Origin of the sequence: Chryseobacterium sp. MEBOG06, from assembly GCF_021869765.1 — a bacterium.
In the GTDB taxonomy this organism is placed as follows: Bacteria; Bacteroidota; Bacteroidia; order Flavobacteriales; family Weeksellaceae; genus Chryseobacterium.
In genome coordinates this window covers 3,170,449-3,228,119 of sequence record NZ_CP084580.1, presented here as the reverse complement: position 1 = coordinate 3,228,119, position 57,671 = coordinate 3,170,449, and the positions used below count along the sequence as shown (strand labels likewise).

55 protein-coding genes and 2 pseudogenes (2 of these 57 only partly in view) are annotated in these 57,671 nt (G+C 35.4%); 48 read left to right on the top strand and 9 right to left on the bottom strand.

Annotated elements, in window-relative coordinates; genetic code table 11:
* Positions 1-53, top strand: the 3' end of a protein-coding gene (locus tag LF887_RS14835) for a site-specific recombinase (RefSeq protein WP_236855023.1). 1,978 nt of this gene lie to the left of the window's left edge; the window shows 53 of its 2,031 coding nt (coding positions 1,979-2,031); its start codon lies off the left edge, out of view; it ends in the stop codon at positions 51-53.
* A 119-nt stretch (positions 54-172) separates the two neighbouring features.
* Here LF887_RS14835 and LF887_RS24445 read toward each other — a convergent pair whose 3' ends face one another.
* The 4 genes from LF887_RS24445 to LF887_RS14820 all read right to left on the bottom strand — a co-directional run bounded on the left by LF887_RS24445 (position 173) and on the right by LF887_RS14820 (position 2,791).
* Positions 173-337 carry a bacteriocin-like protein gene (locus tag LF887_RS24445; RefSeq protein WP_410680094.1) on the bottom strand — a complete coding sequence of 55 codons (165 nt, stop codon included), beginning with the start codon at positions 335-337 and terminating at the stop codon, positions 173-175.
* 107 nt (positions 338-444) lie between these two features.
* Positions 445-738: a hypothetical protein gene (locus tag LF887_RS14830; RefSeq protein WP_236855022.1), complete on the bottom strand. Its 294-nt coding sequence runs from the start codon at positions 736-738 to the stop codon at positions 445-447.
* Positions 739-952: 214 nt separating this feature from the next.
* On the bottom strand, positions 953-2,032 hold the full coding sequence (gene recF, locus LF887_RS14825) for a DNA replication/repair protein RecF (RefSeq protein WP_236855021.1): 1,080 nt from the start codon (positions 2,030-2,032) through the stop codon (positions 953-955).
* Positions 2,033-2,035: 3 nt separating this feature from the next.
* Positions 2,036-2,791, bottom strand: a complete 756-nt coding sequence (locus LF887_RS14820) for a hypothetical protein (protein WP_236855020.1) — start codon at positions 2,789-2,791, stop codon at positions 2,036-2,038.
* 18 nt (positions 2,792-2,809) lie between these two features.
* On the opposite strand from LF887_RS14820, the gene LF887_RS14815 reads away from it, so the two are divergent.
* A complete protein-coding gene (locus tag LF887_RS14815) occupies positions 2,810-8,713 on the top strand; it encodes an alpha-2-macroglobulin family protein (protein WP_236855019.1) in 5,904 nt (1,967 codons plus the stop codon).
* Positions 8,714-8,762: 49 nt separating this feature from the next.
* Here the strand turns inward: LF887_RS14815 and LF887_RS14810 are convergent, their stop codons facing one another.
* The gene (locus tag LF887_RS14810) at positions 8,763-9,614 is read right to left on the bottom strand and encodes an IS3 family transposase (protein WP_236859472.1); all 852 of its coding nucleotides are present in this window, start codon (positions 9,612-9,614) and stop codon (positions 8,763-8,765) included.
* A gap of 14 nt (positions 9,615-9,628) precedes the next feature.
* Positions 9,629-10,063, bottom strand: coding sequence for a hypothetical protein (locus LF887_RS14805; protein WP_236855018.1), 435 nt, complete (start codon positions 10,061-10,063; stop codon positions 9,629-9,631).
* A 196-nt stretch (positions 10,064-10,259) separates the two neighbouring features.
* Between LF887_RS14805 and eco the strand changes: the two genes are divergently transcribed.
* The 8 genes from eco (at position 10,260) to LF887_RS14765 (ending at position 17,172) form a co-directional block, all read left to right on the top strand.
* Complete coding sequence (eco, locus tag LF887_RS14800) at positions 10,260-10,748, top strand: serine protease inhibitor ecotin (RefSeq protein ID WP_236855017.1); 489 nt, start codon at positions 10,260-10,262, stop codon at positions 10,746-10,748.
* 513 nt (positions 10,749-11,261) lie between these two features.
* The gene (locus tag LF887_RS14795; protein WP_236855016.1) at positions 11,262-12,680 is read left to right on the top strand and encodes a TolC family protein; all 1,419 of its coding nucleotides are present in this window, start codon (positions 11,262-11,264) and stop codon (positions 12,678-12,680) included.
* An 11-nt stretch (positions 12,681-12,691) separates the two neighbouring features.
* The gene (locus tag LF887_RS14790; protein WP_236859511.1) at positions 12,692-13,648 is read left to right on the top strand and encodes an HlyD family secretion protein; all 957 of its coding nucleotides are present in this window, start codon (positions 12,692-12,694) and stop codon (positions 13,646-13,648) included.
* 92 nt (positions 13,649-13,740) lie between these two features.
* Positions 13,741-14,949, top strand: a complete 1,209-nt coding sequence (locus LF887_RS14785) for an ABC transporter permease (protein WP_236855015.1) — start codon at positions 13,741-13,743, stop codon at positions 14,947-14,949.
* Positions 14,950-15,266: 317 nt separating this feature from the next.
* On the top strand, positions 15,267-15,722 hold the full coding sequence (locus LF887_RS14780; protein WP_236855014.1) for a DUF1569 domain-containing protein: 456 nt from the start codon (positions 15,267-15,269) through the stop codon (positions 15,720-15,722).
* Between the two features lie 11 nt (positions 15,723-15,733).
* Positions 15,734-16,204 (top strand): hypothetical protein, encoded by a 471-nt coding sequence (locus tag LF887_RS14775; RefSeq protein ID WP_236855013.1) that lies wholly within the window; start codon positions 15,734-15,736, stop codon positions 16,202-16,204.
* A gap of 95 nt (positions 16,205-16,299) precedes the next feature.
* Positions 16,300-16,671, top strand: a complete 372-nt coding sequence (locus LF887_RS14770; protein WP_236855012.1) for a VOC family protein — start codon at positions 16,300-16,302, stop codon at positions 16,669-16,671.
* Positions 16,672-16,722: 51 nt separating this feature from the next.
* Complete coding sequence (locus LF887_RS14765; RefSeq protein ID WP_236855011.1) at positions 16,723-17,172, top strand: VOC family protein; 450 nt, start codon at positions 16,723-16,725, stop codon at positions 17,170-17,172.
* Between the two features lie 125 nt (positions 17,173-17,297).
* On the opposite strand, the gene LF887_RS14760 is transcribed toward LF887_RS14765, so the two are convergent.
* Positions 17,298-18,140, bottom strand: a complete 843-nt coding sequence (locus LF887_RS14760; protein WP_236855010.1) for a T9SS type A sorting domain-containing protein — start codon at positions 18,138-18,140, stop codon at positions 17,298-17,300.
* A 349-nt stretch (positions 18,141-18,489) separates the two neighbouring features.
* Here LF887_RS14760 and LF887_RS14755 point away from each other — a divergent pair, with 349 nt between their 5' ends.
* The 15 genes from LF887_RS14755 to LF887_RS14685 all read left to right on the top strand — a co-directional run bounded on the left by LF887_RS14755 (position 18,490) and on the right by LF887_RS14685 (position 30,529).
* Positions 18,490-18,816 (top strand): hypothetical protein, encoded by a 327-nt coding sequence (locus LF887_RS14755; protein ID WP_236855009.1) that lies wholly within the window; start codon positions 18,490-18,492, stop codon positions 18,814-18,816.
* Positions 18,817-18,836: 20 nt separating this feature from the next.
* Complete coding sequence (locus tag LF887_RS14750) at positions 18,837-19,469, top strand: hypothetical protein (RefSeq protein ID WP_236855008.1); 633 nt, start codon at positions 18,837-18,839, stop codon at positions 19,467-19,469.
* Positions 19,470-19,489: 20 nt separating this feature from the next.
* Positions 19,490-20,266, top strand: a complete 777-nt coding sequence (locus tag LF887_RS14745) for a sensor histidine kinase (RefSeq protein WP_236855007.1) — start codon at positions 19,490-19,492, stop codon at positions 20,264-20,266.
* Positions 20,267-20,278: 12 nt separating this feature from the next.
* On the top strand, positions 20,279-20,968 hold the full coding sequence (locus LF887_RS14740) for a response regulator transcription factor (protein WP_236855006.1): 690 nt from the start codon (positions 20,279-20,281) through the stop codon (positions 20,966-20,968).
* A gap of 393 nt (positions 20,969-21,361) precedes the next feature.
* Entirely contained in the window at positions 21,362-22,039 is a 678-nt protein-coding gene (locus tag LF887_RS14735) for a DUF2490 domain-containing protein (protein ID WP_236855005.1), read from the top strand.
* An 85-nt stretch (positions 22,040-22,124) separates the two neighbouring features.
* Positions 22,125-23,129, top strand: a complete 1,005-nt coding sequence (locus tag LF887_RS14730; RefSeq protein ID WP_236855004.1) for a bestrophin family protein — start codon at positions 22,125-22,127, stop codon at positions 23,127-23,129.
* Positions 23,130-23,174: 45 nt separating this feature from the next.
* A complete protein-coding gene (locus LF887_RS14725) occupies positions 23,175-24,788 on the top strand; it encodes a Na+/H+ antiporter (RefSeq protein ID WP_236855003.1) in 1,614 nt (537 codons plus the stop codon).
* A 76-nt stretch (positions 24,789-24,864) separates the two neighbouring features.
* Positions 24,865-25,323 (top strand): SRPBCC family protein, encoded by a 459-nt coding sequence (locus LF887_RS14720; protein ID WP_236855002.1) that lies wholly within the window; start codon positions 24,865-24,867, stop codon positions 25,321-25,323.
* Positions 25,295-25,795, top strand: coding sequence for a GNAT family N-acetyltransferase (locus LF887_RS14715; protein WP_236855001.1), 501 nt, complete (start codon positions 25,295-25,297; stop codon positions 25,793-25,795). Before LF887_RS14720 ends, LF887_RS14715 begins: the two co-directional genes overlap by 29 nt.
* A gap of 5 nt (positions 25,796-25,800) precedes the next feature.
* A complete protein-coding gene (locus tag LF887_RS14710) occupies positions 25,801-26,181 on the top strand; it encodes a VOC family protein (protein WP_236855000.1) in 381 nt (126 codons plus the stop codon).
* A gap of 35 nt (positions 26,182-26,216) precedes the next feature.
* Entirely contained in the window at positions 26,217-27,239 is a 1,023-nt protein-coding gene (locus LF887_RS14705) for a glutaminyl-peptide cyclotransferase (RefSeq protein WP_236854999.1), read from the top strand.
* Positions 27,240-27,342: 103 nt separating this feature from the next.
* A complete protein-coding gene (locus LF887_RS14700) occupies positions 27,343-28,368 on the top strand; it encodes a glutaminyl-peptide cyclotransferase (protein WP_410681163.1) in 1,026 nt (341 codons plus the stop codon).
* Positions 28,369-28,512: 144 nt separating this feature from the next.
* Positions 28,513-29,451 (top strand): hypothetical protein, encoded by a 939-nt coding sequence (locus tag LF887_RS14695; RefSeq protein ID WP_236854997.1) that lies wholly within the window; start codon positions 28,513-28,515, stop codon positions 29,449-29,451.
* A 24-nt stretch (positions 29,452-29,475) separates the two neighbouring features.
* Positions 29,476-30,090, top strand: a complete 615-nt coding sequence (locus LF887_RS14690) for a deoxynucleoside kinase (protein ID WP_236854996.1) — start codon at positions 29,476-29,478, stop codon at positions 30,088-30,090.
* An 88-nt stretch (positions 30,091-30,178) separates the two neighbouring features.
* Positions 30,179-30,529, top strand: a complete 351-nt coding sequence (locus LF887_RS14685; protein ID WP_262912473.1) for an ArsC/Spx/MgsR family protein — start codon at positions 30,179-30,181, stop codon at positions 30,527-30,529.
* A gap of 210 nt (positions 30,530-30,739) precedes the next feature.
* Here LF887_RS14685 and LF887_RS14680 read toward each other — a convergent pair whose 3' ends face one another.
* Entirely contained in the window at positions 30,740-31,045 is a 306-nt protein-coding gene (locus tag LF887_RS14680) for a DUF493 family protein (protein WP_236854994.1), read from the bottom strand.
* A 41-nt stretch (positions 31,046-31,086) separates the two neighbouring features.
* Positions 31,087-31,758 (bottom strand): DUF4197 family protein, encoded by a 672-nt coding sequence (locus LF887_RS14675; protein WP_236854993.1) that lies wholly within the window; start codon positions 31,756-31,758, stop codon positions 31,087-31,089.
* Positions 31,759-32,121: 363 nt separating this feature from the next.
* Between LF887_RS14675 and LF887_RS14670 the strand changes: the two genes are divergently transcribed.
* From LF887_RS14670 to LF887_RS14565, 23 genes and pseudogenes are all read left to right on the top strand, one after another.
* The gene (locus LF887_RS14670) at positions 32,122-34,956 is read left to right on the top strand and encodes a SusC/RagA family TonB-linked outer membrane protein (protein ID WP_236854992.1); all 2,835 of its coding nucleotides are present in this window, start codon (positions 32,122-32,124) and stop codon (positions 34,954-34,956) included.
* A 5-nt stretch (positions 34,957-34,961) separates the two neighbouring features.
* Complete coding sequence (locus tag LF887_RS14665) at positions 34,962-36,431, top strand: RagB/SusD family nutrient uptake outer membrane protein (protein WP_236854991.1); 1,470 nt, start codon at positions 34,962-34,964, stop codon at positions 36,429-36,431.
* Between the two features lie 76 nt (positions 36,432-36,507).
* Positions 36,508-37,899, top strand: a complete 1,392-nt coding sequence (locus tag LF887_RS14660; RefSeq protein WP_236854990.1) for a glucoamylase family protein — start codon at positions 36,508-36,510, stop codon at positions 37,897-37,899.
* Between the two features lie 100 nt (positions 37,900-37,999).
* The gene (locus LF887_RS14655; protein WP_236854989.1) at positions 38,000-38,707 is read left to right on the top strand and encodes a prolyl oligopeptidase family serine peptidase; all 708 of its coding nucleotides are present in this window, start codon (positions 38,000-38,002) and stop codon (positions 38,705-38,707) included.
* A 54-nt stretch (positions 38,708-38,761) separates the two neighbouring features.
* Positions 38,762-41,089 carry a beta-glucosidase BglX gene (gene bglX / locus LF887_RS14650; protein ID WP_236854988.1) on the top strand — a complete coding sequence of 776 codons (2,328 nt, stop codon included), beginning with the start codon at positions 38,762-38,764 and terminating at the stop codon, positions 41,087-41,089.
* Between the two features lie 97 nt (positions 41,090-41,186).
* Positions 41,187-41,585, top strand: coding sequence for a hypothetical protein (locus LF887_RS14645; RefSeq protein WP_236854987.1), 399 nt, complete (start codon positions 41,187-41,189; stop codon positions 41,583-41,585).
* Positions 41,586-41,706: 121 nt separating this feature from the next.
* Positions 41,707-42,117 (top strand): hypothetical protein, encoded by a 411-nt coding sequence (locus LF887_RS14640; protein ID WP_236854986.1) that lies wholly within the window; start codon positions 41,707-41,709, stop codon positions 42,115-42,117.
* Positions 42,118-42,835: 718 nt separating this feature from the next.
* Positions 42,836-43,138, top strand: a complete 303-nt coding sequence (locus LF887_RS14635; RefSeq protein WP_236854985.1) for a hypothetical protein — start codon at positions 42,836-42,838, stop codon at positions 43,136-43,138.
* A gap of 12 nt (positions 43,139-43,150) precedes the next feature.
* Complete coding sequence (locus LF887_RS14630; protein ID WP_236854984.1) at positions 43,151-46,591, top strand: hypothetical protein; 3,441 nt, start codon at positions 43,151-43,153, stop codon at positions 46,589-46,591.
* A 6-nt stretch (positions 46,592-46,597) separates the two neighbouring features.
* Complete coding sequence (locus tag LF887_RS14625; protein WP_236854983.1) at positions 46,598-50,131, top strand: DUF6443 domain-containing protein; 3,534 nt, start codon at positions 46,598-46,600, stop codon at positions 50,129-50,131.
* 4 nt (positions 50,132-50,135) lie between these two features.
* On the top strand, positions 50,136-50,534 hold the full coding sequence (locus tag LF887_RS14620; RefSeq protein ID WP_236854982.1) for a hypothetical protein: 399 nt from the start codon (positions 50,136-50,138) through the stop codon (positions 50,532-50,534).
* 57 nt (positions 50,535-50,591) lie between these two features.
* A complete protein-coding gene (locus LF887_RS14615; protein ID WP_236854981.1) occupies positions 50,592-50,762 on the top strand; it encodes a hypothetical protein in 171 nt (56 codons plus the stop codon).
* Positions 50,763-50,766: 4 nt separating this feature from the next.
* Positions 50,767-51,129 (top strand): hypothetical protein, encoded by a 363-nt coding sequence (locus LF887_RS14610; protein ID WP_236854980.1) that lies wholly within the window; start codon positions 50,767-50,769, stop codon positions 51,127-51,129.
* 241 nt (positions 51,130-51,370) lie between these two features.
* Positions 51,371-52,927 (top strand): RHS repeat-associated core domain-containing protein, encoded by a 1,557-nt coding sequence (locus LF887_RS14605; protein ID WP_236854979.1) that lies wholly within the window; start codon positions 51,371-51,373, stop codon positions 52,925-52,927.
* Positions 52,902-53,390 (top strand): hypothetical protein, encoded by a 489-nt coding sequence (locus LF887_RS14600; protein ID WP_236854978.1) that lies wholly within the window; start codon positions 52,902-52,904, stop codon positions 53,388-53,390. Before LF887_RS14605 ends, LF887_RS14600 begins: the two co-directional genes overlap by 26 nt.
* A gap of 170 nt (positions 53,391-53,560) precedes the next feature.
* Positions 53,561-53,815, top strand: a pseudogene (locus LF887_RS24440) (RHS repeat-associated core domain-containing protein); the annotation flags it as partial.
* The gene (locus LF887_RS24435) at positions 53,792-54,439 is read left to right on the top strand and encodes a M91 family zinc metallopeptidase (protein WP_410681161.1); all 648 of its coding nucleotides are present in this window, start codon (positions 53,792-53,794) and stop codon (positions 54,437-54,439) included. The pseudogene LF887_RS24440 and the gene LF887_RS24435, both read left to right, overlap by 24 nt.
* Before the next feature lie 9 nt (positions 54,440-54,448).
* Positions 54,449-54,886 (top strand): hypothetical protein, encoded by a 438-nt coding sequence (locus tag LF887_RS14590; protein WP_236854976.1) that lies wholly within the window; start codon positions 54,449-54,451, stop codon positions 54,884-54,886.
* Positions 54,887-54,952: 66 nt separating this feature from the next.
* Positions 54,953-55,139: pseudogene (locus tag LF887_RS24430) on the top strand (RHS repeat-associated core domain-containing protein); the annotation flags it as partial.
* A gap of 466 nt (positions 55,140-55,605) precedes the next feature.
* Complete coding sequence (locus LF887_RS14580) at positions 55,606-55,854, top strand: hypothetical protein (RefSeq protein ID WP_236854974.1); 249 nt, start codon at positions 55,606-55,608, stop codon at positions 55,852-55,854.
* Position 55,855: 1 nt separating this feature from the next.
* Positions 55,856-56,410, top strand: a complete 555-nt coding sequence (locus LF887_RS14575; protein WP_236854973.1) for a hypothetical protein — start codon at positions 55,856-55,858, stop codon at positions 56,408-56,410.
* Between the two features lie 90 nt (positions 56,411-56,500).
* Complete coding sequence (locus LF887_RS14570) at positions 56,501-57,532, top strand: RHS repeat-associated core domain-containing protein (RefSeq protein ID WP_317207811.1); 1,032 nt, start codon at positions 56,501-56,503, stop codon at positions 57,530-57,532.
* A 3-nt stretch (positions 57,533-57,535) separates the two neighbouring features.
* Positions 57,536-57,671: the 5' end (the start) of a hypothetical protein gene (locus LF887_RS14565; protein WP_236854971.1), read on the top strand. It continues 401 nt past the right edge of the window; 136 of the gene's 537 nt are visible here — the first part of the coding sequence; it begins with the start codon at positions 57,536-57,538; its stop codon lies off the right edge, out of view.

Sequence of the window (57,671 nt, the reverse complement as noted above, 5' to 3'; positions counted from 1 at the left end):
AAGCGGATGATCTGATGAGCAGCAGAATGTCTAATAAATCTGAAGAGCATTAAGAGTGTTCCTTATCATATAGAAGCAAAAATGCTCCTTTCGGGAGCATTTTTTATTTTTCAAAGACAGCTATAGATAATTTAAAATATCATTTTATTTGAACCCGGCTGCTTATAATCTTTTACATGCAATAAGGAAATTCCGGGCATTCTGCAGGTAATTGTTCCCAAAAGATACATTGGCCAGGGTCCCCACAGCTCACAAGACAGCATACCATCTGTCCCGCACCTTGTATTGCCTTCATGTTTTTTCTCGATAATTTTTTTGATGTAAGTACTTTTTTCATGTTAAAAATAGTTTATTTTATGAGTCTTAAATATATCACTTTTACTGGATATAATGTGTTTTTTTTTCATAAATAATCATTTGTAACATAGATAAACAGAGAGAACTCTATAATATTTGAATGTCGCGGAATTTATCATCTCCAAACTTATCCTGAAACTTCTTCAGATAGAAACTCTTACGCATTGTAAAGTCATGTTTCAGTAATGGAGAGTTAATTTTAATAATAATACATCCCTTTTCAAGATTGACACTTCTGATTTCGTTAAATAAACTCTCATCCAGATAATCTTCAAGGAAGTCTTTGATTTCAAAGGCAACAAGCTTATCCTCAAATCCGTGGATTCTGGCAAAAGACTTTACCAGTTCGGAGGATTGATATTCACGTTTTTTCTTCTTCATAATTGTGTTGCGTGGGTTCTGGGTTTTGTGTGATTTGAAAAGGAGTGCAAAAATGTAAATTATTTATTTATATTCCAATTTTCTTATACCCAATTTTTATATAAATTGATTTTACCTCACTATGTTAGTCTGATATCCCATTTATTCCATGAATTAGAAATTAAGTGTCTTAAAATTAATGTTTTAATGTCGTTTTCCGAAGCTTGTATCCAATTCATATCTCAAAAATAATACTTTCTTCATTGATTTTCTTTACCACACTTTCTGTACGTTCTCTATGCGTATCTGTAATGAATATCTGCCCGAAACTTTCCTTGTTCACCAGTTCGATCAGCTGTGATACGCGGGTGTCATCAAGTTTATCAAAAATATCATCTAATAAAAGAATAGGAGTTTTTTTGGTAAGCTCTTTTACAAGGCTCATCTGAGCCAGTTTTAAAGAAATAAGAAAGGATTTCTGCTGTCCCTGTGAACCTATTTTTTTGATCAGAACATGATCCATCTCAAAAAGTAGATCATCTTTATGAATTCCTTTGGAGGTATAAGTAAGCATACGGTCTTTTTCAATGCTTTCTCTTAAAAGTTCCGCAAATGTATTTTCAAACAAATGAGATTCATAAATAACAGCTACAGTCTCTTTGCCCCCCGAAATAATCTGATAAAAATTCTGAACAATGGGGTTAAGCTGCTCTACAAATTCTTTTCTTTTCTTGTATATTTTAGTTCCAAAACGTGTGATAGGTTCATCATAAATATCCAGCGAATCCCTGTCCCAGTTTCTGTTTTTAGCAAAATATTTTAGTAAGGCATTTCGTTGCTGAATGGTTTTCTGATACTGAATAAGATCAAAAAGATATTCGGAATCCGTCTGAGAGATCATAGCATCCAGAAACTTACGCCTGCTTTCCCCGGAATCCGAAATAAGATTTGAATCATAAGGAGAAATCATGACGCTTGGCAGGTAACCGATATGATCAGCAAGTCTGTCATAGCTTTTGTCATTCTTTTTGATTACCTTTTTGGCTTCCTTCGGCTGGGTGATTCTGATGATGTCTTCACTGTCTTCATTCTGAATTTCAGCATCAAGAGAGAAAAAATCTTCTTCACTTTTGATGTTGTTGATATCAGTGTTACCCAAAAAACTTTTCCCTACAGATAAATAATGCAGAGCATCCAGAATATTGGTTTTTCCCACCCCATTATTACCTACGAAACAGTTGATCTGGGGGGAAAATTCAAATTTCTTTTCTGAATGGTTTTTGAAATTGTAAAGGGAGAGCTTCTTGATAATCATTCGTCAAAAATACTCCATTATTAGTAAAAATAAAAAAGGAAGTGCAGAACAAGTTTCTACTCCAAATGAAAAGTAAGCGTCATCTCTTTTATTTTCAGCGAAATAAATAAAAATATAACTCATAATGGAAGCCAAAAAAAATGAAAACGCATATATAGGTTTGAGATAAAAAATGCTGATCAGACTGCTCATGAAAATAAGTGCATAAGCAACATATTTTGTGTTCTGTACGCCAATAAACATCGGAAATGTCTTTACAGTATCACTTTTCATATCCCGGATATCAAAAGGAAGAACAAGTGCCGTGATAAAGAAAAAGCTGATCAGAAATATAGGAATACTGAATTCCGGAAGGGTAAGCCAGCAGTTGACCAATGCCCAGACCAGTCCTACATAAAAAACCTTCAGCAAAGGAATTTTCCTGATATAAATATCCAGAAAGAAACTGTTGTAAAGAAGTCCCAGTACCACAATAATAAACCATTTCAAAAGTCTGATCTCATTGTGATTATGGATGATCAGAAAAGCACAGAAGATCCCTGCTATAGCATTTAAAGTCAGTATTTTGAAAAAATGCCGGGTATATTGATATTTAGTATAAAGATAACCACTGAAATAAGTAATGAAAATAAGCAGAACACTGGGGAAACGGAATGTGTTTTGCTCTTCCATAAAAAATACTGCAAAAAGAGTTCCCATTAAAGAGACATAAATTTGACTGTCTATGACCGTTTTTTTGAGTATTTTTAAGATGTTCATTTATCAAAAATAATATATATGAAAATATTTTCCAAGATTTTTATGCTTTTGCTTATAATGCTTAGCTTTTCAACGGTCCTCGCACAGAAATATTATGATGACCAGTGGAAAAAAATCAATGAAAACCAGACGAAGGGAGCTTATAAATTCAATCTTCCCATTATTCTAGCCATACAAAACCAAGCTATGAAAGAAAATAATGCACTTCAGCTCATTCGATCCCTGAAAGTAGAATTCAATATTGTCAATCAGACAGCGGATGATGATCAGAATAATTCTGTATCAAAATTTTTCAAAAAGCTGAAAGACACTGAAGCAAAGCTGAAAGGAGATGACAGGTTGGTATACCAGGTATTACTGAGTAATTTCCTGGTGGATTATTACAATCAGAATTTGTGGAGGATAAACGGTAGAACCAATATCAATTCTCAGGATGCCTCACAGATTGAAACCTGGACTCAGCTTGATTTTAAAAACTATCTGGCTAAAGCTTATCAGGAACTTGATGCACAGAAACAGGAAATGAGAAAGATTTCCCTGGCAAAATATAAAGGAGTTTTCTCTGAAGATAAAGATGTCGCTTATTTTCCAACGGTATTCGACTGGTATTCTATTCAGAAAATAAAATTTTTAGAATCAGGCTTTCTCTTTACAAAAAATGAAACTGCAGAAAACAGGACCAAAATCAATACTATTTATGATGAACTGATTGCCCAAAATAGCGGGAACCCTAAGTTGTACTTCATGAAGGAGAAGATCGTTAGCAACTGTGAGGTGAACAACTGTAAGGATAAGGTTGAACAGCTTCAGAATCTTCTGAAATCCAGTGAAGAGGGAGATTATAAAGTAATCATAACAGAAGATATTATGGATGAGCTTCTTATAAAAAATAAGGCTAAAGAAGCACTTGCTGTTGCTGCCCAGGCAAAAAGCCAGTACCCGAAATCTTCCTACATAGGAAATATTAAAAATAAAGAAAGGGAAATTATCAACCCGGTACTGAACTTTAAATATGAATCTCAGACACAGAATAACCTGCCGGTTCATTTTGTGGCAGAATATAAAAACGTTTCTTCATTTACTTTGAATATTTATGAAGTGAAAGACAATTTTGTTTCGCTGATGCAGTATGTGCAGAATTCTTATGACAATACTTTTGGAAAAGTGAAAAAGAATCTGATAAGAAAAGAAACCTATCAGCTTTCTGATCCTAGAGACTACCAGCTTCACAAAACGTCACTGGAGATAAAACCTCTTCCGTCCGGAATCTATATCGTGGAATATGCAGTAGGAGGAGAAGGTCCAAAGAATGGCGAGGCACCCAATAATTTTTACTTTTTAGTTTCCGGAAACCGTATTATTTATCAGTCAAAAACTGATAGAAATACACTTTCAAATGAATTGAAACTGGTCAACAGTAACAACGGAAAACCGCTTGCAAATGAAAAGCTTACCTTTTATGAATTTGTCTCCGATAAAACCTTAAATAAAATAGAGGGTAAAACTGATGAAAAAGGAAGTTTTAAGTTTCCTGCCACTGCAAACAAAGAATACTACAGATCTTTTCTGATTCAGCAGCCTGATACTAATGATTTCCAAATCATGCAGGTATATGGCAACGGAACCTATGATGAAAATTATAATCCCAATAAACAAACCCGAACTGCTGCACAGATTTTTACGGACAGAGCGATCTATCGTCCGGGACAAACACTATACTTTAAGGTAATTAATACTAAAATTGAAAAGGAAGCAGAATCTGTAATTTCCGGACTGAAGCAAAAAATAGCTTTATATGATGGCAATAACCAGGAGGTATCTTCGCAGGATTTTACAACCAACGCATTTGGTTCTTATCATGGCAGTTTCATTCTACCGAAAGGGAAGCTGAACGGTGTTTTTTTCCTTAGAACAATAGGAGAACCGCGTGGATATAAGGATGTCAGAGTAGAAGAGTATAAAAGGCCAAAATTTGAAGTGACGTTTGATCCTGTAAAAGATGAATATAAGTATGGACAGACCATAGAGCTTAAAGGAAAGGCTAAAATGTTTTCTGGAGTAGCCTTAAGCAATACCACCGTAAACTATGAAATTAAGAAACGGAATATAAGATGGATGTACTTTAGAGGATATCCACAGGATTCCGGAAATGAAAATTCAATTCTGGGAGAGGCTAAAACCGATGAGAAAGGAGAATTCACAATTCGGCTGGATCTTAAAAAAGATGAAAAATTAGAAGGAATCCAGATTGATAATTATGAGATTAATGCTTCCCTTACAGATATTAATGGCGAAACCCAGTCTGCCAATACACAACTGAAGGTGGCTTCTGTTTCTCATTACATAAAAGCAGATGATGTGAATGAAGTATTCACTGATGAAAATCTTAAACTGAAAGTTGAAACCAAAAACTACAATGAGCAGAATCTCCAAAAATCTTATCAGGTGAAGCTGTCAAAACTTTCAGCGCCGGATAGAATTTTCCGTAGTAATTTCAAATCAGAGGTTCAGGATCTTCCGAAATATTCAAAGGAAGAATTTATAAGTAAATTTCCACACGATCTGTTTGACAAAAATGATGAGGTCAAAAACTGGAAAACAGAAAAAATACTTGTTGAAAAACAGCAGCAGCCATCAGCAGATAATAACCTGGATCTTGGAAAATTAGAAGCAGGAGATTATCAGCTTGAGCTGTTTAATATGGAAGGAAAAGATACCATAAAAACTTCCCAGTATTTCAGTGTTTGGGATAAAGGAGTTTTAAAACCTGCTCAGAAAACATTCCTTACCGTTATTGCTCCTAAAGATGAACTTTCAAGAGGAGAGAAGGCCAAAATATATGTGTTTTCTGCAATTCCTGACGGTCTGGTCAATGTTTTTGTACAGGACGGATCGGGAAAAACAACTGCAGAAGTCCATCCACTGAAAAAAGGAATTCTGGAATATACCATTGACATTCCCAAAGATAAAAATATATCCGAACTGAATCTTCAGTTTCAGATCGTAGCATTCAACGATGTCAATACCCAGACGGTAAGTTTAAAAATAAAAGATACAGAACTTCCTTTAAAAATTGAAACGGTCACCTTCAGGGACAAGCTTGAGCCTAATGTAAAGGAGAAATGGAGCGTAAAAGTAACCGGAAACGATAAAGAGAAAATCAATGCCGAGGTGCTTGCCAATATGTACGATATGTCTCTGGATAAATTTGCCGTAAATAACTATAGATGGAATAGGTTGTATACTCCTGTTAGAAGAATAGTGTCATATGATATTCAAAACTATCTCGAAGAGAGGGGGTATCAGAAAACTCTTGACTATTTCAGCGGAGATTCTGTAGAGGTTCCTTCTTTCAATTGGTTTGATGGAGATAATACATTTACATTTTATCGTGGAAATGCAGCTGGCGTAGTAGTAGGAGGAACAAAAAGATCAAGTTATTCACCGGCTCCACCAGTTGCAATGGCAAGAAAGAGTATGATGGTGACAAATGGTATCGTGGCAGAAGATAAAATAGAGGTGATGCAGAATGTTGTTCCTGAAGCTGTAAAAGCTCCGAAAGTAGAAACTCCTCCACCAGGATCTTCTGGAGAAAACCTGGAAAAAGTAGCTGTTCGTAAAAACCTGAACGAAACTGCATTCTTCTATCCGGATCTGAAAACCGATGTAGAAGGAAACGTAAACTTTGAATTCACATCCCCTGAAGCGCTCACAAAATGGAAACTGATGTTCCTGGCTCATACCGCAGATGCCAGAGCCGCAACTTTGGAGAAAGAAGTGATAACCCAGAAAGAATTTTCTGTAACACCAAATTATCCCCGATTTTTAAGAGAAGGAGATGAACTGAATTTACAGTCCAAATTATCCAACCTTACGGATAAGAAACTCAATGGTTCCGCAGAATTACAAATCCTCGATGCTTTTACCAATGAGAATATCTCTTCAAAATTTAGTGTAACGTCAGGAATGCAAAACTTTAATTTAAGTGAAAATGAAAACGGAGCATTAACATGGAAGTTAAAAGTTCCCAATAATGTTTCCTCTATCATTTTAAAAGTAGTGGCAAAAGCCGGAGCTTATTCAGATGGTGAGCAACAGGCTGTTGCTGTATTGCCAAACAGAATGCTGGTAACAGATGCTGTTCCGGTTTTTGTAAAAGAAGGAGAAACGAAAACATTCGTACTGGATCATCTTAAAGATCATACATCTGCTACGGTTTCTAATGTTTCCAATACACTGGAGCTGACTACCAACCCAATCTGGGAAGTAATGTTTGCGCTTCCAAGTTTGAAAAACGACCAGAATAATTCTGCCGATGTTATCTTCAACAAATGGTTTGCGGATGTGCTGGCTTCTGAAATATTTAAGGCCAATCCGAAAATGAAAACAATTTTCGAAGAATATCAAAGCAAAGGATTATTAAATTCAAGCCTTGAAAAAAATCAGGAGCTTAAGCAATTGTTATTAGAAGAAACACCTTGGGTATTGGAAAGTAAAAATGAAGGAGAGCAGATGCAGAAACTGGCAATGCTGTTTGATACCAATACGATGAGAAATTCTATTAATCAGGATTGGGACGACTTGAAGAAATTACAGAATCCTGACGGTGGATTCTCGTGGTATGCGGGTTATCCAAGTTCTTACGGGACATCATTGTATATCCTTAAAAATCTGGGTAAAATCAATGTGTGGTTAAAAGATAATGTAAAAGATTATCAAAGTGATGATCAGAAAAATATGGTTGCAAAACTGATCCAGTATGTAGATAACGAGATCAGCAAATATGCCGATATGAAGAAAATAAATGTCTGGAATAACTGGACACTGGATTATCTTAATACCCGAAACTATTGGGAAAAACAATATCCTTTAAAAGGAAAAGGAGCGACACTTAAAACTCTGATAAAACAGAAAGCACAAACCGCAAAAATCACAGATTTCACCTTCTTTGGGCTGCACCGTGCTGCATTATTAATGAATGACTATGGGCTGAAAGCAGTATCTGATAAATTGATGACCTATCTTAAAGAGACTTCTACAGATACAAAAACACAGGGGGTCTATTGGAAGCAAAACCTTAATGATTGGGGCTGGTTTGGCTCTAAAATAGTGAACCATGCAGGAGCATTAGAAGCTTTTAATACCCTTAAAGCTAATGATCAGAAATTCATTGAAGATATGAAGATCTGGCTGGTCACTCAGAAAGAAGTCAATTCATGGGGAAGCTCAAGAGGAACTGCCGAAGTGATCTTTACACTATTAAATTCAGGAAAATCATGGACGGGAACAGAAAGTGATAAAGCAACAATTGTTTGGGGTGGCAAAGAACTCGCTGCTCAGACTCAGGCTACGGGATATGTGAAATCAACAGTGAAAACAGATACTGTAGATAAAAATCTGGCAACTGTTACCGTAACAAAACCAGGTCCCGGAATTGTTCAGGGAGGGCTGTTCTGGCAGTATTATGAGGATTTAGATAAAATAAAATCTTCTGAAAATTACATTTCCGTAACCAAAGAGCTTTACAAAAAAGTGAAAACTGCCAACGGAGAAGAACTTCAGAAAATCTCAACTGAAACACCATTGAAAGTGGGTGACAAAGTAACGGTAAGAATGATTCTGAATACAGACCGAGCTATGGAATTTATTCATATTAAAGATATGCGTGCGGCGGGATTGGAGCCTCTGGATGCATTGTCTGGGTACCAATGGAAAAATAATCTGGGATATTACCAGTCTGTCAAAGATGCATCTACCAATTTCTATATCCAATATATGCCGAAAGGAAAATACGTTTTTGAATATGATGTGGTTGCCAATGCATCCGGAAAATTCTCCAACGGGATTACTACTATGCAGAATTACTATGCACCGCAGATGAATGCCCACACAAAAGGGAATAATGTAACCGTCTCAGAATAACTGACTAGTCCTGAAAATCTGATACAGATTATAAGACAAAAATAAATAATTAAACCAGAGCAAATTTTCTTTTGCTTTGGTTTTTATTTTTATAAGTTCTCATTTTAATTTTCGACTGTGTATGCATCTGATTTGGTGTTAAATAATAATTCGAAAAATGAGGACGCAGACCATTGTAAATTTCAATGGATTCATCCACTAATTTTCTTCTTAAAGCATTGTTTATAGAATTCCTGTCAATATTAAATTCCTGCTTTAAAATACCATTAATCCTTTCTGCTACTGCATTTTCATAAGGATCAGAGTTTTGTGTCATACTGCATTTTAATTGATGTTTTTGCAAAACTTTCTGATATTCATTCGAGCAGTATTGTAAGCCACGATCAGAATGATGGATTAATGAGCCTGCCATACCTTTGTGTTTCTTTAAAGCTCTTTTCAATGCTACAAGACTACTCTCTGTATTTAAATTATCTGCTACAAAATGTCCCACTATTTTCTTGGAATATGCATCGGTTATTAAACTTAAATAACTTGGATTTTTCCTGTTCCCAATATAAGTAATATCTGCAACCCAAACCTGATTGGGTTTTGTTATCTGATAGTCTAGGATCAAATTTTTATGCTTTCTGAAACGATGATGGGAGTTGGTAGTAACATGGTAATTTTTCTTGGGTATAATCAATAAATGATTCGCTCTTAGGATGTCAAAAAATTTATCTCTTCCTACTTTGATAGAACTTAGTGATTCTTTTAAAATAAAATATAGTTTCCTTGCTCCTAATCTGGGCATTTTAATACGAATACCCTCCACAAGATCTACAACCTCTGAAGCCCTGTTCCTACAGACTTTTGTACGCTTGATACTTCTATAATAGATTTGTCTATTTAACCCTAACAATCCACAAGTAAAAATCAAAGTTTCTTTTTCTTTACTGCGGAAGTAATCGATTGTTCGGGTGGTGAATTTTTTCGAATATCAATGTGATATTCTTTCTCTGCAAGTTGAATCATCATATCAAAAAATATCACTTTTTTATCAGCAATATAAGCCTGTTTTTCCAAGAAGGCTTTCTGTTTTTCAAGAAGCTTAACTTCTGCTTCTAATTCCATAATACGTTGTTCAGGTGTCTTTTCCATAGCATAAGGTCTTTGGTTTTCCCAATCAAAGTTACCATATTTTCTCAGCCAATTTAAAATAGTCCCGTGGGATTGTATACCATACTTCTTGCGACTAGCGGTAATGGTAGATGCTCCAGATTCAACTTCTTTTACTATTTGAAGTTTTAAACTTAAACTGTAATCTTTTTGTGTACGTTTGATGTACACAGATTTTAATTGTTCTTCCATAACGATTTGTTTTTATGTATCGCTATTTCAGGACTAGACAAACTGATAAACATAAAAACTGTAGTGATTTTACTACAGTTTTTTGTTTAAAGATTTCAAGTAAAAATATAATTAAATGAAAAAAAACCAAACAATTGTTTAATTTTGGAATGGTTTTTGGAATTAAGATAATACAAATTAAAAAAATTATTAAAAGATGAAATTTTCAAAAACATTAATGACAGGATTGATATTGTTGGCCGGTGTAAATGCTTTCGCTCAAAAGAAAGCTGAAAAGTTTGAAAAACTGCAGATTGAAATGTTCCCAAAAGCAAAGGATGGCTACAAACAAGTATATATTCAGCTTCCCATTGCAAAAAATGAAAACGATTTGAAGGTTGAACTTTTTGTGGGTGCTGAAAAAATGCTGGATTGTAACAATTACTTCTTAATGGGAGAAATGAAAAGCCAGGATCTTCAGGGATGGGGGTATAACTATTATGAAGTAGAATCTAAAGGTGAAACAGCAGGAACACTAATGGGCTGCCTTGATAAGAAACTGACTAAAAAGTTTGTTACCCTAAAACCTGAAATTGTAAGATACAACAGCAAACTGCCATTGGTATTTTATGTGCCGAAAGACATTGAAGTGCGTTACAGAATTTTAAGACCTGATAACACAATGAAAAAGGCCGTTCAAAAATAAGCTTACTTATTATAAGCAGAAAACTCCTCACAGTAAAATGTGGGGAGTTTTTGCTTATAAGCGGGCGTTTAAAGTCAATTAAGGTTTTAATATCTTTAGCAGGAAGGCAAAACTGCACTCATTATTGAGGGTGATTTTTATCATTCAGAAGGGATCTTTATATTCTATCATATTATAAAAATATGAAGTTTTTGTCTTTTTTTTCTAAGAGATCGGAACTGGGTATCGGAAGAAAACAGCAAGTACTATAGTTTGTTTTTTTTAGATAAAAACTCTTATATCACCTTGTATTCCGATAAAAAACACTTGAAAAAGTAAGTCAATAAAGTAGAGTTATATATTTTTTTTAAGTTTTTTAATTTTTAATTGACATTTAAACAGTTTTGTTAAAACTTGATTTTAAAGTAGATTATACTTAAACACATTTTAAACTAAATTTAAATTCACTGCTTTGTAGAATTATCTTTAAGGATTTAAAGATTTTTTGCATTATATTTGTTATAAACATAAACCATGAAAAACAATTTATTGATTTTTACGTTTAGTTTTTTTGCTTTACCTGCTTTTGGCTGGGCACAGTCAGCTCCCGGTTTTAAGGAGCTTTTGGATAGTGCTATGATTCGGGATTCGAATCTCAAAATGCAGATTACTCAAAATAAACTTACCGATCTTGACGAACATAAACTGAAAGATATTTTTCTTCCTACCTTAGAACTGAGCGGAAAAGCCGGTTATCTTAACGGGACGGCAAGACTTACATCACCGGAAATTAACCTTGCCCCTTTTATCAATATTCCCGAAGGTGCTTTTAACAATAACTTCAATGTATCCGGATTTTCAGGTATTGCAAAAGCAGATGCCAAAATGCTTCTGTACTCCGGAGGAAAGGTTAAATATCTGAAGAAAGCCATTGAGGAAAAAAAGAAGTCTGAAGATATTCTTCTGGAGAAAACAAAAGACGAAGTTGTTGCTGCTATTTCCAAAGCTTATGATCAGCTGGCATTGATTCATCAATCTAAAAAAGTGCTGGATGAAAGTACAAAAAGACTTGATATCAACAGAAAGACTGCCGATAAAGCTTTAGGCTATGGCTTGATCACGCCTTATGATCACAAGAAAATTGAATTGGCTCAGGCTACTTTAAACGCTAAGGTAGTAGAATACGAAGGGAAAAAAGAACTGCTTCTTACCCAGCTGTATATTTTAACAGGCATCAACAGAGAGCGTCTCAGAATGATTGATCCTGTATTATCCCCTGTAGAATTGCTGTCTTCCGAAAAAGGAATAGAGCAGAGAGCCGAAATCCGCGCCCTTGAACATGGGATTACCGCTGCTGATTATAAAATCAAAGCTGAAAGAACATGGATAATCCCCAAAGTACAGCTGATGGCTTCCGCTTATTATATCGGACTTTATGGAAACCGTATCAAGAGTTCTGAAAATGTAGTCCCGGCAGTGCCATTACTTGGATATGAAGGTAAGAAACTGGACTGGAGACCCAATAATATCAACGTATTCCCATTTGTCACTGCAGGAGTTGGATTCAAATGGGAACTTTTTGACGGAAAAGAAGGGAAACATGCGGAAGAAACCGCTAAAGTCGGAAAAGAAGTATTGCAGAACCAGAAAGAAGATGCATTAAAAAAACTTACGCTGAATCTGGCTAACAATCAAACCAATTATGACATTGCTTCTGCTCAGATTACTTTGAAAGCCAAAGAAAAAGAGCTTGCAAAAAGCGCTTTGGTACAGGCTGAAAAAGAATTCAGATACGGAATGAGCAAATCGTCACAGCTTATTGATGCCGAAAATGATCTGGAAGCCGTTGAACTGGAATATCAGAATGCGATTTTTAACCAGAGAAGAGCGGGAATAGAGCTGATGAGGTCTACCCAGGAACTGGATATTACCAAACTTTATTTAATCCCTTAAAAATTAAAATGATGCATAAAAATATATCTATACTCTTTGCTGCTCTGTTTGTGCTGGGAAGCTGTGACAAAAAAAATGAAAAATACACAGAACCTGAAGGGAAAACAAAAAAAGAAGTGATCTCTTTTGCTCCTAAAGTTACCGGCAGAATTTTAAAAATATACGTTTCCGAAGGTCAGACTGTGAAAAAAGGAGATACCCTGGCACAACTTGATGTACCGGAGGTTTCTGCAAAAATAGCACAGGCTCAGGGGGCTGTAAGTGCGGCAACGGCACAGGAACAAATGGCCAAAAACGGGGCAACAGCAGATCAGATGAAACAGCTGCAGGCTAAATATAAAGGATTGAAAGAACAGTATGAATTTGCTCAGAAATCTTACAGAAGAGCCAATAATATGTTCCGTGACAGCCTGATGTCTCCGCAGGCTCATGATGAGATCTATGCAAAACTTCAGGGAGCAAAAGCACAATATGATGCTGTAGTGGCAGAACTTGATGATGTGCAAAGAGGGACGCGTTTCGAAAAAGTGGAAATGGCAGCAGGACAGGCTTCTCAGGCAAAAGGAGCTTTGCAGGAAGCAAACGTAGCCTATTCCGAAAGGTACATCATTGCTACCAATGATATGGAAATAGAAACCATCAGTCTGAATACCGGAGAATTGGCAACCGCCGGCTTTGCTCTGTTTAATGGATATATTCCTGAAAGTACCTATTTCAGATTTACTATCCCAGAAAGTGCTATCTCAAAGTACAAGAAAGGGCAGGAGGTCAATATGCAGGTGGTCTACAATAAAGAAAGTCTGCAGGGAAGCATAGTATATATCAAACAGCTGACAAAGTATGCTGATATTACAACAGCTTACCCGGATTATCAGTTACAGGATGCTATCTACGAGATCAAGGTGAAGCCTAAAGATATGAATAAGGCCAAAAGTATTCTGGTAAATGCCAATGTTATCCTCAAGTAATATGAAATGGAGCAGGATAGATGATTTTCATCTCTGATAAAGAATGAATAGATCTTAGATTCCGTGTCCATTAAAAATATAAAAATATACAGATGAAAGAATTTTTCCGTCTTTTAAAACGTGAGTTCAAACTTTTTATCGGCAATTCTACCTTAAGGACTGTGTTCTTTCTGGCACCCGTCTTTTACGCAACCTTGCTGGGGTTTGTCTACAAAAGCGGAAAAGTGGAAAATACTCCCGTATTGGTTATTGACAGAGATAATACTCCGCTCTCTAATCAATTGACGGAAATGCTGGATGATAATAAAAGTATCAAAATTATCAAATACCTGCAGGAACCTCTGAGTATTAAAGATGAGGTGATCAGGCACGAGGCTGCCGGAGTTGTGATTATTCCTTCCAGATTTGAAGGAGATATGCTTCAAAAAAAGTATCCTGAGCTGAATGTTTATATCAATACAGGAAACGTGCTAACGGCCAATTTTGCATCCAAAGCGCTACAGCTTACCATAGGAACTTTCTCTGCAGGAGCTTCCATAAAAGCATTACAGAAGGCGGGAATGCCTGCGGCAAAAGCAGCTACCCAATATGAGCCTTTCAAAGCCAATTATATTACACTATTCAATACCACGGGAAATTATCTGATCTTTATGTGGCCGGCGATGCTGGCTGTCGTTTTACAGCAGGTTATTCTGTTGGCAATGGCAGTGAGTTTTGCTGCAGAATTTGAAAGAGGTTCCTTTGTGAAAGAATATCTTAAAATGAAAAAATGGGCATTCCCAACAATGCTTATCAAGGTGATCCCAATCTGGGTATTTTCTATTCTTATTGTAGGAATTTATTACTTCATGCATATGATCTTCAGGGTCCCGATGCCGGAGGGAATACTCAATTTTATACTTCTTACGGCTGTTTTTGTGGGATCAGTTTCATTTTTGGGAGTATTTATAAGTATCCTTATTCCAGATGCATTGAAGGCTACACAGATTCTTATGGTTATTGCTTCTCCTGCTTTCATTATCAGTGGATTTACATGGCCTTTGAGTGCGATGCCTGCTTTCGTTCAGTTTATCGCCAATATTATTCCATTGACTCCATTTTTGCAGGCTTTTAAAATTTTATTAATTCAAAAGGGGTCTGTTGAGCTCACTTTTCCTTACCTGAAACATCTTAGCATTCTTTTAGTAGTTTATGCCATTTTAGGCTGGATTGCCTTAAAGATTAAACTTTGGTTTATTTTCAAAAAGGCTGCTCCGCAGGAGATCGCGGCTGAGGATGCTTTTCATGATACCGCTGAATAATTTTTTCCGTCCCCTGATGATTTTTGAAGCTGCAGTTTTATAGTAGTCGGTTATTGGTCTGCTTTCAATAGTCGGTTAAGAATTCTGTGGCTAAATATGATGATTCAATAGTGATATTAAAAGAGCCAAAACATTGAGCAAAACCTATATTCTTTTCTTCTCTGACTTTCCTGTAACCTTTCCATCCGGAAACCGGCCACGCACAACCAAAAAATATCACTTCAAAACCTACATTTGTTTTTCATCACGAAATATTTACTCATAGATAAAATCAAACGAAAAAACTGATATATTTGTTTGTTATAAATTAGAAAAAAATGGAAAACGTATTTGATGCAAAAGATGCTCAAAACTATATTGATAGAATCAACAGATTGGTAGAGGATACCCATGGCTTATGGGGGAAAATGACAGTTGATCAGATGTTGGCGCATTGTTGCATAACATATGAAATGGTTTATGAGCCTGAAAAACATAAAAAACCGGGATCTATTGCAAAATTTATTTTAAAAACTTTTGTAAAATCTAAAGTGGTAGGTGAAAAAGCTTATCCAAGAGATTCTCCTACTTCGCCTCAGTTTTTAGTAACGACCAGAAAAAATTTCCAGGAAGAAAAAACAAGATTAATCGGTTTTATTCAAAAGACCCAGCAATTGGGAGCAGACGCTTTTGATGATAAAGAATCTTTTTCTTTCGGAAAATTAAAAGCCCAGGAGTGGAATAATATGTTTGCAAAACATCTCAACCACCACTTAGGCCAGTTTGGCGTTTAGAAAACCAACCTATGAAAAAACTTTTATTACTCTTTATTTTTACCGCTCACTTTGTATTGGGGCAGATGCCGGATATTTCAAATACCTGGCTGAACAATAGCAAACCTTATATAGGAACGATCGGAAGTAAAGGTCAGGGACTCAAACTGAAGATCAATACTGCTGAGCAGAATAAAAAAAATGACCAGGAATATTTTGTTTCAGGTTATACCCTTGTGGATACCAATTATACAAAGTTCGAAGGTAAAATTACCATTTCAAAGTATAAAGATGCTAAAAAACAGGGGACCATATTCGGAGACTATGAACTGGCAGAGGAAAATAAGGGAAAACATTCTGGACTTCTTAAAGGAAAGTTTGTTTATAATTTTAAATGGAACAGGAAAACGGAGAAGATAGAAGGGCAGTATATTGAACTGATTGGTGACTGGAAAAGTTATGACGGGACGCTGGATTTTAAAACCCATTTAAAAAACCAGTAAATAAAAGCATTACAGCCTTACCATCAATTTTAATGCAGAATCTGAACGCCGGATTTCGGGTCAGTAACTTTGAATAATAACTCGATAACAATTATATGAAACTAGGAGCTTTTTCGATCAGCTTAAGTGTAAAGGATCTTCAGAAATCTAAAGATTTTTATGAGAAACTGGGTTTTACTACAATGGCTGGAAATACAGAACAGAATTATCTGGTCATGAAAAATGGATCTACTCTGATAGGTCTTTTTCAGGCGATGTTTGATGGGAATATGCTTACCTTCAATCCGGGATGGGATGAGAATGCACATAATCTTGAATCTTTTGACGATGTGCGTGAGATTCAGAAGCATTTAAAGGAAAGTGGGGTAGAAATTGACAAAGAAGCCGACGAAGCTACTTCAGGACCTGAACATATTTACCTGAAAGATCCTGATGGTAATATGATTTTAATAGATCAGCACAGATAATGAAGTGTCTGAAATAGTATTTGATAAAAAACTTAACTAAAAAAAACAATCATGGCAACAGTAAATGTTTATTTAACATTCAACGGAAACTGCAGGGAAGCATTTGATTTCTATAAATCGGTTTTCGGAGGTGAATACCCTTATATCGGAACTTTTGGAGAGATGCCTCCAATGGAAGGGAAAGAGGCTGCTGAAGAAGATAAAGATAAAATAATGCATGTAACCCTTCCGATTTCCAAAGAAACTGTTTTGATGGGAAGTGATACAGGAGGAGAATGGGCTTCTCAATTTCAGGCAGGAAATAACTTCTCAATTTCTATCAATGCAGAATCTAAAGAAGAAGCGGGTAAATTGTTTAATGGCCTCTCTAAAGGCGGACAGGTAACCATGCCAATGGCAGATACATTCTGGGGAGCCTATTTTGGGATGTTTACCGATAAATTCGGAATTAACTGGATGGTAAACTATGACGATCCTGCCAAAATGCAGCAGCATCCGTAAAATGTATTTATATTTAAAATATTTAAAAACCGACAGATATCTGTCGGTTTTTTTGATTGACTAGTCCTTTTCTATTTTCCGGTTTTCAAAATTTAATTGGAACCGGTATCAGGAACAGAGATTGGTTAATCTTTTTTAAGAATTTTATAGCTTCCTGATTCTGTTGTGATGAGATAAATTCCGTTCGGAAGACGGGTAATGTCAATTTTATTTTCACCTTTTACAGCTTCTTCAGCTTGGACAAGCTTTCCGGACTGATCATATAAGGAAACCTTAGTATTTTTAGCCAGGTCTATATGGAAGACTCCTGAAGTTGGATTAGGATATATCTGGGCTTTGTCTTTGATGATATTTTCTGCAATTCCCAGCGTTGCAGGTTTTGTCCATGTAAAGGCATCAAGGCACATATATAAATAGCCTCCGGTTGATTGCAGCTGGATCTCGTCAATGATTGTATTGCTGTTATTCTGATTATTCAGGGTAGAAAGATCAATCAGCGTAAATCCGTTAGAAGTACCTGTAGTTCCCGTTGTAGCATTGAAAGTAGTATTGAAGCCGGACGTTTTTGTTGTGGTGAATTTCATGATACCGCCTAATTTTCCTGTAATAATAAGAGTTCCTGAGGAGGTAGATTGGTTTAAAGCAGTATTGCTTAGAAAGACCCAGAATTTTGATACAGTAAATGAAGAGGTACTTTTAATACTGAATGAAGGCGAAGGGATGTTGGTTGTTCCGGTATTGTCGATATAAACATTATCATTGGCTGTTCCGTTCCAGCCGGTTCCCGGGTAGTTGGATTGAATTCTAAAAGTTCCTGCCTGTGAAACAATGTTAAATGTATATCCATTACTGGTAAAGCTTGTGGTGCCACCAGGTGAAGTTTCAAAAGTTACAGTGCTCGTCTGTGCACTCATAGATGCAAAATTGCTTATGAAAACAAGAATTGCAAAGAAGATAATTTTTTTCATGGTAGAGATTTTTTATAGTTGGTATTTTTTTTCAAAATATTTTACAGAAGAAAATAAAATGTCAGAACTTTTCATTTCCCTTGTTCAGTTTCTCTATTAAGGATACCTCAAAGTAACGCTGAATTTAAAAGCGGGAGCAGCGTATTAAATACTGAATTGAAAAACACGTAGAAATACGCAGTCTTTGTATCCTGTATTATTCTACTTTTGAAAAGGAAAGACGGCTTCTGTACAGCTAAAAATTAAATGAATTTATTTTGGCAATATAATTTGTTTTTTTTATAACTTGTAGTGTGTTTTTATTGATAATATTCATTAATAAACCATTATGTAAATAAAATTAAAAACTATGGAATTACCTAAACATGCAGTCTTATTAAAAGACGCCAAAAAATGGATTAACAATTGGCAGAATAGAAAAGATATTGACGGAATGTCGATAAAAGCCCACCTCATTCCGGCACAAGATGTAGATGATATCTTCAGTAAAGACAAAGGAATTGAAAAGTTTCGAGGATATAATGCAATTACCGACGGTGGAGAATTTAAATTCCTGTTAGTAGGAGTTGATGATAAAGATAATGATATTGTAAATTATGAAACAGGAGATTATATATATGATATGACAACTCCCTGTCCAAGTGTATGCTCTGCCAATAAGTGGTGGGAGTCATAACCTGAAAAAAACAGATATCAGTGGATCAGTGGATTGAAATATTGTCATTAATTGGAAAAGGCATTCTGCTGATTAATCTGGCAGTATACTGTATAGGCTTTTCCGGTTCCGGAAAAGCCTATATATTTTTTATAAGCTATTTAGCCTGGATATTAATATGTGAAATTGTCTTCTATGTATTAAATTACCAGAAGATTAATAATCTTTTTTTCTCTCATTATTATCTGATAGGTCAGTTTCTGCTGCTGGGTTTATTTTTTCATGAGATTTTAACTGAAAAATATCAGAAGAAAGCAGCGCGTACTCTTTTAATTGCCATTCCTGCGGTTCTTGTTATACAATATATTATATATCCGGAAAAATATTTTGTTTTTAATCTGTTTGAAATTTTTGCCACCTCTTATTCTATTGTTATCCTGGCATTATTTCATTTGTACAATATATTGGATACCGAAAAAAAATATAATTATATAAGCCTGGGACTTTTACTGTACCTGATAAGCAGTACCGTGATATTTCTGTCCGGAAATTTATATACGGTAATGAATAGAAAACTGCATAAAGAGATATGGGTTTTCAATGTTGTGATGTTTATTGTATACCAGATTTTTATTTTGGCAGAATATCTTTCTTTCCGTAGAAAAAATGTGTAATTACTGTTATTATTTAAAAGATGAATGAGAATACAATTATCTCCACTATTGTTTATACCTTTCTGGCATTTACTTTACTGGCCGTTACCCTGATCCTATTTTATTATTTTTCAAATAAGAAAATAACCAGAAATCTTATTGAGAAAAAAGAACTGGAAGTCAGGTACGAGAAAGACCTTACCCATGCAATTATCAGCGCTCAGGAAAAAGAAAGATTGCGGATCGCACAGGATCTGCATGATGATATCAGTTCAAAACTAAGTGTTGTCTCTTTAAATATCCATCTGCTGGATTACGAAAATGCCACAAGAGAAGAATATAACGAACTGAAAAATAAAATAATACATTTGGTCAACAAAACAGCAGAAAGTGCCAGGCAAATCTCACACGATTTGCTTCCTCCTATTTTAGAGAAATTTGGACTGCATGCAGCGATAGATGCATTATGTTCTGAAATTAATCTTTCTAAGACCATACAGATTTCCTATTCCAGCAGTCTGTACTTTGCAAAAGCAGAAAATGAAAAAAATTTGCATATCTTTAGAATAGTTCAGGAGCTGATCAATAATTCTATAAAACATGGTGAAAGCACCCATATTGAAATAGAATTTATAGGAAAAGATGGAAAAAACACCTGCATTTATAAAGATGACGGCAAAGGATTTAATCTTGATGAAGATACTTTGAAAGGAGGATTGGGCCTTCGGAATATCAGAAGCCGCGTAGAACTGATTAATGGTACTTTGAAAATTGAAAGTGAAAACAGAAAAGGAATTACAGTAGAATTTACATTTTAAATAATTAATAAGATGCAAAAGGATATAATTCGGGTAATAGCGGTAGATGATGAAGCCCTGTTTCGTCAGGGAATCTCATTGTTGCTACAGAGAGAGAAAGATATTGAGCTCGTCAGTGATTTCAGCAATGGTAAAGAGCTGCTTGATGAGCTGTCAGCCCTTGAAGAGCTTCCGGATATCATTCTCATGGATCTTAATATGCCGGAAGTTAACGGAGTAGAAGCTACCAAGCAGATCCACATCAAATATCCTCAGATAAAGATTATTGCACTCACCAGTTATAATACAAAAGCTTTTATTGTGAATATGATCCAGTCAGGGGCCTGTTCTTTTCTTAAAAAAAATTCGACTCCTTCGGAATTGCTCAATGCGATTCGGGAAGTACATGATAAAGGTTTTTTTTATAATAATGAAGTACTGGAAGCATTACATCAAAACCTTACAGAACCCAAAAAGAAAGTGTCCAGTATTTTTGATGCCAATCATATTTCCAAAAGAGAAAAAGAAGTATTGGAATTAATCTGCAAACAATACAGCACCTCTGAAATTGCAGACCAGCTTTTTTTAAGTTCAAGAACTGTTGAAGGTCACCGCAATAGTCTCTTACTGAAAACCGGAGCCAAAAATACAGCCGGTTTAGTTGTTTACGCAATTGAAAGCAAAATTGCAGATATGAACTATCTGAAAGACCGGTTTGAATAAAGTTAGATTAGTTTTCATACAGAAACGATATAGAAGCTTTAAAATAATCCAATTTTAAAATCAAATTAAACCTCTGAAAATTAGTACTTTGGAGGTTTAGTTTTTATAACTTTCATTCAATTTTTTAACTTTGCGAAGGTTATATCGTTCAGAGTGCCGGATAAATGAATTAGCCTGAATTTGAATACCAGAAGGTATAACTACTTTGATGAAAAATAGAAAACGTCCTGATAGAAAGGTTTTGGAATAAAATGAAATGTAATTAGGGAAAACCTCAGATTTGAAATGATTTACTTGTAAAAAATGTTTCAAGCTACATTTAATATTTGCTTGCTATTATTGATTAAAATTATTAATTTTGTTAAAAACGATAGATAATAGTAATTGATAAATATGAGAAAGGTTTTTACGAAGCTGGCTTTTGCTGTATTAGGATTAGGTTCTGTATTGACGTATGCACAGAAAAGTGATCTGGGTGCCTGGTATATGTACTTTGGGAATAATAAGATCAGTAAGAAACTGAACTGGCATAACGAAATCCAGTACCGGAATTTTGATGGTATCGGAGATCTGGAACAGCTTTTAGTACGTACAGGAATTGGATATGACCTGACAGAAAATAACAATAATGTTTTGTTGGGATATGGTTTCATTCTGAGTCAGCCTTATGTAAACGGAGAAAAAAAAGAAAATATTGAACATAGAATTTTCCAGCAGTATATTACAAAACAGAAGTTCGGGCGCTTTAATATTCAGCACCGATATCGCTTAGAAGAACGTTTTCTGGAAGATGATTTTAGAATGAGATTTCGATATATGTTAGGTTTCAATATTCCGATTACTCAGAAAGAGATGCTTCCCAAAACACTGTATGCATCCGTATATAATGAGATCTTTCTTCATTTCAACAGTCCGGTTTTCGATAGGAACAGAGTATATGGCGCTTTAGGCTATGTAATTAATAAAAATATGAGAATAGAAGCAGGATACATGAACCAGATTCAGGAAAATAAGAATCGCGGACAGATTCAGATCGGTTTTTATAATAATATTCCATTTACTAAAAACTGATCATAACAATTACTGCTGAAGATCCTGATGATGACGATTATTTGAAAACAACAAATAAGTAATAAACACAATAAAATAAACACTTATGCATTCGGGAAAAAGGTTTGGCGCAGGGGAGTTCATCAGCTGGACGAGGCGCAGTATTTATGCTTTAATTGTTTTGTCAGCAATTCCAACGGTTTTGTACTTTTTAGGCTGGACATTCCTTTCAGTACCCTGGCAGCCAATCGCTATTTTGGGAACAGCTGTAGCCTTTATTGTAGGATTTAAAAACAATGCCAGTTACAGCAGATTATGGGAAGCAAGACAGATTTATGGCGCCATCATTAATGACAGCCGGAGTTTTGGGTATATCCTTAGAGATGCTCTTATCTCAAAAGACTCACAAAAAGTAAAGGACATGTTTCTTCGCCATTATGCATGGCTTACTGCGCTAAGGTTTCAGCTTCGTGAGCCCAGAGCCTGGGAAAACATGGGAACCGCACAGTTTGACGAATACTCCAAAAAATATGAAATTCCGGAAAGGATGACAAAATTGGATGAAGAGCTGAAAAAATACCTTTCTGAAAATGAACTTCAGTATATTTTAAGTAAGAAAAACAGAGCTACCCAATTGATGGCCATCCAAAGTAAAGAGCTGTCTGAAGCATACCAAAAAGGGGAGATCAATGACTTTCAGTGGACGCAGATCAATCAGCAATTAGTGAAACTTACCGATAGTCAGGGAAAAGCTGAAAGAATAAAAAATTTCCCATATCCAAGAAACTTTTCCTCCATTACCACTTACCTTTTGCTCTTATTTATTGTTTTTGTCCCTTTCGGCTTACTCAAAGAATTTGGTAAATTGGGAGAAGGTACTGTGGTAGAAGGATGGACACTTTGGTTTAATATTCCTTTCTCATTATTGGTGACATGGTGTTTTCATACTTTAGACAGTGTCGGAGAAGCCTCTGTAAACCCTTTTGAAGGAAGCCCGAATGATGTCCCGATTACCCAGATAAGCCGTACCATAGAAATAGATATGAGGGATATGCTGGATGAATCTGATCTTCCTCCGGCAATTGCTCCTAAGAATAATATTGTGCTGTAATCGGACAGCTTCAAAAAAATAATACTTAAAAAAACGATATCAAAAATGATTCACAGCTATGTTATAATATCCATTGTAGTCTTACTGTCTGTAATGATATTAGTCATGATTGGGCAGAAACTGAAAGTGGCTTATCCTATTTTTCTTGTGATCGCAGGATTACTGATAAGCTTTATTCCGGGAATGCCGCGTATAGAGATAGAACCGGATTTGGTTTTTCTTATTTTTCTGCCGCCTATTTTGTTTGAGGCAGCATGGTTTACTTCATGGCAGGACTTTCATAAATGGAGAAAGCAGATTTTTTCTATGGCTTTCGGGCTTGTATTCCTTACCTCAATAGTCGTTGCTTATCTTTCATCTTCCATTATTCCGGGGCTGACAGTGGCTATGGGGTTCCTGCTGGGAGGAGTAAATTCGCCACCGGATGCAGTAGCAGCCACTTCTGTGTTGAAGCATATGAAAATACCGAAAAAGATTACCAGTATTCTTGAAGGTGAAAGCCTTATCAATGATGCTTCCAGCTTAATTGTATTTAAATTTGCACTTGCAGCAGTTATTTCAGGACAGTTTATCTGGAGAGATGCTGTTCAGGATTTCTTTACTATGGCTCTCGGAGGAATTGCTGTGGGAGTAGCAGTAGGTTTTCTGTTTGGAGCATTGCTGAGGATTATTCCGACCAACTCCAATATTGATACCATTATCACCCTTATTGTACCGTACATTATGTATGTAGGAGCAGAACATTTTCATTTTTCCGGAGTGCTTTCAGTAGTAGCAGGAGGACTGTTGATGTCTTATAATTCGCATTGCTATCTGAGCCATACTTCAAGAATTCAGTCAGGGAATGTCTGGAGTGTACTGATATTTCTGATGAATACCATTATCTTTATTCTTATCGGTTTAGAACTTCCTATAGTAGTGGAAGGAATGAAAGAATACACCATTTCTGAAGGAATATTTTACAGTGTGGTCATTGGTGGAGCTATCATCGGAACCAGAATATTATACAGCTATGCATTAATGTATTTCCCAAGAGTCTGTTCTAAAGAACTAAGATTGAAAGTTCCCAAACCGGATTGGCGGGAGCCTTTTATCATCAGTTTTGCAGCGATGAGAGGAGTCGTTTCACTGGCTGCAGCACTTTCTATTCCGGCTTTTCTTCCGAATGGAGATGTATTTCCCCATAGAAATATCATTTTATTCGTAACTTTCGTTATCATATTGATCACTTTAGTAGGACAGGGATTATTATTGAGCCCGATTTTGAAACTGCTGAATATTCAGGATTCAGGAAGCGAGCTGCCGGAAGAGAAACAGGAGGTGATTCTGATGCGTAAATTGAAAGAGGCCGCTTTACATAAACTTGATAATGACTTTTCTGAACTGGCTGCATCTAATAGTCTTGTACGCCACCAAAAGCATAAGCTCGAAAATGAAATGATGTTGATGGCAGATAAAGCTCAATGTATGGCCTCAACTGGAGATTATGTCACCGCAGTGAATGAAAATAAAGATGTCCTGCGTCAGATTATTCAGGCACAGAGAAATGAGCTCCATAGAATGAAAAGAGAGAAAATATTCGATGATCATGTGATGAGAACCATTGAAATGCAGTTGGACTTTGATGAAGCGAAGATCACCGGGTTTTCTCATGGATAGACTCCGTTTTTAGATATAAAAAATATCGTGGTCAGACGTTGAAAAAGGATCCGACTGTAGTTTTAAAATTAAAAAGATGAATACACCTATCACCGTTCAGTATACAGTAAATGCTCCAGCCGAAAGAATCTGGAATGCATTGACTAATAAGATTGAAATGAAATCCTGGTATTTCGATATCCCGGATTTTGAATTGAAAAAAGGACACCTGTTTAATTTTTATGAACCCGGTGGCGAAAATAAATACCATCACCAGTGCGAAATTATAGAAATTGTACCCCATAAGAAATTAAAACATACATGGTCTTATCCGGATTTTTCTGATCTGAAAACAGTGGTAACATGGGAACTCTCGTCCGGAGAAAAAGGAACTGTTGTAAAGTTAACCCATGAAGGAATTGAAAACTTCAAAGACCTTGGAGCAGGTTTTTCTAGAGAAAATTTCACAGGAGGATGGAATACAATTATTGGGCAGAGTTTAAAAGAGTATTTAGAAAATTATCACGATGATCAAATTACAGCCTTTCAAAACTGAAGATATTCAGATGCTCATTTCCAGGATACCAGATAAGCGAGCACTTCTTCAGTTTGCAGGTCCTATGTACAGTTTCCCTCTTACGGAAGATCAGTTGAAAAAAGACCTTTCTGATGAGAACAGAACCTTGTTCAAAATCATTGGCGAAACCGATCAGAATGCAATAGGACATGCTCAGATATTTTTAAAAGAAAATACTTTTCTTCTCGGAAGAATACTGATCTGGAATGAAAATAACCGTGGAAAAGGTTACGGAAAGAAAACAGTACAGGAGCTGCTGAAATACGGTTTCCATAATTTTGATAGAGAAACAGCAGAACTCAATGTATACGATTGGAATACGGGAGCAATTGAATGCTATAAAAAAGTAGGTTTTGAGATTGATCCTGATGTCATGAGCGAAGTAAGTATTGATCATGAAATATGGATTTCAGTCAATATGAAAATTAATAAGAACCGTTTTGACTTTTAAAAAGTATGGCATTATTTACAGCAATCCGTCCTGTACTCTGGACAGAAAGTATAGACGAAACGATTACTTTTTATACCATGATTTTAGGGTTTACCCTGGTGGGAAAAAATGACGATTGGGGATGGGCGTCACTCCGTAAAGACGAAGTGGAGATTATGATTTCCCAAAATGCATATGAAAAGCTTAATGGAATAGGCTTTACAGGCTCTTTCTATTTCAATGTTGATCATGTTGATGAGCTTTGGGAAGACCTTAAAGCCAAAACAAAAATATGTTATGAAATTGAAACTTTTGAATGGGAAATGAGAGAATTTGGAGTCTATGACAACAATGGTTATATACTACAATTCGGGCAGTCTGTCGATAATATTGGCAAGACGGAATAAAATTTGCTATTTTTGGGGAAATATTTAGAAAATCAATGAAAAAAAATATAATAGCGGGTTTCGCAGCAATTCTACTACTGGCATCTTGTAATAAGGACAAAGAGATTCTTAATACCTTAAATACGTATAATACTTCAATGGAGTCAAAAGGATATCACTTTGGTGATAAGCTGGAACTTCCAAAGGAGGTCACAGAAAATGCAGAAAGCGTAACCATCAGCTTTGGTGACAAAGAAACTTCCAATTTAGCCATTGATCCGAAATTTTTCACATTGGGAGATAATGCGGTTACATTCAATATCAAAAAAAGGGGAGGAGAAGTACTGAATCAGGATGCCACAATCAATGTATTTGCAAAAAATCCTGAACAAAATATTTCTTACCAGATTATTGCAGAATATCCTCATGATCCCAAAAATTTCGTACAAGGATTCCAGGTTGAAGGAAATACGATCTATGAGAGTGATGGACAGAACGGATCTTCACAGATTTTAAAATACACATTGGGAACAACAACTCCTCTTGCATCTACAAAGCAGGCTAAAGAAGATTTTTCTGAAGGAAGTACCATTGTAGGAGATAAAGTATACCAGTTGACGTGGCAAAGCAAAAAAGGATATATCTATGATAAAAGTTCTTTAAAACTGCTTTCAGAATTCCCTTACCCAAATGTATTGGGAGAAGGATGGGGATTAACGTATGATGGGAAAAATCTGATTGCATCAGATGGAAGCAAGCTTTTATATTTCCTTGATCCGGCTGATCCTTCCAAAGTAGTGAAATACATTGCCGTAGCAGGAAGCTCTCAGGCATATGACCAACTGAACGAACTGGAATATCACAACGGATTTATCTATGCAAATGTATGGCAGAAACCAATTATTTTAAAGATCAATCCTGCAAATGGAGAAGTAGTAGGAACATTTGACTTCACAGAAATTGCAAAGCAAAATACAAAAGGGAGTGATGATGTACTGAACGGAATTGCCTTTAAAGGAGAAAATATGCTGGTAACAGGTAAAAACTGGCCAAAAATCTATGAAGTTCAGATCAAATAATTTGAAATAACAGTTTATTTATAGAAAATAGCGTTCCCTAGGGTGCGCTATTTTTATAGTTACAGATCAATTTTAGTATTTTTGAAGAATGATAAGAAATTTTATAAAACTAAATATACTGGCCGGTTTTGCAGCTGTTCTTTTGCTGTCATCATGCAAAAAAAACGAGAAGATGATGGATACTCTGGCTGATTACAATAATTCAAAAGAAAAAAAAGGATATCATTTCGGAGATAAACTTAGTCTTCCCAAAGAAGTTACCGATAATGCAGAATCCATTACATTAAGTGTTGAAGATCAGGAAAGTTCCGGCTTGCTGATTGATCCCAAACTTTTCACATTGGGAGACAATAATGTAATCTTTATGATTAAAACCAAAAGCGGAGAAACCTTGAATCAGGATGCTACAATCAACGTATTTGCAAAAAATCCTGAACAAAATATTTCCTATCAGATTATTGCAGAATATCCGCATGATCCCAATAACTTTGTTGAAGGTTTCCTGGCAGAAGGAAATACAATCTATGAAAGTGACGGATTGGAAAAAGCATCCCAGCTTATAAAATATACACTAGGGTCAAAGGTACCTGCCATCATTGAAAAGCAGCCACCTGAAATTTTCTCCGAAGGCTGCGCTGTAGTGGGCGATAAAATTTACCAGTTAACCTATAGAAATAAAATTGGTTTTATCTACGATAAAAATACACTAAAAAAACTTTCAGAATTTCCTTTGCCAAATGTAATTGGAGAGGGGTGGGGGCTTACCTATGACGGGAAAAACCTTGTGGCCACCGATGGTTCAAAAAATCTTTATTTTCTGGATGTGAATGACCCTTCAAAAGTGGTGAAGAAAGTGTCTGTAGCCGGGAACAAAACAACCTACGATAACCTGAATGAACTGGAATATCATAACGGATTTATTTATTCGAATGTATGGCATAACCCTATTATATTAAAGATTAATCCTGCAACCGGAGAAGCTGTAGGTAAGTTTGATTTCACCAAACTTACAAAGGAAAACAATCATGGTGATAGTGAAAACGTTTTAAACGGAATAGCCTTTAAAGGAGACAATATGCTCATCACAGGAAAAAAGTGGGCCAAAATCTATGAAGTTGCGATTAAATAAAATAAACGCAGCTGAATGATTATAGATCCCAAAGATCAAATTGATTATTTCAGTTTTCATGAATATTAAAAAAAATTAGATCAGATTTGGCGGCCTTTTAGATGAAATTATTTTTCTGTATATTGAACACATTAAAAAAACAGAGTGAAGTTTTTAAACTTATTATTTTTTTTCCTTTTCTGTACAGCTTCGGCGCAGAATATTATTCCTTTAGATACTTTAAAACTTAAGGAAGCCAAAGATATGCTGGCCGATGACTATGGAAATCTGTATATCTATAAAAACAAAGATTTTAGTCTTACCAAATATGATTCCTTAGGAAAACAGATCGGAAAAATGATGCTTACCGTACCCTATAAAGTGCAAAGTGTACAGAATCCGCTGAATGTCTCTTTGTTTTCAGAAAATGCTCAGGAGATGAAATTTGTGGACCAAAACATGAATGAGATTCAGCGTATTGATTTTAAGCAGAAATTTGGTTTTATCAGAATGGCTTATGCTGAAGATTTGCAGCAATTATGGTTATTGGATGACAGTACAAAACGCCTGATACAATATAATTTCAGAAATGATACTACCATCAATTCATATCCGTTTGATGTAAGCTTTGAAGATTTGATGGACCTTCTGGTTTATGAAAGTAAAGTCTATATTTTAACAAGAAAACATATCAGGATCTATAACCTTAAATTTGAAAAACTCTTTGAAGCTCCTATCGATAACGGAAAAAGATTCAGGAGAGAGAATGATAACATTCTGGTTATTGCCAATAATCTGATTTCAAAATACGTTCCTGAAAAAGGTATGACAACCATTTTTGATGATCCGGATGCACAAATTGTGGATAAAAATATCCTCTCTTATTTTGAAATCAAGGGTAACAAACTCTATCTTTACAGCCTTGAAAAAGTAAAAAAAGCCAAGCAGCTGAAACAATTGGAAATTCAGCCGGAATCTATAGAAAAACCTAAAGTAAATCCGGATGAACAAACAGCGGGAAAACCTTCAGACAATACATTAGGAGAACTGATTGAAGAGGTTTCCGACCTTCAGACTGCCGGCGTAGAAAAGCTTGTCGATTAATCAGTAAATACAAGGAAAAATAATATGCATATTGCAGTTACAGGAAACATTGGAGCGGGAAAAACAACTTTAACCACAATGCTTTCCAAGCATTACGGATGGGATGCACAATTTGAAGATGTAGATCATAACCCGTATCTGGAGGACTTTTATTCGGATATGAGCAAATGGAGCTTTGCGTTGCAGGTGTACTTCCTGGGAAGCAGATTCCGTCAGGTGAAAGAGATCAGAGAAAGCGGTAAAAATATTATTCAGGACCGTACCATTTATGAAGATGCACACATTTTTGCAGAAAACTTAAATGATATGAACCTTCTTTCTGACAGAGATTTTAATAACTATTCATCGGTTTTTGATCTGATGAAATCATTTGTATCAGCTCCGGATTTATTGATCTATTTAAAATCAGATGTTCCCAATCTGGTAAAGAAAATATATAAAAGAGGACGTGAATATGAAGCGTCAATTAGTATTGAATACCTTTCAAAACTCAATCAGAAATACGAAAAATGGATCTCCGGCTATACAGAAGGTAAACTTCTGATTATTGAAGTGGATGATCTTGATTTTGTAGAAAAACCGGAAGATTTCGGGCTTATTCTGGAAAAGATTGAAGCAGAATTGCACGGATTGTTTTAACAAACATTTATCAGAATGTTAAGACAATCTCAAGAGAATTCTTATTAATTTTGAGATAAGTAAGTTTAATTTTTTAAAGCAATTAAAGATGTTAGTGAAAGTTTTACATAACGGAAACTGTTCGAAATCAAATGCTGTGTTAGAGTACCTTGATGAAAATGGTGTGCCTTTTGAAATCATTAATATCATCGAAGATCCGTTAAGCATTCTGGAGATCAAAACAGTTTTGAAGAAGCTGAATCAAAGCGTTTTTCATATTATCCGTAAAATGGATAAACTATATATGGAAAAGTATGCCGATAAAAACTATTCCGAAGAGGAATGGATTAAGATTTTGTCTGAAAATCCTTCACTGATACAAAGACCTATTCTGGTGAAAGGCTCTGTAGCAATGTTGGGAAGGCCTATTGAAAATGTCAAATTCTTTATTGATAAATAATTAAGAATTAATAAATAATAAAAAAGCCCGTTTTATAAATAAATGGGCTTTTTTGTGCTTTAAAATATATTCAAGACAATATTTGAAATTCGTTAAAAAATAAACCGTATCAAATCTCCAAAGATGGATTTTTATATTAGGTTGATTTTTTTCTGAGAATGGATGGATGTTCATAAAATCGGCTGTCTCAAAGAGACAGCCGATTCATTTTTACAATAGAATAACTCCTTCTATTTTTGCTACTTCTTTATAAATAGTCACAATCTGATTAGCATCCAATACAAATGCGTTGATATTGCAGGCTGTGTATTTTCCATTTTTGCTTTCACGGTTTCCCAATGTAAATTTAATACCATCAAAAACCTTGTAAATTTCAGTTAATTTTGACTGGTCTGTAGGAATAATAAATTTGAATAAATAATCCTCAGGAAAATCGTGATGATCTTCCAGTTTTTCCTTTAAAGACTTATAGAAATCTTCAGGACTTGCGTGTTGATTTCCTTGTAATATATCCATCTGCAATTATTAATATTAATATAAATTTAATGAAAAATTTCCTATTTTCCAAATGGTCCTAGTAAGGACTTGGAGTTCTGGTGCTCATAATCTTCTATGATATTGAAAAGTCCGTTGACAAGCTGTTCAGAAGCAAGCTGGCTTAGCCCTCCTGAGCTTACAGTGTTCTTGTTTCCTCCTAAAAGACTGCCAAGGAAATTATTTCCGGCCAATGCAGTGTTGACTGTTTTTACAATACCGTATTCATTCAGCTTCTCATCCACTTTAGGAGCAATGGCTGCAATAAGCTGTTGAGAGGTTTTTTCTTTCAGAATCTGTGTAGCAGTAGTTCCCTGGATAATTCTTGTGACGTCCTGAGCGTTCAGACTGTTTACCGCACCCTGTAAAATAGGTTTTGAAGTATTTACCGTGTAAGCAGCTGCCTGTGCGATATAATCCCTTTCCTTAGCGACCAATGAAGGCGCAATATTCTCCAGCATAGAGTTGATATCTCTGAGCTCTTTTGGAAGAGCTTTATCCACCATGTTATTCTGCAGGAAGGCCTCTTTATTCGCGTAAACCCCCATTCCTTTATCAATACCATTCAAGAGCATCCTTTTAATAATAGAAAGCCCCATGTCGCTTGTCGCCAGGGTAGTACAGGACTGTACCGTAGTGGTAATGACTGCGCCGGTTCCGATAATAAGAGCGGCTGCAATGATGTATTTTTTCATTAATCTTTTTATTGATTTTTTTCTTATTGCTTTTCTCAAAAACTGCACCAAAGGTAAATACTATTCTTTATTTAACAAAATATTAATTTAGGGAGTCAATTTGGTGAATTTTTATGTTAAAATTGCTATTTTCCTATTAGAGATATATTATGTTATTCCATATTGTTTTGAATATAAACTCATAAAAACTGATCCTATTTCATTTTTAATTCAAAAAAAAACAATAGTTGTTAAATTTTTAAGATAATTTAACATGGTGGGATATTTTTTATATTTTTGGCTAATGTCTTTTTTTGAGATTTTAAATAACTCCACTTATTAAGACATATCAAAATTTGATTATTTGAATAAACTCGAAACTATATGAAACAATGTAATTTAAAGTATTCATGCCTTATCGCGGTTTTGTACTTCGGAATGAACGTGAATGCACAGACTACACCTGATTCTGCCAAAGTCCAGAAGATTGACGAGGTGGTAATGATCGGGTATGGTAGTCGTAAAAAAGTAGATAATACAACATCTATCAGCTCCATCAGTGCAGAAGAAGTAACCAGGACAAAAGTATTAAATGCTTCGCAGGCTATCCAGGGTAAAGCAGCAGGGGTACAGGTGACAGCTTCGGATTTACCTGGTTCCACTCCTAGTGTAATGATTAGAGGAATGGGTACAGTACTGGGAGGAAGAGAACCTTTATATGTTGTAGATGGGATGTTTGCCAGTAACATTAATAATATAAACAGTAATGATATTCTTACCTATGATATATTAAAAGACGCGGCTGCACTTGCTATCTATGGAAACAGAGCAGCAAATGGAGTTATTATTATTACAACGAAAGGAGGTAAAGGAAAGTTGAGTGTTTCTTACGACGGACTGATTGGAATTAGAAATCCTTTAAGAACAGTAAAAATGGCAAATGCTTCAGAATTTGCTAACTATAACAATATAGCGTTAGGAATCAATAAATTTTCTCTTAATCAACCTGTAGATACTGACTGGTACAAGCAAATCACAAGAACGGGTATTTACAATCAGCATAATCTTTCGATTTCAGGTTCTTCAGAATCTGTAAAATATTTCTTAAGTTTAAGTAACTATGATGAGCAGTCTATTCTTCGTGGTACGGATTATAACCGTGCAACGATTAGATCAAATAATGAATTTAAAATTGCAAAAGGAGTTACCCTATCACAAAACTTAAGTATTGCTTTCACAAAAGAAACACCAAAACCACTAAATGCTTTTACGACTGCATATAAGCAGTCTCCTATAGTTCCGGTTCGTTATGCATCTGGACAGTTTGGGCTTCCAAGAGTTAACTCCAATGGTGTGGTAGATTATATTGGAAATCAATTTAATAACGTAGGGAATCCTGAAAGCCAGCTATTTTTTGATAATCAGCAAAATAAAGGCATGATTATGCAGGGAGGTCTGAAGTTGGATATTGATATCATGAAAGGATTAAAATTCACTTCTCAGTTTAGTGGTGAATATGGAAATTATAAAGCGTACAATTTTACGGATGCCGTAGCAGTTTGGTTAGCGGCAGATCCTACAAGAGTACCAGGTGATTTTCCAGGGCAAAATGCCAGAAATACTCTTCTTAACAAGAAAGAAGATTATTATAACTGGTCACTTACAAACTACTTAACATATAATAGAAAGTTTGGAGTACATGATATTGAATCAACGGTAGGTACAGAAGCAACAGTAATCAATGGTGTTGAATCATTAAACCTTACGAGAAGAAATCTTTTATTAACTGACCAAAATTACTGGAATCTTAGTGGCTTTGATTACGTGAATAATGTACAAAATCTAACATCAGTAAAAGGAGACAGAAACACAACAATATCATATTTTGCTAGAGCACAGTATAAACTGATGAACCGTTATCTTTTAAGTGCTACCGTAAGACGAGATGGCTCCTCTCAGTTTGCTGCAGGTCAAAAATGGGGAACGTTCCCATCATTTGGTGCAGGTTGGATAGTGTCTGAAGAAGATTTTATGAAAGATAGCTTCTTTAACCTTTTAAAACTTAGAGGAGGTTGGGGTAGATTAGGGAATCAGAAAGTTCCTTTAAACTACTTATCACTTAGTTCAGGAACAGTTTATAATTATGGTTTTGGAAACAGTAATGCGGTAAGTAACGGAATTACTGTTAATAAAGGATATGATCCGACTTTAGGATGGGAAATTACAGAAGAATCATCAGTAGGACTTGATTTCGCGGTCTTGAATAACAGACTGACAGGTTCGGTAGATGCTTATAACAGGGAAACAAAAAATCTGATTTTAGGGATTTCTAATTTCCTGACTTCAGGGCAGTCAGAAACTTACTATTCTCATATGGGTGCTGTAGTTAATAAAGGATTGGAATTCTCGCTTAACTGGGCTGATAAAGTTGGTGAAAACTGGACTTATTCTGTTGGAGCTAATTATTCATATAATAAAAATAAGCTAACGAAAGTTAATACTGAAAAAAATGTTGCTCAGCTCAGTGGCGGAGATTTGGGTAATGGACAATGGACTAAATTGTTCAATGGATCAACGGTAGGCCATGCATTAGGAAGTTTCTACTTGTGGGAGTTTGACGGATATGATGCAAACGGTGCTATGAAATATAAAGACCTTAATGGAAATGGAGTGACAGGATCTGCAGATGCAGGTGACCGAAAATATTTTGATTCTTATATTCCAAAATCTACTTTAGGTATCAATGTATCTTTAAGCTATAAAAATTGGGATTTTGCTGCTAACGGATATGGTGCTTTTGGTTTTAAAGTCTATAATGGTAAAAAGGCTCAAAGAATCAGCGGGGAAAATATTGAATCTTCAGTAGCTAATGATTACTGGACTCCTACTAATACCAATGCAGCAAATCCTGCACCTACAACTGCAATACCAATTGCATCTACATTTTTCTTAGAAGACGGAGACTATTTTAGAATTAATAATATTTCAGTAGGATATACTATTAAGAATGTAGTGAAAAATGTTAAATCTATAAGATTATATGTTAGTGCTATTAACCCAGTTGTTTGGTCCAAATATTCAGGATATTCTTCTGAATTATCAGGATATAATGCAGCGGATGCAACAGCAGAAGGAAATCCATATAAACTTGCCGGAGTAGAGCTGAACTCATATCCTACATTGAGATCATTTATTTTTGGTTTAAACGTAAACTTTTAGAAAAAATGAAAAAAAATAAAATATTAATTGTCTCGTTGATGTTATTGGCAGCAGGGACTTTTACACAGAGTTGTAAAGAAGAGTTTATTGATGTTTCTCCTTCAGAATCTATGACTGTTGGTGATATTGAAAAATTCAATAATAACGATGGAGCTACATATTTTGTCAATTCCATTTATGCTAAATTTTTGGACTGGAACATGAGTACCTTTGCCTGGATTGGAGTAACTTCAATTGTTTCAGATGATGCAGACAAAGGATCTAGCGCAGGTGATAATGGTTCAGATAAAGATATTCTGGATGCCTTGAATTTTACCGCTACAACACCGTCTTTCAAAGAATTATTTGCTTCTAATTATCAGGGGATTAATAGAGCAAATCAGGCATTACTATACATTCCTCAGCTTAAAAATGCTGATGAAAGCTTAAGAAAAAGATTAATGGGAGAAGCAAAATTCCTAAGAGCATTTATGTATTTCACATTGGTGAAGTCATTTGGCGGTGTTCCATTAGTTGATCATGTTCCTGCTACAGGCAATGATGCAGACAAAAAAATGCAGTTAACAAGAGTTTCTAAAGAAGAAATTTATGCATTTATAGAAAAAGATCTTAAAGATGCAATAGAAGCATTGCCTGATCGTTCAGCATATGGGGCTTCAAACGTAGGAAGGGCTTCTTCTGGTGCAGCTCATGCTTTATTGGCTAAAGTATATCTTTATCAGAAAAAATGGCAATTAGCACTTGATCAGTGTAATCTGGTAACAGGTTATTCCTTAACTCCGGAATTTATTGATATTTATAAAATCACAGGAGAAAATAATGCAGAATCTATTTTTGAAATTCAAGGGTCAGGAGCTGTAGCTGGTAGAGGAATACAGCAGTATACTCAGGTACAGTCGCCACGTGGTACCGGAGGTTGGGGCTGGGGATTTGCAACGCCAACCCAAGGCTTGTTTGATGCTTATTCTGCAGGTGACTCAAGAAGAGATGCTACTATTATGCAAAGAGGAATGACGCTATATGATGATAGAAAAGTCAACATCAATGCAGATAATAAGTTTTATAATTATAAAGCATATTCTTCAGCTTATTATGATCAGGCTAATACTGATACCAATATCCGTTATCTGAGATATGCTGAGGTTCTTCTGATGAAAGCTGAGGTAATGAACGAATTAGGCCAGACTTCTGCTGCGATTCCATTCTTAAATCAAGTAAGGAATAGAGCTCATATCGGTGATTCTCCGGCATCTACTCAAGCTGATGTAAGAGCAGATATCTGGAAACAAAGAAGATTAGAATTAGCTTTCGAACACGACAGATGGTTTGATTTAGTCAGAACAGGTCAGGCACAGGCTGCAATGGCAGCTGATGGAGGAAAAGTATTCCAGGTTGGTAAGCATGAAGTATTCCCTCTTCCACAGGATTTTATTATGGAAGCAGGGGGGCTGTCTCAGCAAAATCCTAATTATTAGAATGATATAACCACACACTTTAGAGGAGAATGAAAGTTCTCCTCTTCTTTTAGTATAACCAGATAAAAAAGATTTCATGAAAAGGACCTTATTATCAATTGCTGCTGCATCTTTATTGTTTGCATATTCCTGCAAAAACTCCCAAATAGCAAAACAGGATGTTTCCCAAAACCGAGCTGTAAATACTACTGTTACAGATGAGCAGCTCATGAACAAAGTTCAGAAAGATGCCCTGAAATATTTCTGGGATTATGCAGAACCTCATTCAATGCTTGGAAGAGAACGTTATCATGAAGATAATATCTATCCGGATAACGATAAACACGTTATCACTACAGGAGGTTCCGGATTTGGACTGGCAACCATTCTGGTGGGTGTAGAAAGAGGCTTTGTTCCCAGAAAAGAAGCTGTGAAACGATTGACTACCATGATGGATTTCCTTGCTAGAGCAGACCGTCATAAGGGTGCCTGGTCACACTGGATCAATGGAGAGACAGGGAAAACCGTTCCTTTTGGTAAAAAAGACAATGGAGGAGATCTTGTGGAAACAGCATTCCTTACTTCAGGGATTCTGATGGTTCGTGAATATTTTAAGAACGGAAATGCTGAAGAAAAAAGATTGGCTGCAAAATGTGATGAACTATGGAAAGGAATTCAATGGAACTGGTATACAAAAGGAGGTGAGAAAGTATTGTATTGGCACTGGTCACCGGAGTATCAATGGGAAATGAATTTTCCGCTGGAAGGATATAACGAATGCCTGATCACCTATATTTTAGCAGCTTCTTCACCTACTTATTCTATTGATGAGGAAACCTATTATAAAGGCTGGGCAAGAAACGGGAAGATTCTTTCGGAAAAAACAAAATATGGGCTTCCAATGTATGTTAAGCACAACGGAGCTGAAGAGTATGGAGGCCCTTTATTTTGGGCGCAATATTCTTACATTGGATTAGATCCTACCAATTTATCAGACAAACTGATTAAAAATTATTTTGATCTTAATAAGAATCAGGTTCTTATCGATTATAAATACTGTGTTGAAAACCCAAAGCAATGGAAAGGATATGGAGCTGAGTATTGGGGGCTGACAGCCGGTTATTCCAGAAATGAAGATGGAAGCACAGGATATAACGCTCATTTTCCACAAAATGATCACGGAGTAATCACTCCGACTGCGGCATTGAGCAGTTTTCCATATACCCCAAAGGAATCTATGGACTTTTTGAGATTTATATACACTCAAAAACCTGAATTTATTGGTTCTGCAGGACCTTATGATGCTACATCAATCAATTATAATAACTGGACCACTCCAAGATATCTGGCCATCGATCAGGGAACCATTGCACCCATGATCGAAAATTACAGAACGGGATTCCTTTGGAAGCTGTTTATGAATGCTCCGGAAATTCAGCAGGGATTGAAAAAACTAAGCTTTCACTCAGCAAAATATGGAATAAAATAAAATCTTTACTGCGCCATGAGTGCATAAAATAATTAAATCAATGCATTCGTGGCCATCTAAAGAAAAAATCAAATCCTTTAGCCAAAACCTAAATAACAATATGAAATTAAAATTAAGACATTTTCCCTTTTTACTTCTGCCACTCTCCTTACAGCTGAATGCTCAGGAAATAAAAGCAGAATTGAACAAAGAAATTAAAAAACAGGAAAAAATATCCTATATCCTCGATTATCCTCAGAAAACCAAAGGAAACGTTCCGCTAATTGTTTTTCTTCACGGTTCAGGAGAAAGAGGGAATAATTTGGAAATGGTAAAAGCGCACAGTCCTTTTACCTATAAAGATCTGATCAAGGAGCCGGTAGCTATTCTGGCACCCCAGTGTCCGGAAAATATGTGGTGGGATACCGTTACCGTTTATAACCTGATCAGAGAAATCCAGAAAAAATATAAAATTGATGCCTCCAGAATTTACCTTACAGGGCTTTCTATGGGAGGATGGGGAACCTTAAAGCTGGCAATGGAACATCCTGAAATGTTTGCCGCAGTAGTTTCAGTATGTGCTCCTACAGATCAGGTGATGACTGCCAATATCCAGCAATATAAAAATTTGAACATGAAAATATACCATGGCGGAATGGATGATGTTGTGCTTCCTGAAAATGCTTTTAAATTTTATCAAAAGCTGCATCCTGTCAATCCCTCAGCGGAACTTACTATTTTTCCAAATGATAATCATAACTCCTGGGATTCTGCCTATTCGAACCCACAATTATATGAATGGATGATGTCAAAAAAGAAAGAGAAATAGACACTCTTTGAATTAAAATAAAAATAGAAATATAATTTATAAGAAGATAGATTTATGAAAAAGTTAATTGTAATGGCAACGTTAGCGCTTGCGCCGGTATTTTCGGCACAGGAAATGGTAACGAAGCCCGTTCAGTCTTATCAGACTTCTCAATATGCGGCTAAAAGAAAAGCTTTTGTAGATAATCTTTTGTCTAAAATGACCTTAGATGAAAAGATAGGACAGCTGAATTTACCAAGTTCAGGTGACTTTACTACAGGTTTGGCTAAAAGTTCTGATATTGGAAAAAAAGTTGAACTGGGTTTAGTAGGAGGACTATTCAATATAAAAGGAGCTGATAAAATTAAAGCCGTTCAAAAAGTTGCTGTGGAAAACAGCCGTTTGAAAATCCCTTTGATTTTTGGCATGGACGTTATTCACGGATATGAAACTACGTTCCCGATTCCATTAGGACTTGCTGCTTCATGGGATATGAACCTTATTCAGCAGTCAGCCAGAGTTGCGGCAAAAGAAGCTTCTTCTGACGGGATCAACTGGACGTATTCTCCAATGGTAGATATCTCCCGCGAACCAAGATGGGGAAGAGTTTCTGAAGGCTCCGGTGAAGATCCGTATTTAGGAAGTGAAATTGCCAGAAATATGGTGTATGGTTATCAGGGTAAAGACTTATCTGCCGGTAATACCATTTTAGCATGTGTGAAGCACTTTGCATTGTATGGTGCAGGTGAAGCAGGAAGAGATTACAACACTGTTGATATGAGCCATGTGAGAATGTTTAATGAATATTTCCCACCCTATAAAGCAGCTGTTGATGCAGGAGTAGCTTCTGTGATGGCTTCTTTTAACGAGGTTGACGGAGTTCCTGCAACAGGAAGCAGATGGCTGCAGACTGAGGTACTGAGAAACAAATGGAACTTTAAAGGTTTCGTTGTTACTGATTACACAGGGATCAACGAAATGGTAGACCATGGAATGGGAGATCTTCAGCAGGTTTCTGCTTTAGCTTTAAAAGCAGGAGTTGATATGGATATGGTAGGTGAAGGATTTCTAACGACCCTTAAAAAATCTTTATCCGAAGGAAAAGTGACGCAGGCTGAAATTGATATGGCAGCGAGAAGAATTCTTGAAGCAAAATATGACTTAGGTCTATTTGATAATCCATATAAACATGGTGATGCTAAACTGGCTGCAAAAGAAGTTTTCAATATGGAAAACAGAAATATTGCCAGAAGTACAGCAGCTCAGTCGATGGTTTTGATGAAAAATGAAAACCAGGTATTGCCTTTGAAAAAGTCCGGAACTGTAGCGGTAATCGGACCATTGGTCAATAATTCATTAAACATGGCCGGAACCTGGAGTGTTGCCGCAAAGCATGATAAATCTGTTAGCTTAATGCAGGGGCTTCAGGCAAATTATGGCAAGGAAGTGAAATTTATTTCTGCAAAAGGAGCAAACATTGATTATGATGCTAAATTAGAAGAAATTTATGCCGCTCACGGTAAGAAAACCGACAGAGACAGCCGTTCAAAAGAAGAATTGTTAAAAGAAGCGGTGGATATTGCTAATAAATCAGACGTGATCGTTTTAGCGATCGGAGAATCTGCAGAAATGAGTGGTGAATCTTCATCAAGAACTGAAATTACAATTCCTCAATCTCAGGTTGACTTATTAAATGAACTAAAAAAAACAGGGAAGCCGATTGCTATGGTTCTTTTTACTGGCCGTCCATTGGCTTTAACGAATGTAAAAGATATTCCTGATGCTATTCTTAATGCGTGGTTTGCCGGCTCAGAAGCAGGAAATGCAATCTCTGACGTTCTTTTCGGAAAAGTAAATCCTTCCGGAAAACTTCCAATGACTTTCCCAAGAAGTTTAGGACAGGTTCCGATTTATTATAATGCAAAAAATACAGGGCGTCCGTTAGACCAGACTTTAGTTGATAAATGTGAATACCAGAGATTCCGTTCAAACTATATGGATGAGTGCAATACACCGCTTTATCCATTCGGATTTGGTTTAAGCTATACAAAATTCAGCTATTCTGATATGGCTGTTTCCAATACCAGTCCGAAAGGAAATCAAACCGTTCAGGCAACAGTTACAGTAACCAATAACGGAAATTATGACGGGGCGGAAGTTGTTCAGTTATATATCAGAGATTTGGTAGGAAGTATTACCAGACCGGTAAAAGAATTGAAAGGATTCCAGAAAATATTTCTGAAAAAAGGAGAGTCTAAAAAAGTCACCTTCGACATCAGCCCGGAAAGTCTGAAATTCTATAACGGAGATTTGAAATATGACTGGGAATCAGGAGAGTTTGATATCATGATTGGTACCAGCTCTGATGAAGTGAAACATTCCAGAATCAACTGGACTAAGTAAGAAACGGTATTAACGGTTCACCATTTTGTGGTTTATGTTTTTTTTGGCATGGTTTTTTAATGAATGACATTCTAGTTATTATATTATACAAATCAAAATGAAAAAAACAATTTTACTTAGCGCAATGTTCCTTGGTTCTCTAGTCTTCGCACAAAAAGCACAGGTAGTGGGTGGTGACAGAGATGCACACGGATGCATTGGTTCAGCAGGGTATACGTACTCACAAATTAAAAAAGACTGTGTACGTGTGTTTGAGCAAAAAATAAAGCTTACAGAAGTTGCTCCGAAAGGAAGTTCTACTTCAATGGCAGCTGTTATTTTTAGTAAAGACAAGAACAAAGCTGAAGTTTTTGTTAAAGATACCGGAGCTGGGAGTATCATCCTTACCAGAGCAGGCGGAAAAGCCAAAGCCTGGAAAAACGGAGATTACATATTGGTTCCGTACAAAAAAAACGGCTACCAGCTTAAAAAGGATAATGTTGTGATCTACAGATAAGAACATCCATCAAAAAATAGAAAAACCATTCGTAAGAATGGTTTTTTTTGTAACTTATGAGGAATTAACTGATACCCTGTTGGGGATATCGTTATACCAACCATCAACAAAAAATTTAAATATGAAAAAAACAATTTTATTCAGTGCAGTATTTCTTGGTTCCTTAATTTTTGCACAAAAAAAAGCTCCTATAGTAGGAGGAGACAGAGACGTTCACGGCTGTATTGGTTCTGCCGGATACACCTATTCACAGTTGAGAAACGATTGTATAAAAACTTTCAGTCAGAAAATAAAGCTGAAAGAAGTAAACTCGGACCAAAGCTACGCTTCAATGACCGCAGTGATTTTCAATAAAAACATGAAAAAAGCTGAAATTTTCATCCCGGACGGAATGGCAAAAAGTATTATTCTGGATAAAGAGGGAAAAGAGAATCTCTGGAAAAGTGGAACTCACATTAAAGACAGCTATGTTTTAGTCCCTTATAAAAAAGGATATCAAATCAAAAAAAATGATGTGGTAATCTATCAGTAAACCAGTTTCCAAAAAAAATAAGAAGCCATTCGGAAGAGTGGCTTTTTTAGTACCTCTGAACTGGGGAATTAAAGTGGATAGAATCCATTTTAGGCTGTTAAGTTGTAAAAAGCAGAAATTTTTGTAAGTTATCTTGTCTTTCTCTTACCTGACTTATCAATCCACGATATGGTTTAGAATCTTGACATTAGATAAAATTAAAACTCTGATAATAGGTAATTATAGAGTGCTGTGTTTTGACCTTTTCCTAAGATTATCACTTATAAAAACAGATCAGCTATTCCGTTCTGATGCAAGATTCTTTTAATAAACATACTTCATCTTTATTATGCGTCATGTTCTGTCGCTTTACTGGCCTACTTTTGCTTCAGAATAATGCAGAAATGTACATAACAATAGATTGATATGGCATGATAAACTTTGTTTACATATTTTAATATATGTTAAAAATTGTTAAATTTGCGAAAATAATAAACTAATACGAACTTGAAAATAACACGGGAATGAAAATACTTTTTAGAATATCTATACAGGATATATTAGGATCTTATACTTAGGTCAGTCTTATCATTACAATTTTTCGACATTAAATAATTTTCCGGTATTTCTGGAAGAGGAAGAAATATATACAATGTGTACAATATTGCAGAAATAATTGCACATTACACCCCTGTTATCTGGAATGTTTAATACTATATTTAAAAATAAACAAATGTATATGAAAAATAACTATTTGGGTGCATTTACCCTATGCACTATTCTGGGATCGGCTCAGGAAATTCTTTGGCAGAAGGATTTAAAATCTTCAACACTGGACTTTCTGAGTCAGTATACCACTATTATCGATGAGCAGCTCCTGATTAGCCAAACTTCTACCCGGACTAAGAGTCAACAGAAGAGCATGAAAACAAAGAATAAAGTAACCAAGATGAATACGCAGGCTCTGGTTCAGGGCGCCTATCTGGTGACGATAAAAACGGATACAAGTAAAACAGCGAATGCTAAGTTAATTAAAAAGTAAAAACTAACCATCATGAAAAAAAATACAATAGCTGTTATTTTACTAACAACCCTATGGAGCCATATACTTCATGGACAAGATTATAGTCGCTTAGTTTCTGCTAAAGGGGGAATAGATGGGACCGAAACATTCAATGTTGTACCGCCTTCTCCAGAATCTTATTTTAAAACTCAGTATGGAAATACAGCATTTAATGAATTTAAAGGAACCCCTAATCTAACAATTCCTTTGCATGAGATTACAAGCGGAAGTTTAAAGCTTCCTGTTGCTTTAAATTATTTTAAAGCAGGTGTAAAAGTAAATGATGTACCCAATTCAGTGGGAATGAATTGGATCTTAGAAGCAGGAGGCGTCATTAACAGGACAATCTATGATCTCACTGATGAAATAGCATCACAAAGGGTTATATTAAATGCAAGTGAATTCGGTTATCTTTCTTCTCAAGATGGGGCACAAACTTTGGGGATTTATACACATGACATTTCTGGATCAATAGATAATGAAATAGATATATTCAGTTTTTCAGTCCAGGGCTATAATGGGAGTTTCTATTTAGATAAAAATTTTAAGCCCATTTTATTGACACAAAATTATAATGTTAAAATTGAAACATTGGGTGATTTTAAACAAAATTTTACATTTATTATCACAGCTAATGACGGAACAGAATATACTTTTGGAGGGACAAATGCAATTGAGAAAACCTGGGTTCGTTTAGATAATTCACGTAGTGGAAATACAAGTTTTTATCTTACTAAAATCAAGGATACCTCTAATAATGAGATAAATTTTCTCTATACGGAAGTGAGTTCAAAAATTATTCAGCTCGGGGAAGAAGAGATTGGAATGATAAATTCTCAATCATCATCTTCAGGAACACTTATAACAGCTCCGTCTGGTGTGCAGGTGGGCACTTTCAGTAAAAAATTAAACATAACAAATCCAAAAATTCTAACTAAAATCATTGGAAAAAATGAAGAGATTAATTTTAATTATATAACTGAGCTAAATAGCCCATTTCAAAAGTTGGGGAATATTGTAATTTCACAAAATGGAATAAATATAAAAAAGATAGTTTTTGACTATATCAACAGTACCAGCACCTCTGTCAGTAAAAAAAGATTTTTTCTAACATCCGTCAAAGAATATACAATAAGCAACAATACGGAAACCTTTACCAATGAATACAGTTTAGAGTATGATGCCCCTTTAGATATTCCCGAAAGGCTTTCGAAAAAAATAGATTATTTAGGCTATTTTAATGGCTCCAATAATAACAGTTCATTATTGCCTAATCTCAATTTATTTGGTGAACATGACAGTTTTTTTGATCAGAGTATTTACTATGCAGACCGTAGAGCCAACTTTGAATTTGCTAAAAAAGGAACACTAAAATCTATTACTTACCCTACAAAAGGAAAGACGGTATTTGAATACGAATCATTACAAGCTAAAAAATCTGTAATAAAAGAAAGAAATTGTGTTATCGGAAATACAAATACTATTTACCATCCAGTACTGGATGAAAACGAATGGTACCCACTATCAAATGAATCTTCATTTGTTTTGCAGCCATCAGAAATTACAGGAAATAAAGTAACTATTGATATACACCTTCATTCTGATGCAGAGATCAATCAGCCAAGTAAAGCCAAAGCAATCTTTGAAATAATAGATCAGTCAAACAATCAGGTCGTATACAGCAAACTGGTGCAGGTACAAAAAATGGTTCAGAATGCTAGCTTTTCTTATGTTTTTCAGCCGCAGCCTAATAAGGCTTATCAATTTAAATATAAAATAGCAGACTTATGTAAACAATGTAATGGAGTCGCTGCAGTGGTATATGATAATGGCTGGACAAAAATAGAAGATGCAAATATTAGATTAAAAAAGCAATATGATCTCGCTGAAAATGGACCTGTCAATATTAAAAGATTTTATTATGCAGATTATAAGAACATTAGCAATATGGATATTATTGGTTTACCTTTTCAGCCTTATTTTAGGTCATATGCTTATAATCAAATAATAGGAGTAAACTCATTGCCTCATGAATGTCTTACTTGCTTTGCTTCATCATATACGTCGTTATTCCATTCCGAACCGCAAATATCAAATATTTTTACCTTTTCTGAAAGTGGTGAACAAGCCAGTTTTGACATTTATGATCCCGTATATCCACAAGTAACCATTAGTTATGGAGGTGACAATTTTGAAAAAGGAGGAGAAGAAAAAAAATTTGATACCGAAGCATATACAGTTGAAAACAGCCTTCCACTAAAATACCCCAATGAAGACGGAATGGCTGCTAATACCCAAATAAACAATGCTACAGTTTTAGGAGTATTATCCTCTTCTGCTATGAATAAATTATACAGGCACTTCCCATTAAACAATATTAGCAGCAGATTAATTTCACACCGTATCTTCAGTAATAAAAATGGAAATCTGTTTTTAAAGAAAAGTACCCAAAATATTTACAATTCTATTTTAGAGGGGAACATTTATAGTGTTGCCGGTATTCAGATTTACCCATATATCTTTACAACATCTACGGCAAACCCATCCACTACATTGAATAATATGTATGTAGAGGGCCGTAGATTTCCAACCTACTCCTCTTTTCTGAATGACGTAACCAGTACAGAGTATTTAGAAGATGTACCAATCAATACAACAGATGATACTACTTATAAAAAAATTACTACAATAACCAATTATTTATACAACAATCCGGATAAACAAGTATCCAGAAGCGTAACCTCATTTTCTGATTTCAGTATCCAGGAAACGGTTTATCAGTACGCAGCTGAAAAGGGGAACCAGAAGCTCATTAATGCCAATATGATTGGAATTCCGTTAGAAACTGTAGTGACAAAAAAACAAGATTCTAACGATGCTTTCGGAAAAACTATTTCCAGAAGAGAAACAAGATATGATGATCCTTTGACATTGCTTCCTACATCAATATTATCCTATAATCTTCAAAATAATATGGCTTCTATTGAAATTACCTATGATCAGTATGATGCTAAAGGAAATCTACGTCAGTATACGACAAAAGATGGAATTCCGACAGCTATTGTATGGGGATATAATAATACGAAACCTATTGCCAAAGTAGAAGGAGTTACTTATCAGCATTTATCCGAGAATTATCCTGTAATGGCGGAAATTATCAGCGCTTCAGATACAGATGCCAATGCCGGAACCAATAATGATGAAACTTCTTTTTTATCAGCACTGCAAAAATTCAGAAGCAAGCTTAGTATAGACAGGTTCAGACCTCTTGTTTCTACCTACACTTACGATCCGCTAATCGGGGTAAGAACCATCACCCCGCCTTCCGGGATCAGAGAAAACTATATCTATGATTCAGCCAATCGACTGGAAAAAGTAACCGATATGGACGGCAAGATCCTGAAGGAAATAAAGTACAACTATAAAAACTAAGAACTGATGAAAAAATTAATAATTCCTATAGGTGTACTTCTTGTAATGGGCACTGTAAAAGCACAGGTACAGCTGCCCTCCGGTTTGAGCAGTACCAATGAAAATTATATCTACACAAGGACTTACCTTGAACCTAAAACCCAGAGTGATGCCAATGCCAGACAGGTTCAGGCCGTTCAGTACTTCGATGGCTTGGGAAGACCCAAGCAGGTCGTGAATATCAAAGCATCACCGTTAGGAAAAGATATTGTTACCCATATTGAATATGATCAGTTTGGGAGACAGGTAAAAGACTACCTTCCCGTTCCCCAGGGAAACACTTCAAACGGAGCTATTGTTCCCAATCCATTGGGTAACGCTCCATCAGTGTATGGTAATGAGAAGATCTATTCAGAGAAAATACTGGAAAATTCTCCTTTAGACCGGATTCAGCAGCAGATTCAGGTGGGTACAGACTGGGCTGATAAACCTGTGAAATTTGGCTATGAAGCCAATATCACGATAGATAAAGTAAGGAAATTTGCCACCTCTTCCAGCTGGGTGAACGGAGCTACGTTCTCATCAATCAGTAATAACGGGATGTATGGCGAAGCCCAATTGTATAAAAATACAGCCACCGATGAAGATGGAAACAAAACTATTGAATTTAAAAACGGTCAGGGCCAGATTATATTAGTCAGAAAAGAGCTCAGTGTAACCAAAAATGCAGATACTTATTATGTTTACAATGAATATAATCAGTTAGCTTTTGTAATTCCTCCACTTCTCTCTCAGTTAGAGACCTGGGGTATGGCGGAACATGATGCTTTGGCCTATCAGTACCGTTATGACGGAAGAGGCAGGCTGGTAGAAAAAAAGCTTCCGGGTAAAGGCTGGGAATATAGGGTGTATGACAAGCAGGACAGGCTTGCAGCCACCCGTGATGCTGAACTGGAATCCAAAGGACAGTGGCTTTACACCAAATATGACCAGTTTGGCAGAGTCGCTTATACCGGAATCAACACAGGAGGAACACGAGCCGCAGAGCAGAACGAAGTCAATACTTTTGGCTCCAATAATGTAGATCGTGGAAACGCGGTAGCTTTTAGCAGACAGGGAATGGATGTCTACTACGGAAATTCCGACATTACCTATCCTAAATCCTCTACATGGGTCACTTTATTGTCTTTAAACTATTATGATAGTTATCCGGTATACAGCTTCAATCCTGCATTTCCGGCCAATACTCCTGAGATGACGATTTTAACAGATACTCTCACCCCAGACGGCAGAAATACCAAAGGACTGCCTGTGATGAGCCTTGTGAAAAATATTGAGGATGACAGCTGGACAAAAACTTACACCTACTATGATCAGAAAGGAAGAGTGATTGGCACTCACTCTATCAATCATTTGGGAGGGTATACCCATACCGAATCCAAGCTGGATTTTGCAGGCACTCCCCAACAGGTTATTACTAAACACAAGCGCCTAAACTCAGATTCAGAAAGAGTGCTAACAGAAACGTTTGAGTACGACCAACAAAACAGGCTATTGGTTCACAAACATCAGGTAGACAGCAACCCTGTTGAATATCTTACCCAGAATAAATACAATGAACTTTCCCAGCTGGAATCTAAGAAAGTAGGAGGAATTGCTGCCGCATCTCCGCTTCAGCAAATGGACTATAAATACAATATCCAGGGATGGATGACCCAGATCAATGATCCTGCCACCCTGAACGGAAAACTCTTTGGGTATAAGATCAAATATAATACCCCTGAAAACCCATCGACAACTGGGAAGTTCAACGGAAATATCGCAGAAATAGACTGGAATAACAGTTCTGAAAACAATCTCAAAAGATATGTTTATGAATATGATGCCCTAAACAGGCTTACCAATGCTTTTTATAAAGAACCGGGAACGGGAGTCAGCGGTAATTTTGACGAATACCTGACCTATGACCTGAATGGAAACATCAGTAATCTTAAACGTACAGCGGCAGCTATGCCAGGAAACACAGCTACTTTGGTAGATAATCTTAATTATATCTATACTGGGAACCGCCTGACCCAAGTGATCGAAAATGCCATGAACGATACCGGTTATGAAGGAGGTAATAATATCATAGATTATGACCTGAATGGGAGTATGACCACGATGAAGGATAAAGGAATTCAGAATATTGCTTATAATCATCTGAACCTGCCGGACCTGTTCTCCATCAATCAGAATAATCCTTTAGGAGGGCTTACCAGTTTCGGACTGAGCTATCTTTATAGGGCAGATGGTACAAAAGTACGTAAGACTTACACCTCCGGAGGCGGGAAAGGCCAAAACAAAACGACAAAGATGACAGACTATCTGGATGGATTTCAATATAATTATATCGAAACCTCAGGTCCTTGTTTATGGTGCAAAACCAGTGTTGCCTATGAAGCAGAAGCTTACAGAGATAAGAATATTTTTGATCCCGGAATCATATCCCCTATATGGCTGCTTGATTTTGTCCCCACTGCAGAAGGATTTTACAGTTTCATAGAAAACCGCTATATTTATCAGTATAAAGACCACCTTGGAAATGCCAGGGTAAGTTTTGCCAAAGACAGCGCAGGCACTCCTGAAGTAACGGATACCAATAATTATTATGCATTTGGAATGAATCATATTGGAGGAGTGAAAGGCTTGCTAGGAGGTTATATGAATTATAAGTATAACGGAAAGGAGCTACAGGAAACGGGAATGTATGATTATGGAGCAAGGATGTATATGCCGGACTTGGGAAGATGGGGTGTTGTTGACCCGTTGGCGGAAAAGATGACAAGACATAGCCTTTATAGCTATGCTTTTAATAATCCTTTGAGATTTATTGATCCGGATGGACGCCAGAATTATGATGTTATTATTACAGGAGGGGCAAAGGATGCTGCATTGCAGGAATTACAAAAATCTGTTTCTTCGGAACTTGCCCTTAAAATGGATAATAGTGGAAAAGTTAGCTACACTCAAAATTATCCTAAAGCAAAGCTATCTGCAGATGCTCAACAGCTGGTTAATGCAATTGATGATCATTCAGTAAATGTAAATGTTAGTGCAGAATATACGAATATAACAAAATCAGGAAATTTATATGTAGGAGGTACTTTTTCAGGCAACAAAACAAGTTATTTACTTAATAGAGATGGTAGTGCTGTAAATACTATAACAAATGCTTATCAAGAAGTTAATCCTAAAGTGTTAGGTGCTATGAGTGATTATTTTAATAAAGCTGGTGCAGATATGCTACATGAAGTAACGGAATCATATCAAGGAGCTTTAATTTCCCGAAGACTTGGGGTAAATTCTGGTTTTGCATCACAAGCGGAAAATGATAATCCTTTCAGTGTATATAACGCTGCTCATAATAATGCTACTCCACAGACGGATGGTTATGATGTGAGATATTTTGATAAAAATGGAAAACCCTCTAGCGTTTTATACAAAAGTGGCAGTGCCGAATTTTTCGTAACCGATCCAAGTGGTGTTAAAAAGTCCCAAGTTGTTCAAACATATCCTTAAATTTATGAAAAAGATAATATTTATTTTAGCATCATTTATTTTATATGCTTGTAGCATAAAGCCGAAAGCTACTACAGGCTACAATTATAGAATTACTAAAATTGATTCTATTGAAAATACATATTTGGTATATGCAGAAAAAATAGATGTTAGCATAAAAAATACTGCTATAATAAAAATAGCATCAGCAAAGAGCAAAACAGATTGTAAAAGGGAAAATCTTATTACTGTTGATAAGAATTATAAATTAAATCCTATCTCTTTATATCCTAAAAATTTGGTATCACATAATCTTAGAGGTATCACATATAATGGTACATTAGTTCATTTTGACAAAGACTATAACATTAAAAAAGATTTATTTATAACAGAAAATCTAAAAGGTCTTTGTTATAAGGAATAATAGTCTTCAGCTAATTCCAATCCTATTTTTAACGAAATGCATGGTCTGACAAGAAAAATGATGCCATATGATAACATTATTATATTAGCGAGAACAAGAGCTGAAAATACCGCGACAGGCTTAAGAAAGTACTATGAAGGTTTTGCTGGGAAAATAGATCCTAATAATCAAATTCAAACTACATCTTTATATAAAGTTTATAAAGATGATAAAGGATTAAGAAAATAATATTATGAAAAAAAATCTTTTTTTATTTTTTACTGCCATTCTGTGCAGTTGCCAAACAAATAATATTAAGATTAGTTCAGAGCCAATTGATATTACAAGGAAAATAATTTCTTTTAAACAAGATAAAATGGTTAGTATACTAATAACAGATAACATGGATATTATAGAAATATTTAAACCGACTAACAATAATATTTGTACTAAAATTGAATTAGGGAAAAAATATTCCTTTAAAGTAACATCTGTAAGTAGTTTAATCCAACAAGGTGGTGAATCACCTAAAATATACATTTTAAATGATTCGACTATAATAAAGTATAACGATTATTATACTGCGGAAGAGGATCAAAATATTTGTATCAAATAAAATTTGCTCATGCTTAGAATAACAACAAAACCTGTTCATTGAGCGGGTTTTGTGTTTATAGCTTAGTTTATTTGAGAAATACAATCAGGGGAACGAAGATACAACACCCGCTGTGCAAAGTCAGGAGCGTTTTTAGCAAAAAAGTTTTAAATCCACCACCTGAGTCAGCGGTAATTTTGACGAATACCTGACCTATGACCTGAATGGAAGCATCAGTAATCTTAAACGTACAGCGGCACCTATGCCAGGAAACACAGCTACTTTGGTAGATAATCTTGATTATATCTATAATGGCAACCGCCTGACCCAAGTGATCGAAAATGCCATGAATGATACCGGTTATGAAGGAGGTAATAATATCATAGATTATGACCTGAACGGAAGTATGACCACCATGAAGGATAAAGGGATACAGAATATTGCTTATAATCATCTGAACCTGCCGGACCTGTTCTCCATCAATCAGAATAATCCTTTAGGAGGGCTTACCAGTTTCGGACTGAGCTATCTTTATAGGGCAGATGGCACAAAAGTACGTAAGACTTACACCTCTGGAGGCGGGAAAGGACAAAACAAAACGACAAAGATGACAGACTATCTGGATGGATTTCAATATAATTATATCGAAACCTCAGGTCCTTGTTTATGGTGCAAAACCAGTGTTGCCTTTGAAGCAGAAGCTTACAGAGATAAGAATATTTTTGATCCCGGAATCATATCCCCTATATGGCTGCTTGATTTTGTTCCCACTGCAGAAGGATTTTACAGTTTCATAGAAAACCGCTATATTTATCAGTATAAAGACCACCTTGGAAATGCCAGGGTAAGTTTTGCCAAAGACAGCACAGGCACTGCTGAAATAACGGATACCAATAATTATTATGCATTTGGAATGAATCATATTGGAGGAGTGAAAGGCTTGTTAGGAGGTTATATGAATTATAAGTACAACGGCAAGGAGCTGCAGGAAACCGGTTTTTATGACTATGGAGCGAGGTTCTATATGTCGGATATTGGGAGGTGGGGTGTTGTGGATCCGTTGGCAGAGGTAAATAGAGCTTGGTCTCCTTATAGATATGCATACAATAATCCAATTCGTTTTATTGATCCAGATGGAAGATTAGAAGATATATATGAGATGGATGAAAATGGAAAATTAAGTAATATAGCACCGTCTGATAGAGATGTTGTATATACATCCAAAAATTTTGAAGGCCAAGGAAAAGATAGAAAATTAAAAGAAAAAAATGATGGAGGTTTTGATGTTGGAGAAAAAGGCTATATAAAAAATAATCTTCATCAATACTTACAAGATGGAAGTAAGTATCTTGATTTTGGTCAAAATGAACAAAAAGGATCCGACTACTTTTATCAGGTTGCTGATTGGATGAAAGCTGGAGACGTAAATGTAGAATTTGGAATACAAACAGCAGATATAGGAGGTAAAGATAAAACTGTAGTATATACATCTGGAAAACCAACATCTGTGTCTCCTGTTTATGATGGAGATAATGTTAAATTGCATGGTCATTTACATCCCGGACTGTTAAACTTCAATGAAGGTACTCCATTTTCAGGAGCTTTGAATCCAAGTGGTTTTATAATGTCAAAGTTCCCAACTAAAGCAAATGGATATACGTTTACTTCAATTGGAAAAACGAATGAAGGAGATAGGGTATCTGCTGAAAGTACCAGTAAAGCAGTCAATTTTGTTTATGCTGTTGAATATGATACAACAATAATCTATAATAGTTCTAAAATAATTAAAGCTTATGAGGGAAAATACAAAAAAAATTAAAATATTAATTATTTTATTTTTACTTTTTACTTTTAATTATTCAAATGCCCAAGATAAGGGACAAAAATTTTTATATACTTATCTCGATAAATGGAAAGAGGATGAAGGGAATTTTAAATTTATTCAGATAAATTTAATCGTAGATTGTAAAAATCAATTGTTATTTACAGTTAGTAAAAAAGATTTGATTTACTATGATGAAAAAAAAATCCAGACATATAAAACATATAAATATAAAGGAATGTTAATAATTTATGAGATTGATGATAAAATTGTTAATAAGAAAAATATAAATTTTTTTGACAAATATTTACAATCCATAAATTATGATATAAAAATGTTACCAAAAGGCAATCAAAGTCTTATTAATGGTTATATGTTATATTTCAAAAATAATAAGTTAATTACTAATGATAAAAAGATTCACTACTTTATGGAAAATAACTGCAAAAGTTTGGAGTAATGATTTGTAAATCATGTTCTTAAATAATTATATAATACCTGTATAAGGGGCATCTTGTAAATTTAAGATTAAGTTATACCATTAACAATGGAGACAGGATAATCCAACCCAGAAGATATAATGCATCAAACTGTACAGGCTGGTTTTGTATAGATGACTGGAAACCGGGAGAGATTGTAGAAGTCAACAGCTATTATCCTTTTGGGATGCTGCATGACTATACAACTACAAAACAAAATGCTTATCAGTATAAGTACAACGGCAAGGAGCTGCAGGAAACGGGAATGTATGATTATGGCGCAAGAATGTATATGCCGGATTTGGGAAGATGGGGTGTTGTTGACCCGTTGACGGAGAAATATAGGAGACACAGTCCGTATAATTATGCTGTTAATAATCCAATTCTTTTCATTGATCCGGATGGGAGAGATATTAGAATTGGCGAACATGTATATTCCTATCAAAAAAACAGAGATTATAGTAAAATAGGAAATGATTTTGAAAGAAACGCTTATAAGGCTATTGATAAATTATATTCAAGCGGAGCAATGAAAGTTGATATAAATGGAAAAAAAGTTGATATGTTGCAAACTTTAATTTCTGATAAGAAAAATACAATTAGTATCGCACAACAAAAGCCGGAAGCATCTGATTATCAAAAAAATGGAAATAATTATGATCCTAGTACAAAAACTGTAAATTGGCGTGATAAAGATGGTATAACATTTAGGAAAGATGTTACCCAGCCAAATTCAGGCACTAATCAAGGACAAAATTCTCCGACTTCTTTATTATCTCATGAATTAATCCATGGCTATAATGATACTCAAGATAATATTAATTATAATAGTCGAAAAGCGGATAAAACAACAGCTAATGAGGGGCTAATAACACCTAATGGTGCAAACTTATCCTTTTCAAATTTAGAAGAAAAGCATACTACAGGATTAGCAAATCAGGTTAATGATAATTTAGGAGAAGACAAGAGGACTAACTATGGGAAAAATTATTATGAAACTAAAAGTCCAGAAACAACAGACCCTAAATAATTCAATATTATGAAAAAGTACTTATTATTTTTAATATTAGTAGCATCTATGTCTTGTCATCCCACTAAAAATTTATTGAATGTTTATATTCATAATTCTTCAGTAGATGGTGGTGAAATATTTGGAAATCCTAAAGAAAGTTTTTTTGGTAAAAAAGCGTCAGATATAAAGAAGTTAAATGTTCAAAATGCTAACAAATATATTACTGAATTAACTTTAATAAAAGAAAAGTTAATTAATTCACCATATTCTTTTAATTCACATACTTTAATGTCTGTAAATGGAGATGATATGCTTGATGGCTATTATACTCATGCTTTTGTATGGGGAAATAATACTTTATATAGTGATGATACAATGAAATCTTGGTTATACATTGATGAGTCCAATAATATAATTAAAACAATATATTATGAAAGTAAATCTTTAGCTCAACAATTGAAGTAACCCCACTTCCGCGCGATTTTATCGTGTGCCAGATAATAAAATAACCTCGCAAATTGAGAGGTTACTTATAATTACAAGTACAATGGTAAGGAATTGCAAGAAAGTGGGATGTATGATTATGGGGCAAGAATGTATATGCCGGATTTAGGTAGATGGGGAGTGGTTGACCCTCTGGCGGAGAAGATGACAAGATATAGCCCATATAATTACGCATTTAATAATCCGTTGAGTTTTATTGATCCTGATGGAAGAGAGGGATTAGGTTGGATACACCAAGTGTTTGAAGGTTATCAGCATAGGCTGACTTATAATGCTAATATTAATACAGCCCAAGAAGCAATAGATGCAGGATATGCAAATGTATATGGTGTTGCAGAGACAGGTGAGGTTACGGATCAGACAACAGGTAATGTAAAGTATACATTAAATGCAGACGGAACCTATACAGATGCAGGCGGTAATACCTCCTATGGAGCGACAACAACACCAGGAGGAATGTATATAAAAGGGCAAGGTGCTTTTGATCTTACCAGATATCTATCTCACTTAGGGAATGAAGGAGGCTACTTTTATACAAATTTAGGAGGAGCGGCACCATTAAATTATGAAAACCCATTTTTTAGAGGTGATATTGATAAAATCGTAAGTTTGGATGGTTTTATGGGGGAATGGTTAATAGCTTGAGTAGAGGAAATGATGGCTCAGACAAGATCAGTTTTATGGTTGATTTAATGTCATTAGTTGATTTGGCATATACATTTTTGGGAGGAAAGGAAAAACTTGTTAATAGAGATACAATTATTAGTGCTAAAGTTAGTTTTGATAACGGAAAAGATTCAACAATGCAGTTTAAAGTACCAAAAGTCGGAAATATATATCAAAACTGGCATACAGGAAATAATTATGATGAAATTTCAAATCCGTATGTAAGAGCAAAGGTTGATAGTGCTGCAAAATCCCGAAAATAACATGAAATATTTAAGCTTAACATTCTTCATTCTCTTTTTACAGTCTTGCAAAAAAGAGAATTATACAGAATTAATTAAAGAAAATGGAACTACCACAAAGGCGAACTATAAAAAAGGAAGATTAGTTAGTTCAGAAATATATAATAATTCTGGAAAATTAGATAGTAAATACTTATATAGCAATGGGATTGTAGTTGAAATTTATCAATATTATCCTAATCAAAAAGTAAATTCTTATTCTTATTTACACAAAGCCCCCAATCATTATACAACTAAAGTATATTATAAAAGTGGTAAAATTTCTAATGAAGGGGAAGGTGATTTTTTTAAAAATAAAGCGTTATATCTTAGAAGAGGACCATGGGTTTTTTATAGTAAAACAGGCGAACCATACGCTGTATATACATTTATTCATGATAGTAAAAACCAATATATAAAAGGTGAAATGCTTTTTGATACAATTAAAAAGAAAATTGTCAGAGATGTAATATTTGATCCACCTGTTTTGCCTGAGAAGGAAACGGCAGAAGTTGTTCATCTTTTTCATCCTAAATAATCTTTATTGAGTCTCAGCTATGCAAAGTCTATGACTTTGAGTTGATGTTCCTTGTTTTGTTTCGCTATGGAGTAAAGCTCTCACCGCTATATTTATCAATACAAAGGCCACCTTGGAAATGCAAGAGTAAGCTTTGCCAAAGACAGCGCAGGCGCTCTTGAAATAACAGATACCAATAATTATTATGCATTTGGAATGAATCATATTGGAGGAATTAAAGGCTTGCTAGGAGGTTATATGAATTATAAGTACAACGGCAAGGAGTTGCAGGAGACGGGTATGTATGATTATGGGGCGAGAATGTATATGCCGGATTTGGGAAGATGGGGTGTTGTAGATCCAAAGGGAGCTGAGTTTCCGGGTTGGTCACCATATAGTTATAGTCTTAATAATCCTATTCGATTTATTGATCCTGATGGAATGGCGCCAAATGATATTGTATTTATTAATAATAGAGGTGTAGAAGTTCATCGTATTAAAAGTGACACTCAATTTAAAACATATATACAAGAATCTACAAATGCAAGTAATAACCCTGCCCAAAGCACTGCAGGCTGGAAGTCAGTTCCTATGCCTAATATAATTCAACATAGACCACAGTCTAATGAAGATGTATCTGGCGCAGCTTATCAGGAAAACGACTATCAAATTGCAGCAAGAACAGGCTATTTTAATCAGGCTAAAAATTCTGGACAATTAAATTTAGTAACTGAAGGAGGGAATTCTATTCCGACTGAAGCTACAAAGGGAATTCCTGACTTAGACCCTACTTTAGTTAAAGCTGTTACAGTTCAAGAATCGAATGCGGGTACAACAGGTATTACAGATATTATGCAGGCTAATGTTCCTGGAGATTGGTCTAAGATGAAAAGCCGTTACCAATTAACTAAAGGTGAAAAAACAAGCGAAACAAACTCTTTGTATGCGGGAACCAGAGTATTAGCTACAAAAGGATTTAAAGGAGGAGTTTCAGTTGATTCAAAAACAGGAAAAGCTACCTATAAATTTCAAGGATGGGCAAAAGCTGTAGAAGCATATAATGGTGGTGGAACAGCAGGTTATCAAAAAAGTGTCTTACAAATGCAACAAGAATCTAAAAAACCTAAACCCTCAGATTATTAAAATATGACAAGATTTTTTTTGAGTTTAATTGTAATTTTATTTACGAGTTGTAATAAGTCAGATTTACAGCAGAATAGTAAAAATAAAGTTATTGAAACCAAGTTGGACTATTATGAACGTTGTAGAATATTAGTTTTAG

Bases quoted from the DNA above. Each gene is read 5' to 3' on its own strand.
- LF887_RS14575 (WP_236854973.1), top strand. From the start codon at position 55,856: ATGAAATATTTAAGCTTAACATTCTTCATTCTCTTTTTACAGTCTTGC.
- LF887_RS14790 (WP_236859511.1), top strand. From the start codon at position 12,692: ATGCATAAAAATATATCTATACTCTTTGCTGCTCTGTTTGTGCTGGGA.
- LF887_RS14580 (WP_236854974.1), top strand. From the start codon at position 55,606: ATGGTTGATTTAATGTCATTAGTTGATTTGGCATATACATTTTTGGGA.
- LF887_RS14735 (WP_236855005.1), top strand. From the start codon at position 21,362: ATGAGAAAGGTTTTTACGAAGCTGGCTTTTGCTGTATTAGGATTAGGT.
- LF887_RS14625 (WP_236854983.1), top strand. From the start codon at position 46,598: ATGAAAAAATTAATAATTCCTATAGGTGTACTTCTTGTAATGGGCACT.
- LF887_RS14780 (WP_236855014.1), top strand. From the start codon at position 15,267: ATGGAAAACGTATTTGATGCAAAAGATGCTCAAAACTATATTGATAGA.
- LF887_RS14745 (WP_236855007.1), top strand. From the start codon at position 19,490: ATGAATGAGAATACAATTATCTCCACTATTGTTTATACCTTTCTGGCA.
- LF887_RS14755 (WP_236855009.1), top strand. From the start codon at position 18,490: ATGGAATTACCTAAACATGCAGTCTTATTAAAAGACGCCAAAAAATGG.
- LF887_RS14785 (WP_236855015.1), top strand. From the start codon at position 13,741: ATGAAAGAATTTTTCCGTCTTTTAAAACGTGAGTTCAAACTTTTTATC.
- LF887_RS14675 (WP_236854993.1), bottom strand. From the start codon at position 31,758: ATGAAAAAATACATCATTGCAGCCGCTCTTATTATCGGAACCGGCGCA.
- LF887_RS14610 (WP_236854980.1), top strand. From the start codon at position 50,767: ATGAAAAAAAATCTTTTTTTATTTTTTACTGCCATTCTGTGCAGTTGC.
- LF887_RS14710 (WP_236855000.1), top strand. From the start codon at position 25,801: ATGGCATTATTTACAGCAATCCGTCCTGTACTCTGGACAGAAAGTATA.
- LF887_RS14685 (WP_262912473.1), top strand. From the start codon at position 30,179: ATGTTAGTGAAAGTTTTACATAACGGAAACTGTTCGAAATCAAATGCT.
- LF887_RS14775 (WP_236855013.1), top strand. From the start codon at position 15,734: ATGAAAAAACTTTTATTACTCTTTATTTTTACCGCTCACTTTGTATTG.
- LF887_RS14795 (WP_236855016.1), top strand. From the start codon at position 11,262: ATGAAAAACAATTTATTGATTTTTACGTTTAGTTTTTTTGCTTTACCT.
- LF887_RS14715 (WP_236855001.1), top strand. From the start codon at position 25,295: ATGATCAAATTACAGCCTTTCAAAACTGAAGATATTCAGATGCTCATT.
- LF887_RS14770 (WP_236855012.1), top strand. From the start codon at position 16,300: ATGAAACTAGGAGCTTTTTCGATCAGCTTAAGTGTAAAGGATCTTCAG.
- LF887_RS14690 (WP_236854996.1), top strand. From the start codon at position 29,476: ATGCATATTGCAGTTACAGGAAACATTGGAGCGGGAAAAACAACTTTA.
- LF887_RS14660 (WP_236854990.1), top strand. From the start codon at position 36,508: ATGAAAAGGACCTTATTATCAATTGCTGCTGCATCTTTATTGTTTGCA.
- LF887_RS14815 (WP_236855019.1), top strand. From the start codon at position 2,810: ATGAAAATATTTTCCAAGATTTTTATGCTTTTGCTTATAATGCTTAGC.
- LF887_RS14655 (WP_236854989.1), top strand. From the start codon at position 38,000: ATGAAATTAAAATTAAGACATTTTCCCTTTTTACTTCTGCCACTCTCC.
- LF887_RS14630 (WP_236854984.1), top strand. From the start codon at position 43,151: ATGAAAAAAAATACAATAGCTGTTATTTTACTAACAACCCTATGGAGC.
- bglX (WP_236854988.1), top strand. From the start codon at position 38,762: ATGAAAAAGTTAATTGTAATGGCAACGTTAGCGCTTGCGCCGGTATTT.
- LF887_RS14670 (WP_236854992.1), top strand. From the start codon at position 32,122: ATGAAACAATGTAATTTAAAGTATTCATGCCTTATCGCGGTTTTGTAC.
- LF887_RS14730 (WP_236855004.1), top strand. From the start codon at position 22,125: ATGCATTCGGGAAAAAGGTTTGGCGCAGGGGAGTTCATCAGCTGGACG.
- LF887_RS14720 (WP_236855002.1), top strand. From the start codon at position 24,865: ATGAATACACCTATCACCGTTCAGTATACAGTAAATGCTCCAGCCGAA.
- LF887_RS14635 (WP_236854985.1), top strand. From the start codon at position 42,836: ATGAAAAATAACTATTTGGGTGCATTTACCCTATGCACTATTCTGGGA.
- LF887_RS14620 (WP_236854982.1), top strand. From the start codon at position 50,136: ATGAAAAAGATAATATTTATTTTAGCATCATTTATTTTATATGCTTGT.
- LF887_RS14605 (WP_236854979.1), top strand. From the start codon at position 51,371: ATGCCAGGAAACACAGCTACTTTGGTAGATAATCTTGATTATATCTAT.
- LF887_RS14680 (WP_236854994.1), bottom strand. From the start codon at position 31,045: ATGGATATATTACAAGGAAATCAACACGCAAGTCCTGAAGATTTCTAT.
- recF (WP_236855021.1), bottom strand. From the start codon at position 2,032: ATGATTATCAAGAAGCTCTCCCTTTACAATTTCAAAAACCATTCAGAA.
- LF887_RS14765 (WP_236855011.1), top strand. From the start codon at position 16,723: ATGGCAACAGTAAATGTTTATTTAACATTCAACGGAAACTGCAGGGAA.
- LF887_RS14805 (WP_236855018.1), bottom strand. From the start codon at position 10,063: ATGGAAGAACAATTAAAATCTGTGTACATCAAACGTACACAAAAAGAT.
- LF887_RS14600 (WP_236854978.1), top strand. From the start codon at position 52,902: ATGAGGGAAAATACAAAAAAAATTAAAATATTAATTATTTTATTTTTA.
- LF887_RS14760 (WP_236855010.1), bottom strand. From the start codon at position 18,140: ATGAAAAAAATTATCTTCTTTGCAATTCTTGTTTTCATAAGCAATTTT.
- LF887_RS14820 (WP_236855020.1), bottom strand. From the start codon at position 2,791: ATGAACATCTTAAAAATACTCAAAAAAACGGTCATAGACAGTCAAATT.
- LF887_RS14725 (WP_236855003.1), top strand. From the start codon at position 23,175: ATGATTCACAGCTATGTTATAATATCCATTGTAGTCTTACTGTCTGTA.
- LF887_RS14665 (WP_236854991.1), top strand. From the start codon at position 34,962: ATGAAAAAAAATAAAATATTAATTGTCTCGTTGATGTTATTGGCAGCA.
- LF887_RS14740 (WP_236855006.1), top strand. From the start codon at position 20,279: ATGCAAAAGGATATAATTCGGGTAATAGCGGTAGATGATGAAGCCCTG.
- LF887_RS14640 (WP_236854986.1), top strand. From the start codon at position 41,707: ATGAAAAAAACAATTTTATTCAGTGCAGTATTTCTTGGTTCCTTAATT.
- eco (WP_236855017.1), top strand. From the start codon at position 10,260: ATGAAATTTTCAAAAACATTAATGACAGGATTGATATTGTTGGCCGGT.
- LF887_RS14645 (WP_236854987.1), top strand. From the start codon at position 41,187: ATGAAAAAAACAATTTTACTTAGCGCAATGTTCCTTGGTTCTCTAGTC.
- LF887_RS14590 (WP_236854976.1), top strand. From the start codon at position 54,449: ATGAAAAAGTACTTATTATTTTTAATATTAGTAGCATCTATGTCTTGT.
- LF887_RS14830 (WP_236855022.1), bottom strand. From the start codon at position 738: ATGAAGAAGAAAAAACGTGAATATCAATCCTCCGAACTGGTAAAGTCT.
- LF887_RS14615 (WP_236854981.1), top strand. From the start codon at position 50,592: ATGATGCCATATGATAACATTATTATATTAGCGAGAACAAGAGCTGAA.
- LF887_RS14705 (WP_236854999.1), top strand. From the start codon at position 26,217: ATGAAAAAAAATATAATAGCGGGTTTCGCAGCAATTCTACTACTGGCA.
- LF887_RS24445 (WP_410680094.1), bottom strand. From the start codon at position 337: ATGAAAAAAGTACTTACATCAAAAAAATTATCGAGAAAAAACATGAAG.